Annotated in this window: 55 protein-coding genes, 1 other RNA gene and 1 riboswitch (1 of these 57 cut by a window edge); of the genes, 32 read left to right on the top strand and 24 right to left on the bottom strand. The window is 64.3% G+C overall.

Annotated elements, in window-relative coordinates:
* The 4 genes from JWQ24_RS27680 to rsmH all read right to left on the bottom strand — a co-directional run.
* Window positions 1–718: the 5' portion of a UDP-N-acetylmuramoyl-L-alanyl-D-glutamate--2,6-diaminopimelate ligase gene (locus JWQ24_RS27680; RefSeq protein ID WP_299815545.1), read on the bottom strand. It extends 740 nt beyond the left edge of the window; only the first 718 of its 1458 coding nucleotides appear in the window; its start codon is at window positions 716–718; its stop codon lies beyond the left edge, outside the window.
* An 82-nt stretch (window positions 719–800) separates the two neighbouring features.
* On the bottom strand, window positions 801–2558 hold the full coding sequence (locus JWQ24_RS27675) for a penicillin-binding protein 2 (protein WP_299815542.1): 1758 nt from the start codon (window positions 2556–2558) through the stop codon (window positions 801–803).
* Window positions 2555–2935, bottom strand: coding sequence for a hypothetical protein (locus tag JWQ24_RS27670; protein ID WP_299815540.1), 381 nt, complete (start codon window positions 2933–2935; stop codon window positions 2555–2557). Before JWQ24_RS27670 ends, JWQ24_RS27675 begins: the two co-directional genes overlap by 4 nt.
* A 2-nt stretch (window positions 2936–2937) precedes the next feature.
* The gene (rsmH, locus tag JWQ24_RS27665; protein WP_299815537.1) at window positions 2938–3933 is read right to left on the bottom strand and encodes a 16S rRNA (cytosine(1402)-N(4))-methyltransferase RsmH; all 996 of its coding nucleotides are present in this window, start codon (window positions 3931–3933) and stop codon (window positions 2938–2940) included.
* Between the two features lie 586 nt (window positions 3934–4519).
* On the opposite strand from rsmH, the gene JWQ24_RS27660 reads away from it, so the two are divergent.
* The 3 genes from JWQ24_RS27660 to JWQ24_RS27650 all read left to right on the top strand — a co-directional run bounded on the left by JWQ24_RS27660 (window position 4520) and on the right by JWQ24_RS27650 (window position 6894).
* A complete protein-coding gene (locus JWQ24_RS27660) occupies window positions 4520–5356 on the top strand; it encodes an N-acetylmuramoyl-L-alanine amidase (protein ID WP_299815534.1) in 837 nt (278 codons plus the stop codon).
* A gap of 32 nt (window positions 5357–5388) precedes the next feature.
* An RNA gene (rnpB, locus tag JWQ24_RS27655) (RNase P RNA component class A) lies at window positions 5389–5834 on the top strand.
* A 157-nt stretch (window positions 5835–5991) separates the two neighbouring features.
* Complete coding sequence (locus JWQ24_RS27650; protein ID WP_299815531.1) at window positions 5992–6894, top strand: DMT family transporter; 903 nt, start codon at window positions 5992–5994, stop codon at window positions 6892–6894.
* Here the strand turns inward: JWQ24_RS27650 and JWQ24_RS27645 are convergent.
* From JWQ24_RS27645 to JWQ24_RS27630, 4 genes are all read right to left on the bottom strand, one after another.
* Window positions 6891–8390 (bottom strand): MBOAT family O-acyltransferase, encoded by a 1500-nt coding sequence (locus JWQ24_RS27645; RefSeq protein ID WP_299815528.1) that lies wholly within the window; start codon window positions 8388–8390, stop codon window positions 6891–6893. The genes JWQ24_RS27650 and JWQ24_RS27645 overlap by 4 nt on opposite strands.
* Before the next feature lie 5 nt (window positions 8391–8395).
* The gene (locus tag JWQ24_RS27640) at window positions 8396–9382 is read right to left on the bottom strand and encodes a hypothetical protein (protein ID WP_299815526.1); all 987 of its coding nucleotides are present in this window, start codon (window positions 9380–9382) and stop codon (window positions 8396–8398) included.
* A gap of 185 nt (window positions 9383–9567) precedes the next feature.
* Window positions 9568–11151 carry a DHA2 family efflux MFS transporter permease subunit gene (locus JWQ24_RS27635; RefSeq protein WP_299815523.1) on the bottom strand — a complete coding sequence of 528 codons (1584 nt, stop codon included), beginning with the start codon at window positions 11149–11151 and terminating at the stop codon, window positions 9568–9570.
* A 22-nt stretch (window positions 11152–11173) separates the two neighbouring features.
* Window positions 11174–12409, bottom strand: coding sequence for an HlyD family secretion protein (locus JWQ24_RS27630; protein WP_299815520.1), 1236 nt, complete (start codon window positions 12407–12409; stop codon window positions 11174–11176).
* 178 nt (window positions 12410–12587) lie between these two features.
* Between JWQ24_RS27630 and JWQ24_RS27625 the strand changes: the two genes are divergently transcribed.
* A complete protein-coding gene (locus tag JWQ24_RS27625; protein ID WP_299815517.1) occupies window positions 12588–13223 on the top strand; it encodes a TetR/AcrR family transcriptional regulator in 636 nt (211 codons plus the stop codon).
* A gap of 5 nt (window positions 13224–13228) precedes the next feature.
* Here JWQ24_RS27625 and JWQ24_RS27620 read toward each other — a convergent pair whose 3' ends face one another.
* Window positions 13229–14440 carry an extensin family protein gene (locus JWQ24_RS27620; RefSeq protein WP_299815514.1) on the bottom strand — a complete coding sequence of 404 codons (1212 nt, stop codon included), beginning with the start codon at window positions 14438–14440 and terminating at the stop codon, window positions 13229–13231.
* A 48-nt stretch (window positions 14441–14488) separates the two neighbouring features.
* On the bottom strand, window positions 14489–17740 hold the full coding sequence (locus JWQ24_RS27615; RefSeq protein WP_299815512.1) for an autotransporter domain-containing protein: 3252 nt from the start codon (window positions 17738–17740) through the stop codon (window positions 14489–14491).
* A 524-nt stretch (window positions 17741–18264) separates the two neighbouring features.
* Between JWQ24_RS27615 and JWQ24_RS27610 the strand changes: the two genes are divergently transcribed.
* The 7 genes from JWQ24_RS27610 (at window position 18265) to JWQ24_RS27580 (ending at window position 27408) form a co-directional block, all read left to right on the top strand.
* Window positions 18265–19869: a winged helix-turn-helix domain-containing protein gene (locus JWQ24_RS27610; protein WP_299815509.1), complete on the top strand. Its 1605-nt coding sequence runs from the start codon at window positions 18265–18267 to the stop codon at window positions 19867–19869.
* A gap of 204 nt (window positions 19870–20073) precedes the next feature.
* Complete coding sequence (locus JWQ24_RS27605; RefSeq protein WP_299815506.1) at window positions 20074–21087, top strand: ABC transporter substrate-binding protein; 1014 nt, start codon at window positions 20074–20076, stop codon at window positions 21085–21087.
* A 153-nt stretch (window positions 21088–21240) separates the two neighbouring features.
* Window positions 21241–22035 (top strand): ABC transporter ATP-binding protein, encoded by a 795-nt coding sequence (locus tag JWQ24_RS27600; RefSeq protein ID WP_299815503.1) that lies wholly within the window; start codon window positions 21241–21243, stop codon window positions 22033–22035.
* A 19-nt stretch (window positions 22036–22054) separates the two neighbouring features.
* Window positions 22055–22909 carry an ABC transporter permease gene (locus JWQ24_RS27595; RefSeq protein ID WP_299815500.1) on the top strand — a complete coding sequence of 285 codons (855 nt, stop codon included), beginning with the start codon at window positions 22055–22057 and terminating at the stop codon, window positions 22907–22909.
* Window positions 22910–23693: 784 nt separating this feature from the next.
* A complete protein-coding gene (locus tag JWQ24_RS27590; RefSeq protein WP_299815497.1) occupies window positions 23694–24380 on the top strand; it encodes a L,D-transpeptidase in 687 nt (228 codons plus the stop codon).
* A gap of 96 nt (window positions 24381–24476) precedes the next feature.
* Window positions 24477–26024, top strand: a complete 1548-nt coding sequence (locus JWQ24_RS27585) for a DUF4403 family protein (RefSeq protein ID WP_299815494.1) — start codon at window positions 24477–24479, stop codon at window positions 26022–26024.
* A 208-nt stretch (window positions 26025–26232) separates the two neighbouring features.
* On the top strand, window positions 26233–27408 hold the full coding sequence (locus JWQ24_RS27580; protein WP_299815594.1) for an ABC transporter substrate-binding protein: 1176 nt from the start codon (window positions 26233–26235) through the stop codon (window positions 27406–27408).
* 94 nt (window positions 27409–27502) lie between these two features.
* On the opposite strand, the gene JWQ24_RS27575 is transcribed toward JWQ24_RS27580, so the two are convergent.
* Together JWQ24_RS27575 and JWQ24_RS27570 are read right to left on the bottom strand one after the other, a co-directional pair.
* Window positions 27503–28036: a PRC-barrel domain-containing protein gene (locus tag JWQ24_RS27575; RefSeq protein ID WP_299815491.1), complete on the bottom strand. Its 534-nt coding sequence runs from the start codon at window positions 28034–28036 to the stop codon at window positions 27503–27505.
* A gap of 167 nt (window positions 28037–28203) precedes the next feature.
* Window positions 28204–28803 (bottom strand): hypothetical protein, encoded by a 600-nt coding sequence (locus JWQ24_RS27570; RefSeq protein ID WP_299815488.1) that lies wholly within the window; start codon window positions 28801–28803, stop codon window positions 28204–28206.
* 170 nt (window positions 28804–28973) lie between these two features.
* Between JWQ24_RS27570 and JWQ24_RS27565 the strand changes: the two genes are divergently transcribed.
* Together JWQ24_RS27565 and JWQ24_RS27560 are read left to right on the top strand one after the other, a co-directional pair.
* Window positions 28974–29711 (top strand): response regulator, encoded by a 738-nt coding sequence (locus JWQ24_RS27565; protein WP_299815485.1) that lies wholly within the window; start codon window positions 28974–28976, stop codon window positions 29709–29711.
* A 1-nt stretch (window position 29712) separates the two neighbouring features.
* Window positions 29713–31041, top strand: coding sequence for an ATP-binding protein (locus JWQ24_RS27560; RefSeq protein WP_299815482.1), 1329 nt, complete (start codon window positions 29713–29715; stop codon window positions 31039–31041).
* An 82-nt stretch (window positions 31042–31123) separates the two neighbouring features.
* Here the strand turns inward: JWQ24_RS27560 and JWQ24_RS27555 are convergent, their stop codons facing one another.
* On the bottom strand, window positions 31124–32596 hold the full coding sequence (locus JWQ24_RS27555; protein ID WP_299815479.1) for a hypothetical protein: 1473 nt from the start codon (window positions 32594–32596) through the stop codon (window positions 31124–31126).
* Window positions 32597–32814: 218 nt separating this feature from the next.
* Between JWQ24_RS27555 and JWQ24_RS27550 the strand changes: the two genes are divergently transcribed.
* The 10 genes from JWQ24_RS27550 to JWQ24_RS27505 all read left to right on the top strand — a co-directional run bounded on the left by JWQ24_RS27550 (window position 32815) and on the right by JWQ24_RS27505 (window position 39998).
* Window positions 32815–33291: a lytic transglycosylase domain-containing protein gene (locus JWQ24_RS27550; RefSeq protein ID WP_299815476.1), complete on the top strand. Its 477-nt coding sequence runs from the start codon at window positions 32815–32817 to the stop codon at window positions 33289–33291.
* A gap of 78 nt (window positions 33292–33369) precedes the next feature.
* Window positions 33370–33496, top strand: a riboswitch (TPP riboswitch).
* Window positions 33484–34500 carry an FAD-dependent oxidoreductase gene (locus JWQ24_RS27545; RefSeq protein ID WP_299815473.1) on the top strand — a complete coding sequence of 339 codons (1017 nt, stop codon included), beginning with the start codon at window positions 33484–33486 and terminating at the stop codon, window positions 34498–34500. Its footprint overlaps the riboswitch before it by 13 nt.
* Complete coding sequence (gene thiS, locus JWQ24_RS27540) at window positions 34491–34688, top strand: sulfur carrier protein ThiS (protein WP_299815470.1); 198 nt, start codon at window positions 34491–34493, stop codon at window positions 34686–34688. The genes JWQ24_RS27545 and thiS overlap by 10 nt, the downstream gene beginning before the upstream one ends.
* A gap of 145 nt (window positions 34689–34833) precedes the next feature.
* Complete coding sequence (locus JWQ24_RS27535) at window positions 34834–35628, top strand: thiazole synthase (RefSeq protein ID WP_299815467.1); 795 nt, start codon at window positions 34834–34836, stop codon at window positions 35626–35628.
* Window positions 35615–36223: a thiamine phosphate synthase gene (locus JWQ24_RS27530; protein WP_299815464.1), complete on the top strand. Its 609-nt coding sequence runs from the start codon at window positions 35615–35617 to the stop codon at window positions 36221–36223. Before JWQ24_RS27535 ends, JWQ24_RS27530 begins: the two co-directional genes overlap by 14 nt.
* Window positions 36224–36253: 30 nt before the next feature.
* Window positions 36254–38182 (top strand): phosphomethylpyrimidine synthase ThiC, encoded by a 1929-nt coding sequence (thiC, locus tag JWQ24_RS27525; RefSeq protein ID WP_299815461.1) that lies wholly within the window; start codon window positions 36254–36256, stop codon window positions 38180–38182.
* Between the two features lie 10 nt (window positions 38183–38192).
* Complete coding sequence (locus tag JWQ24_RS27520) at window positions 38193–38648, top strand: TspO/MBR family protein (protein WP_299815458.1); 456 nt, start codon at window positions 38193–38195, stop codon at window positions 38646–38648.
* A gap of 244 nt (window positions 38649–38892) precedes the next feature.
* Complete coding sequence (locus JWQ24_RS27515; RefSeq protein WP_299815455.1) at window positions 38893–39162, top strand: helix-turn-helix domain-containing protein; 270 nt, start codon at window positions 38893–38895, stop codon at window positions 39160–39162.
* Between the two features lie 69 nt (window positions 39163–39231).
* The gene (locus JWQ24_RS27510; RefSeq protein ID WP_299815453.1) at window positions 39232–39618 is read left to right on the top strand and encodes a RidA family protein; all 387 of its coding nucleotides are present in this window, start codon (window positions 39232–39234) and stop codon (window positions 39616–39618) included.
* Window positions 39619–39743: 125 nt separating this feature from the next.
* Window positions 39744–39998 (top strand): hypothetical protein, encoded by a 255-nt coding sequence (locus JWQ24_RS27505; protein WP_299815450.1) that lies wholly within the window; start codon window positions 39744–39746, stop codon window positions 39996–39998.
* Between the two features lie 6 nt (window positions 39999–40004).
* Here JWQ24_RS27505 and JWQ24_RS27500 read toward each other — a convergent pair whose 3' ends face one another.
* From JWQ24_RS27500 to JWQ24_RS27490, 3 genes are all read right to left on the bottom strand, one after another.
* The gene (locus JWQ24_RS27500; RefSeq protein ID WP_299815447.1) at window positions 40005–40136 is read right to left on the bottom strand and encodes a hypothetical protein; all 132 of its coding nucleotides are present in this window, start codon (window positions 40134–40136) and stop codon (window positions 40005–40007) included.
* A gap of 12 nt (window positions 40137–40148) precedes the next feature.
* Window positions 40149–40505 (bottom strand): DUF2380 domain-containing protein, encoded by a 357-nt coding sequence (locus tag JWQ24_RS27495; protein WP_299815444.1) that lies wholly within the window; start codon window positions 40503–40505, stop codon window positions 40149–40151.
* A 77-nt stretch (window positions 40506–40582) separates the two neighbouring features.
* Window positions 40583–41644 (bottom strand): alpha/beta fold hydrolase, encoded by a 1062-nt coding sequence (locus tag JWQ24_RS27490; RefSeq protein ID WP_299815441.1) that lies wholly within the window; start codon window positions 41642–41644, stop codon window positions 40583–40585.
* 286 nt (window positions 41645–41930) lie between these two features.
* Here JWQ24_RS27490 and JWQ24_RS27485 point away from each other — a divergent pair, with 286 nt between their 5' ends.
* The 4 genes from JWQ24_RS27485 (at window position 41931) to JWQ24_RS27470 (ending at window position 43922) form a co-directional block, all read left to right on the top strand.
* The gene (locus JWQ24_RS27485) at window positions 41931–42176 is read left to right on the top strand and encodes a hypothetical protein (RefSeq protein ID WP_299815438.1); all 246 of its coding nucleotides are present in this window, start codon (window positions 41931–41933) and stop codon (window positions 42174–42176) included.
* A gap of 30 nt (window positions 42177–42206) precedes the next feature.
* Entirely contained in the window at window positions 42207–42620 is a 414-nt protein-coding gene (locus tag JWQ24_RS27480) for a hypothetical protein (RefSeq protein ID WP_299815591.1), read from the top strand.
* Window positions 42621–42681: 61 nt separating this feature from the next.
* Complete coding sequence (locus JWQ24_RS27475; protein WP_299815435.1) at window positions 42682–43287, top strand: MSMEG_1061 family FMN-dependent PPOX-type flavoprotein; 606 nt, start codon at window positions 42682–42684, stop codon at window positions 43285–43287.
* A gap of 83 nt (window positions 43288–43370) precedes the next feature.
* On the top strand, window positions 43371–43922 hold the full coding sequence (locus JWQ24_RS27470; protein WP_299815587.1) for a hypothetical protein: 552 nt from the start codon (window positions 43371–43373) through the stop codon (window positions 43920–43922).
* 189 nt (window positions 43923–44111) lie between these two features.
* On the opposite strand, the gene bfr is transcribed toward JWQ24_RS27470, so the two are convergent.
* Together bfr and JWQ24_RS27460 are read right to left on the bottom strand one after the other, a co-directional pair.
* Window positions 44112–44597 (bottom strand): bacterioferritin, encoded by a 486-nt coding sequence (gene bfr / locus JWQ24_RS27465; RefSeq protein WP_299815432.1) that lies wholly within the window; start codon window positions 44595–44597, stop codon window positions 44112–44114.
* Window positions 44598–44752: 155 nt separating this feature from the next.
* A complete protein-coding gene (locus JWQ24_RS27460) occupies window positions 44753–45064 on the bottom strand; it encodes a (2Fe-2S)-binding protein (RefSeq protein WP_299815584.1) in 312 nt (103 codons plus the stop codon).
* A 397-nt stretch (window positions 45065–45461) separates the two neighbouring features.
* On the opposite strand from JWQ24_RS27460, the gene JWQ24_RS27455 reads away from it, so the two are divergent.
* Both JWQ24_RS27455 and JWQ24_RS27450 read left to right on the top strand, forming a co-directional pair.
* Window positions 45462–45761 (top strand): hypothetical protein, encoded by a 300-nt coding sequence (locus tag JWQ24_RS27455; protein WP_299815430.1) that lies wholly within the window; start codon window positions 45462–45464, stop codon window positions 45759–45761.
* Between the two features lie 221 nt (window positions 45762–45982).
* Complete coding sequence (locus JWQ24_RS27450) at window positions 45983–46279, top strand: hypothetical protein (RefSeq protein WP_299815427.1); 297 nt, start codon at window positions 45983–45985, stop codon at window positions 46277–46279.
* Window positions 46280–46383: 104 nt separating this feature from the next.
* On the opposite strand, the gene JWQ24_RS27445 is transcribed toward JWQ24_RS27450, so the two are convergent.
* The 4 genes from JWQ24_RS27445 to ettA all read right to left on the bottom strand — a co-directional run bounded on the left by JWQ24_RS27445 (window position 46384) and on the right by ettA (window position 50896).
* Window positions 46384–47613, bottom strand: coding sequence for a lytic murein transglycosylase (locus JWQ24_RS27445; RefSeq protein ID WP_299815424.1), 1230 nt, complete (start codon window positions 47611–47613; stop codon window positions 46384–46386).
* Window positions 47614–47618: 5 nt separating this feature from the next.
* Window positions 47619–48236 carry a TIGR00645 family protein gene (locus tag JWQ24_RS27440; RefSeq protein ID WP_299815421.1) on the bottom strand — a complete coding sequence of 206 codons (618 nt, stop codon included), beginning with the start codon at window positions 48234–48236 and terminating at the stop codon, window positions 47619–47621.
* 106 nt (window positions 48237–48342) lie between these two features.
* A complete protein-coding gene (gene tam, locus JWQ24_RS27435) occupies window positions 48343–49113 on the bottom strand; it encodes a trans-aconitate 2-methyltransferase (protein WP_299815418.1) in 771 nt (256 codons plus the stop codon).
* Window positions 49114–49246: 133 nt separating this feature from the next.
* Complete coding sequence (gene ettA, locus JWQ24_RS27430) at window positions 49247–50896, bottom strand: energy-dependent translational throttle protein EttA (protein WP_299815415.1); 1650 nt, start codon at window positions 50894–50896, stop codon at window positions 49247–49249.
* 223 nt (window positions 50897–51119) lie between these two features.
* On the opposite strand from ettA, the gene JWQ24_RS27425 reads away from it, so the two are divergent.
* Together JWQ24_RS27425 and JWQ24_RS27420 are read left to right on the top strand one after the other, a co-directional pair.
* A complete protein-coding gene (locus JWQ24_RS27425) occupies window positions 51120–51320 on the top strand; it encodes a hypothetical protein (protein WP_299815413.1) in 201 nt (66 codons plus the stop codon).
* 115 nt (window positions 51321–51435) lie between these two features.
* Window positions 51436–52395: a D-2-hydroxyacid dehydrogenase family protein gene (locus tag JWQ24_RS27420; RefSeq protein ID WP_299815411.1), complete on the top strand. Its 960-nt coding sequence runs from the start codon at window positions 51436–51438 to the stop codon at window positions 52393–52395.
* A gap of 65 nt (window positions 52396–52460) precedes the next feature.
* On the opposite strand, the gene JWQ24_RS27415 is transcribed toward JWQ24_RS27420, so the two are convergent.
* Window positions 52461–53621 (bottom strand): L,D-transpeptidase, encoded by a 1161-nt coding sequence (locus JWQ24_RS27415; protein ID WP_299815409.1) that lies wholly within the window; start codon window positions 53619–53621, stop codon window positions 52461–52463.
* A gap of 357 nt (window positions 53622–53978) precedes the next feature.
* Here JWQ24_RS27415 and JWQ24_RS27410 point away from each other — a divergent pair, with 357 nt between their 5' ends.
* On the top strand, window positions 53979–54737 hold the full coding sequence (locus tag JWQ24_RS27410) for a hypothetical protein (RefSeq protein WP_299815406.1): 759 nt from the start codon (window positions 53979–53981) through the stop codon (window positions 54735–54737).
* A gap of 4 nt (window positions 54738–54741) precedes the next feature.
* On the opposite strand, the gene sseA is transcribed toward JWQ24_RS27410, so the two are convergent.
* Complete coding sequence (gene sseA, locus JWQ24_RS27405) at window positions 54742–55599, bottom strand: 3-mercaptopyruvate sulfurtransferase (protein WP_299815403.1); 858 nt, start codon at window positions 55597–55599, stop codon at window positions 54742–54744.
* Window positions 55600–55654: the final 55 nt, after the last annotated feature.

The following is a 55654-nucleotide window of genomic DNA, read 5'->3' as shown; positions in this document are numbered from 1 at the left end:
GTGCGGAATGCTCGTGATCCGCCGCGACCACGGCGACGCCGTCATCCACCACGAGATTGAGGAACAGCCGCAACTTGGCGCCGAGGTAGTGCGCGATGTCGGGATGGTAGTCCATGTGGTCGCGCGAGAGATTGGTGAAGCCGCCGGCCGCGACACGCACGCCGTCGAGGCGGTACTGGTCGAGCCCGTGGGAAGAAGCTTCCAGCGCCAGATGGGTGACGCCCTCGCTTGTGATCTCGTCAAGCTCGCGGTGCAGGGAGATCGGGTCCGGCGTGGTCAGCGAGCCGTAGACGGTGCGCTTCGGCGAAACCAGACCGATCGTGCCGATGCTGGCGGACTGATGGCCGAGCCGGCCCCAGATCTCGCGCGCGAACGACGCCACCGAGGTCTTGCCCGAAGTGCCGGTGACGGCGGCAATCACAGCGGGCTGCCGCGGATAGAATTTTGCGGCGGCCTGCGCCAGCGCGCGGCGCGGATTTTGCGTAACGACATACGGCACCGGCAGGCCGATGGTCTTGTGGTCGCCGGCCACCGCGGCAGCGCCGGCCGCAACGGCCTGGGCGACGAAACGCGAACCATCGGTCTTGCTGCCGGCCAGCGCGAAGAACAGGTCGCCCGGCTTTACCGCACGGCTGTCTGCCGCGAGGCCGCTGACCTCGACATCGCCTGCGGGCGCATCGATCGCGGCGTCATCGCTGAAAAGATCGCGCAGTTTCATACCGTTCCAATCCACACATCGGGGTCACGCAAATCGCATTTCACCCCGGCTGTAAAGCGCCGATGCGGCGGCATTGTGTAGCCTACTGGGTGGCCCTGGATGCCGCCAGGATGACGCGATCGGCAGTAGGCATGTCGAAGCGCGGCTCCAGCCCGAGCAAGGGGGCCACGCGCGCGATGACCTTGCCCCCGACCGGCACGGCGTTCCAGCCCGAGGTAATGAAGCCGTGGGTTTCCGGCAGCGCCTTCGGCTCGTCCAGCATCACCAGCACCTGGTATTGCGGGTTGTCCATCGGCAGCACCGCGGTGAAAGAATTCAACACCTGCTTCTTGGAGTAGCGGCCGTTGACGACCTTTTCTGCGGTGCCGGTCTTGCCGCCGATATAGTAGCCCTTGGACAGCAGGTCGGCCTGCCGCGCGGTGCCGCTCTCGGCGTTCAGGCGCATCAGGTACCGGATCTTGTCGCTGGTCTCCTTCTTGACGACACGCTTGCCGATCGCCAGCGCCTCCTCTTCGGTGCGCTTCAGGAAGGTCGGCGGAATCAGATAGCCGCCATTGACCATCGCGTTGATGCCCATCACGGCCTGCAGCGGCGCCACCGCGATGCCGTGGCCGAACGAGATGGTGACAGTATTGAGTTCACCCCAGCGCTTCGGCACGATCGGCATCGCGCTTTCCGGCAGCTCGGTGCGCAGCCGGTCCATCTGGCCGACCTTCTTCAGGAACGCCTTGTGCGCCTCGACGCCCTGCGCCAGCGCGACGCGCGCCGCGCCGATGTTCGACGAGAACGTGAACACTTCCGCCAGCGAGATGAAGCGGCCGAGCGAATGGCTGTCATGGATCTTGAACTTGCCGAACGCAAGCGGCGCACGCGCGTCGTACATGGTGTTGAGATTGGCCTTGCCGGAATCCAGCGCCATCGCCAGCGTCAGCGTCTTGAAGGTCGAGCCCATCTCGTAGACGCCGGTGGTGAGGCGGTTGATGCGGTCGGGATCATGCGCCTCCTTCGGATTGTTCGGATCGAAATCCGGCAGCGACACCATCGCCACGATCTCGCCGGTCTTGACGTTGGAGATCAGGCCGGAGGCGGCCTTGGCCTTGTACTTGTCTTTCGCCTTCAGCAATTCGTCGCGCAGCGCGTGCTCGACGCGCAGGTCGATCGACAGTTCGACCGGCTTCTGCAGGCGGTCGGAGGCGAAACCTGCGCGGTGGAGGTCGGCTAGGCCATTGGTGTCGAGCCACTTCTCGATCCCGGCGATGCCCTGGTTGTCGATGTTGACGAGGCCGATGACGTGGGAGACCGCAGCGCCACTCGGATAGACGCGCTTGTTCTCGCGCAGGAAGCCGATGCCGGGAATGCCGAGGCGGTGGATGTCGCGCTGCTGCTGCGGCGTGATTTCGCGCTTCAGCCAGGCAAAGCCCTTGCGGCTGGAGACGCGCTCGCGCACTTCCGCGGTGTCGAGATCGGGCAGCGCGCCGGTCAGCAATTCGACCGCCTCGTCCTTGTCGATGATGCGACGCGGCTCCGAAAACAGCGACGGCGACTTGACGTCGGTGGCCAGCACCGCGCCGTTGCGATCGACGATGTCGGGCCGTGCGGTAGCGATGGCGTCCTTCGCGGCACGGCGTTCGGCGTGCGCGTCGCCGCCGATCGCGAACATGATGAGGCGCACGGCGATGATGCCGTAGATGCCACCGAACGCGATCATCGCGAGGCCCACGCGCGCGCGCGCCTTGGCGGCACGATCGACGTTGCGCCCGTACAGCAGGCTGCGTATCAGCCGCTGCCGCCACGGTTCGGTCGGTTTCACGACGAGCTTGCTCTGTGCCCGGTCGGTCATTGCGAATCCTCCGGCGCGGGCAGCGAACCGGTGACGATGTCCGGATCAATCGTGTTGATCATCGCACCGATCGGATCGGGGTCGCCGGGTTTGGCGAAGCTAGGTGGCCGGTCGGGCAGGTTCTTCAGCTGGTCGAACTGTTGCGCGTTGATCGGCTTCAGCGCGAGGTGCCGTTCGGCCAGCCCCTGCAGCCGCATCGGCGCGTCCAGCTTGGCCCATTCGGCGCGCAACGACGCGATGGCGTCGCGCTGTTCGCGGATGTCGGCATGCAGCCGCAACACGCGCTCGGTGCGCACGGTGGATTCCATCTTGATGCGGTAGACATAGGCCGCGGCAAACACGAGGACGGCGATAACCAGAAGGTGGATGATGCGCATCGTCAGCCCCCCCGCATCACATCATCAAGCGACGGCCAACCCGGCAACGGACCGGCATCCTGCGCGGGCGTATCGGTGCGCTCGGCGGCGCGCAGCTTGGCGGAGCGCGCGCGCGGATTGGCACTGACTTCCTCACCGCCGGCGATGATCGGGCGCTTGTTGACCAGGCTGAAGCGCGGCTTCGACTGCGCGATCTCCGGCAGATGCCGCGAGCCGCCGCCAGTCTTGCTACGCTCGACCATAAAATTCTTGACGATGCGGTCTTCCAGCGAATGGAACGAGACCACCGCGAGGCGTCCACCCGGCTTCAGCACGCGCTCGGCAGCAGCGAGCGCAGTGTGCAGCTCGTCGAGCTCCTCGTTGACGAAGATACGCAGCGCCTGAAACGTGCGCGTCGCCGGATGGATCTCGCCGGGCTTCGCCCACACGACCTTGGAAATGATCGCGACGAGTTCGTGCGTTGTGACGATCGGCGCTTCCTTGCGCGCCGCGATGATGGCCTTGGCGACGGCGCGGGAATAGCGCTCCTCGCCGAAGATGTAGATGATGTTGGCGAGATCGGCTTCCGAGGCGACCGCGACGACGTCGGCCGCGGTCGGGCCGTCATGGCTCATCCGCATGTCGAGCGGGCCATCGAAGCGGAACGAGAAACCGCGCTCGACCTGGTCGATCTGCATCGAAGACACGCCGACATCCATCACGACGCCATCGACGAGCGCTTCGCCCTGCGCGGCACAGACCTCGGCGAGGTGCGAGAAGCGATCCTCGACCAGCGTCAGCCGGCCTTCCGCGCTATCGACGAGTTCAAAGCCGCCGGCAATCGCGGTGCGGTCGCGGTCGATGCCGATCACGCGGGTGCCCGGCGTTTGGAGAATCATGCGCGAATAGCCACCAGCCCCGAAGGTGGCATCGACATAGACGCCGCCGTCACGCGGGTTCAGCGCCTCGACGGCCTCGCGGCCGAGAACGGGGATGTGGCGAGGATCGGGCGCGGTCATACCGCTGCTCCCCGGCGATCCCGGGCAGACGCGATCCGGCGCTTCGCTGCGAAGCGCACCATCATACCGGATACGGACTGGCCCATTTCGCCTCAACTGTCGGCGCGTTGCCCGGTCTTTCCGCTCGAAAGCCCGCAGCACCGCGCGATTGCCGGTCCGATTCGCCGCACCGCCCGCAAGACCCGCAGGTAAATCCGGCTTTCCACACGCAAGATGAAGGATTGCCATGGGATGTGGGCGTCAAAAGGGACCTCGGCCGGCCCCATTGGGTCGGCTCTTCACCCCTCAGTAACGTCGTTTAGCGTTAAGAAACGGTTGATGGACCGGGATGCAATTAAGGCAGTTGCCTTCAGGCAATCGCCTGCAGCCGTTTCGCCCTGACCAGATTCAAAAATTTCAACGACCGCCCATCAGGCCGCTTCTGCGGACGTTCAGGTAACTCGTGACCACCGCATGATACCGCAAGCCGTAAAAACGCGGGACAGTTGTCACGCAACCGTTGCACGGCGAGCCGGGTGCCAGGATAGTGCGACCGAGCAGCGCAGGGCGACCGCGCTGTGTTTTCACGTCAGGTTCGAGTGTTGCCATGCCGTCAGGTTCGTTCGCTTCTCCAGGATCCGATGTGAGGCGCCGCGCCGTTCCGCTTCCCAAGGGAACCGCGGACCTGCCAAGCTTCAACCCGGATTCCTCTGTTGTGTCCGACATCATCCCGTCGGCGAATTTCGGCGAGCGCAACAACGGCGCGGTGCCCGACATGATCGTGCTGCATTACACCGGGATGCCCGACGCCGAAGGCGCGATCACCCGGCTGTGCACCACCGGCACCGACGTCTCCGCGCATTACATCGTGCTGGAAGACGGCCGCATCGTGCAGACCGTGCCGGAGGCGAAGCGCGCCTGGCATGCCGGCCTCGGCTTCTGGGCCGGCGAGACCGACATCAATTCCTGCTCGATCGGCATCGAGATCATCAACCGCGGCCACGACTGGGGCTATCCGGATTTTCCGCGCCGGCAGATCGCCGCCGTGACGGCGCTGTGCCGCGGCATCCTGCTGCGCCACGACATGCCGGCGCACCGCGTGCTCGGCCATTCCGACGTCTCGCCGTCGCGCAAGAAAGATCCCGGCGAAAAATTCCCGTGGCATTCGCTGGCCAATTCCGGCGTCGGCCACTGGGTTCGACCGGCGCCCGTCACCCGCGGCGAGAGCATCAAGCTCGGCGCCGAGGGCGACCACGTGCTGGCGCTGCAGCAGGCGCTGGCGCGCTACGGCTACGGCATCGAACCGAGCGGCCATTACGACAGCCTTACCGTGGAAGTCGTGACCGCCTTCCAGCGCCACTTCCGCCCCGAACGTGTCGACGGGATCACCGACCACTCGACGCTGGCGACCTTGCAGGCGCTGCTCGGCAGCCTGCAAGCTTGACGCCGCCGCCCGCAGCCGCCATGGCTTGCGGATCAGTCGGCTGGACGGCCGCTCCCGCTACGGTCGAAAGGCTGCGGGAGAGGAAAGTCCGGGCTCCATTGACATACGGTGCCGGCTAACGGCCGGCGGGGGCGACCCCAGGGAAAGTGCCACAGAGAACGAACCGCTCGCCGTAACCCGCAAGGGCGAGGCGAGTAAGGGTGAAAAGGTGCGGTAAGAGCGCACCGCGTCTCCGGCAACGGAGACGGCATGGCAAACCACACCGGGAGCAAAACCGAATAGGGACGGCAACGCAGTCAGTTCGCTCACCTCAGGCGAAAGCCTCGAGCGATAACACTGCAGGGCGATGTCTTGCTCGCTGTCCGGGTAGGTTGCTTGAGGCCCTGTGCAAACAGGGTCCCAGAGGAATGGCCGTCACGTATCGTCCGGGCAACCGGGCGGTGCCCTACAAAACCCGGCTTACAGGCCGGCTGATACTTATTTTTTTTCGACCGAAAGCGTTTTCGAGCGAAATGGATACCGGTTCGCGTCAAGAAAACGCGTCTGACTAAAACGAGGGGTCCGGCGAAACACGCCGGGCCCCTCGCCAGTTTTGGGCATGGCGGCTTCGGCGCAAACCCGATAGTGCTCCCGCCATGTCCTTCCCAGTCATTTCCCGCGAACATCTCGGCCTGCTGCTCGGCCTCATCGGCGTCATCATCTTCGGCGGCACGCTGCCGGCGACGCGGATCGCGGTGGCTTACATCGATCCGCTGGCGATGACCGCGTTGCGCACCGCGATCGCCGGGCTGTGCGCGTTGGCGCTGCTGGTCATCCTGCGCCGGCCGCTGCCGCCGCGCCGGCTGTGGCCGCAGCTGGTCATCGCGGCGCTCTGCGTCGCCGTGGCGTTTCCGTTCCTGACGGCGCTGGCCTTGAAGACCGTCGATGCCTCGCATGGCAGCGTCGTGCTTGGAATCCTGCCGCTGGCGACCGCCTGCGTGGCGGTGCTAATCACCCACGAACGGCCCAAGCCGCTGTTCTGGATCGCCTCGGTCGCCGGCGCCGCCATCGTGATCGCGTTTGCGCTGCGCCAGGGCGGCGGCGCGTTGTCGGCCGGCGACCTGCTGTTGTTCGGGGCGGTGGCGGCCTCCGCTATCGGCTACGGATTTTCCGGGCGCCTCACCGCGCAGATGCCGGGTTGGGAAGTGATCAGCTGGGTGCTGGTAATCTCATTGCCGTTGTCCCTGCCGGCTGTCGCTTTCACCTGGCCCGCGGATGCCGCCTCGCTCCCGCTGCAACCGTGGCTGGCGCTGCTCTACGTCGCCGTGTTCCCGCAATGGATCGGCTTCTTCGCCTGGAACGCCGGCATGGCGATGGGCGGAATCGCGCGAGTATCGCAGGTGCAGCTGCTGCAACCCTTCGTCACCTTCTCGCTGGCGGCGTGGCTCAACCATGAGGCCATCACCTGGCAGATCCTGCTGTTCGCCACCGCGGTAGTCGCGGTGGTCGCGATCAGCTCGCAGGTGCGGTCGCGCAAACTGCCCGTCGTGCCGGCTTAAAACTGGAAGTACAGGAACTCCATCCGCTGCCACATGCCGAACAGCGCCACGCTGAAGGCCACGGCAACCAGCAGCGCCCAGGCCGCGTTTGGCCGCCAGCGCAGCGCCGCAGCCGGCTCCGGCGCATGGCGGTATTCGCGGTAGCCGAAGATTCGGGGCACGTTCGGCATCGCCAGCGCGATAAGCAACGCGAGTACCACCGCCACACTACCGACCAGCAGCAACCTCTCCGTGCCGAGCAGGATCGGCAGATCCATCACGCGCAGAATGCCCGGCGAGGCATAGGCCGCCCGATCGGATGCGGCACCGGCAAGGCCGCATAGCATCCGCCATGCGCCACCGACCGTGTCGGCGCGGAAGAACACCCAGGCAAGCACCACGGACGCGAAGGTCGCGGCCCATCCGGCCGCTTGGCCCAGCACCGCCGGCCGCTCGCCATTCGCGGCGGACGCACGGCCGCGCCAAACGTGGTTGGCGCCGAGATACAGGCCATGCAGGCCGCCCCAGACGACGAAATTCCAGCCCGCGCCATGCCACAAGCCGCCGAGCAGCATCGTCAACAGCAGATTGCCGTAACGCCGCCACGCGCCGCGACGGTTGCCGCCGAGCGGGATGTAGAGATAGTCGCGCAGAAATCGCGACAGCGTAATGTGCCAGCGCCGCCAGAATTCGATGATCGAGGTCGCCTGATAGGGTGAGCGGAAATTCACCGGCAAGCGGATGCCGAACATTAGCCCCAGCCCCAAAGCCATGTCGGAATAGCCAGAGAAATCGAAATAAATCTGCAGCGTGTAGCCGAGCGTGGCGAGCCACGCCCAATCCGTCGACACCATGCCGCCAGCATCGAGATGGGCAAACACCGGCGTCACGAACTGCGAGAGATTGTCGGCGATCACCACTTTCTTGAACAGGCCGGCGACAAAGATCGCCGCGCCGCGCGCAGCCATCGCGGCATTGCGCCCGCCGGCGGCGCGCTTGAACTGCGGGATCATCTCGGCGTGATGCACCAGCGGCCCGGCGATCAGATGCGGAAAGAACGACACGAACAGCGTGTAGCTGACGATATCGCGCTCGACCTTCGCGCCTCGTATCACATCGACCAGATAGGCAATCTGCTGGAAGGTGAAGAAGGAGATGCCGAGCGGCAGGATGACAGCGGCGAACGGCAGTTGCGGGCCGCCCATCGCGGCGAGGCTGTCGAGCGCAAAGCCGGTGTATTTGAAGTAGCACAGCGCCGCGAGATTGAGCGTGACGCCGGCCGTCCCGATAGCCCGGCGCCGCGCCGGGTTCGCCATCAGCAGCCCGAGACTGAAATTAAAGGCGATCGAGCCGAGGAACAGCACCAGGTAGATCGGCTTCCACGCGCCGTAGAAGAACAGCGAGGCGCCGACCAGAACCAGAATGCCCGCGCGCGGCGAATGGCGACGTGCGGCGGCGAACGCCAGCACCGTCGCCGGCAGGAACTGAAAGATGAAGGTGAACGAGCTGAACAGCATGCCGGCTAGTTTTTCAGCTGGGTCATGAGATAGCTCGTATAGATCGGAATGCCGGATTCATTGATGTGCTGTTCGTCGGCAAAATGCTCTTGGGTCAGCCCGGGGACGGACGGTATCTTGACGAGCTCAAACCCACAGGTCTCGGCAGACTTCGCGAGAAGGGCCGTGTTCTCTTCGTCCTTTGCCTTCCAGGAAGGTTCGTTGTCCCGATTGTAGCGAGGCGCCCACGGCCCCAGAACAACCGTGAGCTTTTTGCTAACCCCTGCCAGCCCGCACAAAGCTCCAATTTCGTTTCTCGCCTTTAACCCGGCAATGTTCCAGTTCTTGAAGTGCTGATGACTGCTTATGTCCGGTGGCCAGCGATAGCCGGGCTGAGCAGGAAGTCTCTCAAGGCCGTATTCGGCGGGGTGCGGTCCGATTTCGGAGATATTGCGGTCAGCGGCCAATCGCGAATTGAAGGCTTCGTGGATATATCGGATGAGGGTCCCGACACGCATGGGCAAAAATGTCGTTATTTGCTGCGCGACATTCATGCGGGCGACGACGTCTTGCGGAAACACCGAGGCGCCCGGCACGCCGTCATTCGAAATGAGTGTCGTAACGCTTACGACGACATGAGCGTTTTTGAACCGACCGACGTAACGGCGCGCCGCAGCAACAAAGGACAACGGATCGCCAGCGAGGTAGGCGATGTTCACCGCGAATCCCGGGGGCTTGCCGACAAGCTGCGCCGACAGGACGGGGTCAACCTGAAACGCCATCCGACTATCGCCCGCAAAAATCAATTCTGGCTGCAATTGCAGCAGCGGCAACTTGACCGCCAGGGCTTCCGGAATGTCGTCATGAACGCGGTTGGCGATGGCGAGCAACCCGGCCAACCCCGTGAGCCACACGACAATCGTCAGCCCGATCGCCGCGATGATCCAGCGAGCGGATACGCGGCGCATTGGCGACAAAATTTCTGCAGAATCAGTCGACACGTCCTTCACCATGCCACACTTCAAACACGAAGCTGCATGTAGCAACAAGGGCGATGTCAGAGCGAGTCCGCGCCCAAACTCGATCGGCCCCAGAGCATTCGTCGTTTGAACTGGCTCACCTGGCGTAGCGCTGGAGACAATCCGCGGCTCCTTCCACCGTCACGGCGGCGGAGACACGTCAACTCGACCGACCAATATCAGTGCGCGTCGCTGCTGGCGGCGTTTTTCGGCTTGTTGAGCAGCAGCACCAGCGTGCTCAGCGCGAGGTAGAAGAACGTCAGCAGGAAGAACGAATCGCCGAAGCTCAAAACGACCGCCTGACGGTGGACGATCTGGTTCAGTTGCTTCAGCGCCATCAGGGGCGCGTCGCCGAGCCCCTGGAATTTCTGGGTGAAGTTGTTCAGCATCTCGACCGCGGCAGCGTTGCCCCAGGTGACCTTGTCGTGCAACCGCGAGATGTGGAAATCGGTGCGGTCGTCGAGCGCGGTGTTGATCAGCGCCAGCCCGAGCGCGCCGCCGAGATTGCGGGTCAGGTTGAACAGGCCGGAGGCGTTCTTCAGCCGGTCCGGCGCCAGCGTGCCGAGCGCGATGTTGTTGACCGGCACCATCGCCAGCATCATGCCCATACCGCGCAGGATCTGCGGCACCAGCAGTTCGTAGAAATCATAGTCGCGGGTGATCCAGGTCATCTGCCAGGTGCCGGTGGCGAACAACACCAGGCCGAGCGCGATCAGATAGCGCAGATCGACCTTGGTCATCAGCCGTCCGACGATCGGCGCCATCACGAACATCGCCACGCCCGACACGAACATCGTCTCGCCGATCATCAGCGCGCTGTAGCCGCGCACTTCGGCGAGGTAGCGGGGATACAGGTAGGTCAGGCCGTACAGGCCGATGCCGATGCAGAACGAGAACATCGAGCCGAGCGCGAAATTGCGGTCGGTGAAGGCGCGGATATCGACGATCGGCTCATGCGCCGTCAGCACCCGCCAGAAAAAGCCGATGCAGCACACCACGCAGACCACCGCGAAGATCGCGATCGAGGTGTCGCCGAACCAGTCGTTGCGCGGGCCTTCTTCCAGCACATATTCGAGCGAGCCGAGGAAGCCGGCCATGAAGCCGAGGCCCCACCAGTCGAAATGATCGAGCAGTTCAAGATGCGGCTCGTCGAAATCAACCAGCGCCAGCACGCCGATGGTGATGCCGATGCCGGGCACCACGTTGATGAAGAACAGCCAGTGCCACGACAGCGCGTCGGTGATGTAGCCGCCGACCGTGGGGCCGATCGTCGGCGCCAGCGTGGCGACGAGGCCGATGATCGGCGCGACGATGTGGAATTTGGAGCGCGGAAACACGGTGTAGGCGGACGCAAACACGGTCGGGATCATGCCGGCGCCGAGGAAGCCCTGGATCGCGCGCCACAGGATCATCTGCTCGATCGACGAGGTGAAGCCGCACATCAACGAGGCCAACGTGAAGCCGGCCGCCGATATCGCAAACAACATCCGCGTGCCCAAGGCACGCGACAGAAAGCCAGACAGCGGAATCGCGATCACTTCGGCGATCAGATAGGCGGTCTGCACCCAGGAGACTTCGCTGGATGAAGCCGACAGGCCGGCCTGGATTTCCGACAAAGATGCCGAGACGATCTGGATGTCCAGGATCGACATGAACATCCCGAACACCATGATCAGGAACGCGATCAGCCGCTTCGGCGCAATCTTGTCGGACGCAGGATTGCCGGGGATTGCGCCGGGCGTCGCTGTGGTCGAGGCCGCCATGGCGCTGTCCTGACTGTTGCCGTTACTTCGCGGGCTCGGCGCCGGGCTTGGTGTTGATGCGGACATAGACCGACATGCCGGCGCGCAGCAGGTTTTCGCGCGCGACGTCGGCGGGCACCTTCAGGCGCACCGGCACGCGCTGCACGATCTTGGTGAAGTTGCCGGTGGCGTTGTCCGGCGGCAGCAACGTGAACACCGAGCCCGCGGCCGGCGCGAGACTCTCGACGGTGCCCTCAATGGCGCGGCTGGAATCGGCATCGAGTTCGATGGAGACCGGCTGGCCCGGCTTCAGGCGGCGCAGCTGCGTCTCCTTGAAGTTGGCGTCGATATAGACGTTGTCGAGCGGCACCACATTGGCGAGCCGCTGGCCGACCGCGATGAAATCGCCGGTGTTGACGAGGCGGTTGGAGAAGATGCCTTCGACGGGGGCCTTGACCTCGGTGAAAGCCAGATCGCGTTCGGCCTTGTCGAGCGCGCTTTGCAATTCGGCGAGCTGCGCGCGGGCCTCGGCCTGCTGCGCCTTGGTGACTTCGACGTTGTCGCGCGCGGCGTCCACGGCGGCCTTCGCCGCCTGCACGGTTGCCGCGGTCTGGTCGCGCGACGCCTGCGAGGTTTCAAAGATGGCGCGCGAGGCAAAGCCGCGGTTGCTCAAGGCATCCTGACGCTCAAAATCGAGCTGCGCCCGCTTCGACATCGCATCGGCCGACACCAGTTGCGCATTGGCCTGCTCGACCGAACTCTGCATCGCGGTGACCTGGCGGCCGATCCGTTCGACCGTCGCCTGCTGGGTGGCGATCTTGCGGCGCGCGGCATCAACCGCGATGCGGTAGTCACCGTCGTCGATTTTGAACAGCACTTCGCCGGCCTTCACGCGGGTATTGTCGCCGGGCACGATGGTGGCGATGTGACCGGCGACGCGGGCGCCAAGCGTGGAATTGTTGGCGCGGACATAGGCGTCGTCGGTCGAGACCATGAAGCGGCCGACCAGATAATATTCGACGCCGTAAGCCGCGCCGGCAATCGCCAGCAACGCAGCAACGCCAAGCAGGAAGAACTTCTTCTTGCCGGATTTTGGCTGCGCCGCAGCGGGCACAGCTCCGGCCGCCGGGGCTTCCGCCGGCCTCTCGCCAACGGGGGCATCCGATGACGGTGCGTGCGCCTCGGCGGAGGCCGAAGAGACGACGCGCACCGGCGCGTCGTCTCCAGCGCCCGGCTCGGGACGAACAACACGTGCAGCCTGATCGCGCGGTCCGGCCATCGAGGCCTCCTCAAGGGTCATACGAAAACGGGCGGCAACCGCCGCTTCTCATTTACTGAGACAGCATTTACATTGACCGAACGGTTCGGTCAAGATAAGTTATCTCATATTGGACGGTGACATTTCGACTCTTTCGAAAATGTGATCGTTTCCCGCGAATGCTTCAGCAGGCTTAACGATGTCCCATCCGCAGCACGCCGCGCTTTCCATTGTCGGCGAAGAAGACAGCGCCAAGCGCCGCCAGATCCTCGATGGCGCCCGGGCCGTGTTCATGGACCTCGGCTTCGACGGCGGCAGCATGGGCGAGATCGCCCGCGCCGCCGGCGTGTCGAAGGGCACCCTGTATGTCTATTTCACCGACAAGAACGCACTGTTCGAGGCGATCGTGGAGCAGGAAGTGCTCGAACAGGGCAAGAGCGCCTTCAACTTCGACCCCACCCGCGACACCGAAATCACGCTGAAGGAGTTCGGCACCGCCTATATCCAGCTGCTGTGCCGGCCCGGCGGCGGCTCCTCGACCCGAACGGTGATGGCGATCGCGGAGCGGATGCCGGAAGTCGGCCAGCGCTTCTACAATAACGTGGTGGCGCTGACGATCGGCCGACTTGCCGCCTATCTTGAGGCGCGCGTCACAGCCGGCGACCTGGCGATCGATGACTGCTCGCTCGCGGCGTCGCAATTCATGATGTGCTGCCAGGCATCTCTCTTCATGCCGTTCATCTTCCAGGCGGCGCCGGCCCCCTCGCCCGAGCAGATCGCCGAGGTGGTCAACAGCGCGACGCGGATGTTCCTGGCGGCGTACTGGCGCAGGTGAGCCGACTACTCGTTCTTGTAGTCTTCCGCGTCGTCATAGGCCGCTTTGCGGCCGGGCTTTTTCGCGGTTCGGGCGCTGATCGATCCCGTCACGGAAGTATCGCGGCCGGAATAGGTGCTGCGCGGCATCGCGCGCGTGGCAACCTCCTCGCCGGACACTGCGGCCGGCTGGCAAATGACGCGGCGCGACGAGCGGCGCATCAGGTCGACATGGATATGGTCATAGTGAAACACGTTGGAGCCCGGCGCCAGCACGGTATTGAACACCTGGCACGCCGCGCCCTGCACGTCGCGCAGGAAGCCCTGCTCTTCCGGCAAGCCCTTCCAGCCGCCCTTGACGGTGATCTTGCGGCCATCGGCGAGCGTAAAGGCCGCGATGTCGAGCGCGTTGCCGAAAGCGTGCTCGGAAATATGCGCGCGCGAATTGCCATTCATGCCGCGGCAGGAATAGGCGCTAATCTGCTTGATCTCGACGACGCGGGCGCCGAACCAGCGCTGGGCGGCTGGCTGCACTGATTCCGCCAGCCATTGGTCGAGCGCCGAAACGATCGGACAGGCCAGGGTCGCCGTCGGCTTGAGCGCGACCGGCCCGACCGAGCCGGTAACGTTGCCCTGCCCGGGGCCGAGCCGCGGCTGCTCATCGACCTGTGGCGCGGGCTGCACGCCGGAACTGTAGCGGCCATAGAGCGCGCGACGTGGCGCGCGCTCCGGCTCGGGCGAGGGCTCCGGTGACAGTTCGGACTCTTCGGGATCGGCGACGCCCGGCGCGTTCAGCGAGATAGGACCGTTGGACGAAGCGCCGTAGCCGGGTTGCGGGCTTGTGGCTGCCGGATATGAACCGGAGGAAGTATTGGCGGGATAGGAATTCGCCGCGCGCGCAACCGGCTGCTGCTGCACCGGCCAGCGCGGCTGATTGCCGGAATTGCCGACGCTGCCCGGCGGGCGCAGGTTTTCGTCGGCGAAACCGAAGCTGCTGTTGCTCTCGCCGAGGGCTGCGACCTTGAGCGGAAATTCGGCGCCGCAAACGCCCGGTCCGGAAATCGGGTTGATCCGAACGAGATCGGCCCCCTCCTTCACGGTTCCGGATTTAAGGCAAGCAACCTCAGCCTCGGCACGCCAGGGTTCACGCTCTTCGGTCTGAAACAGACCTTTGCCGCAACCCGCAAGCGATACAAGGACGACGGAGCCGACAAGATACAAACGAACTCTGCGCGTCATCCGCGCACGTTGGTCGAAATGTTTTAAGGACTCTTCAACGTAACGGATTTAGCTTTGGGTAACCATGCGCTGGACCCGCTCACCACGCGTAGCGCACCACGCCCTTGCCGGCATAGGAGCGGCTGACGTCGGAGAACTCCCTTCAAAGGTTCCAGCCAGCGACCAGCCGCCGTTGAAGGACACCTCTGCCGAGGCCGTTGTCAACGCGGCGTTGCGGGCGGCCTGGGCGCCGTTGACGGTGAAGGTCGAACCCGGCAGCGATTGGAACGCGGCGCTGACATTGCGGTCGATGTTGTTGTCATAGGCCCAGGCGGCGCGGCCGCGCAGCGTCAGCACGGCGTCGTTGACGGCGAACGACTTGTCGCTGCGCAGGCCGAGTTCGCCGCGCAGGGCCGTGACGGTCTTCGCTGTGTAGTTCAGTGCAAAACCGCCGGCGCCGCTGGCAGAGGTTTCCCCGTAGGCCGGCAGGTCGAAGGCGGTGACCTGCCCTGCGGCGTAAGGCGTGAGACCGATGCCGTAGAGTTCGGGCAACAGCCAGCGATTGCCGGCTTCGATCCGGCCGGAGAACGCATTGGCATTGAAGTTGGCGCGCAGCCGCTCGGTGCCGACCGCGGTGATCAGACGATCGGTGCTGATATCCTGCCAACCGTAGGCAGCCGTCGCGGTGATATAGGACGACGCGATGGTGTGACGAATGAAGGCGCCGGCCTGGAACAGGTCGGACTGGCCGCTGCCGCCGCCCGCGACGGAGAAACTGGTGCCGCCACCGGCCAGCGCGAAGCCGGCCACGGTGGACGGCGAGAACCAGTAGTCGGCACCGACGGCAGCAGCAGCGATGTTGCCGGTGGTGCGGTTCGAGCCAAGCGCAGTATTTCCATCGGTGGTGCGCGACCCGCCGAAGCCGGCGGCCCACACGTTCCAGCGCGCCTCATAAGTGCGCGGCGGTGCTTTGGTGAACATGGCATAGGCATCGCGTTCGGTGCGGGTGCGCTTGCGGCCGCCCGGCGCGTAAGCGAGAGCGTCGCTCTCGGCGGCGTATGCGAACGCACCGGGCGCGGTGCCGCCGCGACCGGCGGTGAAGGGATCGGATAACACGCCCATGAACTGGGTCATGGCATCGAAAGTGGTCTGCTGCGAACCGGTTGAGGTCTCGCCCGAAATCTGCGTCAGTGCATGGAGGAGATTGTTGCCACTCAGCGCGAACAGCGAGTTGAACGACGCGGGCATGGTCGCCCCGCCCTCCAGTGCATTGTCGATGCCGGCGGCGACATTCCTGTGATTGATCGAGGCATTGCCTGGCAAGATCGGGCTGAGCAAGCCGGGATCGAGGGTCAGCAGCACGTCATTGCCGACATAGCTCAGCCGTACATTGCGCGCAAAATTGTTTGTGAGTGAGACGGTGTCGAATGTGCCGGTCAGCGTGCCCGCATTGATGATCGTATAAGTCGTGGTCGATGTGAGACGCGCCAGCGCATCGACGCTGACGTTGCCGGCGATAGCGGCGGTGCCGGTGATGACCGCCTTGTCCGACAACGTGCCGGAGACCTGCACCAGATAGGTCGAGGCCGCGGTCATGGTCAGGCTGCTCATGGTGAGCGTACCGATGGAATTGCCGGGTGCCAGCGTGCCGCCATTGATGGCAGTGACGCCCACGATGCCATTGCCGCCGAGGATGCCGCCTGCATTGACTGTCAGCAGGCTGGCGGAAGCGAGATTGCCGTTCACCGCGAGCGTGCCGCCATTGACGTTGACGGGGGCCGTATAGGTCGCGGTGCCGGTCAGCGTCCAGATCGACGAGTCGAACTTGGTGAAAGTGGTGAAGCCGGAAAATTGCGAGATATCGAGATTCGCGGCGCCAATGCCGCCGAGTTGCAACGTGTCGCTGCCAAAGCCGATGACATTGCCGGAGATGACGGAGCCCGGCAGCAGCGTGAGTGTATTGCCGCCGGCGGCGAACCGGATCGCAGCGGTTCCGCCGCTGATGCTCCCGGCGTTGACGATCGATGAGTTGCCGCCTGCTGCAATTCCGTAGTCCGGGCCGCTGATGCTCGCTCCGGCAGTATTGACCAGTTGCAACGCGCCGACGACAGCGAGGCCGGCGCCCGGTGTGGCTGTAGCTGAAATCGTTCCGGAATTGGTGATGGAGACATCGAGAAAGGAAAGCACGCCGGACGCCCCGCCAGTGATGTTGCCGCCGGCGAGATTGGCGACCGTGTTGCCGCTGACCAGCAAAGCTATCCCAGTACTGGCGCCGCTGATGGTGCCGCCGGCGAGGTTGGTGACCGTGTTGCCGCCGTTCTCGATAATAGCCCCATAGGTGCCGCCGCTGATGGCACCTGCGTTAGAGATCGACGAAGCGGTGGCTGTGGCGCTCAGAGCGACCCCGGCGAGCGGGCCATCGATGATTGCTCCCACATTGTTGACGAGTTGCACTCCGCCGCCGGCACCAGCCCCGACGGTGCCAATGCTGCCGAAATTGGCAACGGACATGTTCACAGCGGTGACGCTGGCAATGCTTCCGCCGGCGTGATTGATCAGAGTACCGGCCCCCGCGACGCTCAACGTCACGGTACCGAAATTATCGATATCGCCCGTCCCCCCAGATAGGCCTATTATACCAATCGTACCCGTCGCGGTATTGACCACCTTGGCATTCTGGCCACCTACGCCGTCGATATTTCCGGAATTGTTCACGTCAAGACCATTACCTCCGATGACGCCGCCGCTGATAGTTGCTCCGGCCCGGTTGATCAGCGTCACACGATCAAAGGCGGAAACGGTCGTACCTGCGCTCGTGATGCTCCCGGAATTGTCGAGGGTGACGTTGCCACCACGTGCGAATATGGCACCTGGCCCACCGGAAATGACACCGCCAGCGCGGTTGATCACCGTGATGTCGGTGAGGGCATCGATGGCCGACGCACTCGTTCCGATGATGCTCCCGGCATTATCGAGGGTGATGGAGCCGGTGGTCGATTTGATGCCGTCGACTGCGCCGAGGATGGCGCCGCCGGCGTGATTGGTCAGCGTCACGTTCGAGGACGCACTGATGCCGGTGCCCGTCGTGCCGGTGATCGTCCCGGAATTGTTTACGGTGATCCCTCCGGCACTCAAGATGCCGTTAAGCCCGCCCAGAATCGAAGCGCCAACACCGTTGCGGATCGTGGCGTCTCCGACCCAGATGCCGCGGCCGGCGCCGCCCGTTCCCTGCACTGTCGCGCCATTGAGGACGTCGATCGTGATGCCCGTTTGAATGCCGGTGCCATAGCCCGAAGACGGATTCTGATTGATGGTCGTCAAATCGCAAGTCACCGTGGTCCCCGGCGCAGGCGTCGGTGCGGTCGCTGCCGGCGTACATGCGGCTTGCGCCAATGTTGCCGTCGCGACCGACACCCCGAACGCCAAAGCCGCGCTCGCGGCACTCTGCATCCACCCCTGTGCCCGACCAAACTGCATGCTCGCCCCCCGTCAATTCCACGCCCGTGGCGCATTGCTGGATGGCAGTTCAACACCGGACCGGGGCACCTTCACAACCGACTTCAGGGTTATGTGCCCAAAACGAAATTTATAAGTAACTGAAACAACACGCTTTCTAACAATTGCCAAACAATTCGAAACAATGCCACAACATTCCACAATCTATGCGTGCAAATGACAGCAAGTGTAAAATACCGCTATGTCGTTTCCGCGCGTGGCGTGCGGAACGCTGTGTTCGATTCGGCGCTGGTGTCAGGTTAAGGAACAAGCAGACAGGCGCAGGGGCGCCCGTTTCACAACCGATGCCCGGCTTTGGTGCTAGGTCCAAAAGCGCGACTGGAGTTGGTATGAGCAAGGCGCAAAGTCTCTCCTTCGGAGAGCTTATCCTGGACGAGACCTGCCTGTTCGCGCGACGCGGCAGCAAGACCATCCAGTTCACCCGCAACGAGCGGGTCCTGATGCTTGCCTTTACGCGCAACCCGCATCAGTTGATGTCGCGTAGCCGGCTGCTCGAGGAGATCGCGTCACTGGACTCCGACGCCTCCGAGCGCAATGTCGATTTCCTGATCAACCGGCTCCGTACCAAGCTCGGCGACAGCGCCAAGTCGCCCCGCTACATCGCCACGCAATATGGCGAGGGTTATCTCTGGATCGCCGAACCATTGGCGGTGCCGATCATGGCGTCACCGCAGTCGGGACCGATCGATGCCTGGCTCGCCATCGTTCCGGCCTTTGCCGGGCAAGGCGACCGCATCGACACGCGGGCGTCATCGCTGCTCGATCAGTTGCGCGACGGGGTCGCCGCCGGCATGTCACCCGCGCAGAAAATCGTCATCGTCGACGACTTGCGCCACCTTGCCGCAAGCGGGCTGCGCTATGTCTTGCAGGTGAGCTTTCAGAGCACCGACGATCGGCCGGATTGCACGGCGACCCTGCGCGAGATGCCGTCGAAACACATCGTCAGGGCGTTCCGCCTCGACCTCACCGACAGCGCATCCTTGGCGTCGGAAGCGACACGGGTTTCGCGCGGCACGATCAAAGAGCTGCGAAACGCGCTCACCCATGCCTCGGCCGGCCTCGGCACGCCCTCCGACCAGCCCCTCGACATCCGTCTGCGCAAGGCCTCGACCTTGCTGTCGTCGTCCAATCCGGCCTGGCTCAAGAAGGGCCAGGAGCTCAGCGCCGCGCGCGCGGAAAATCCCGCTGATCCCGACATTGCGCTGCAATGGTGCCTGCATCTGTTCGCGCGCCTTGTGCTCGCCAATCCTTTCACCGGCGTCAGCAGCGACGAACGCGCCGAGATCGAGGGCGAAATCGAGACCACCGCGCTGGATTGTCTGCCGGCCATCGAGAACAATCCGCTGCTGATGCTGGCTGCGGCCAAGTTGCTGTACTTCGTCAACCGCGGTCATCTCGAACTCGCCGAGGACCTCGCCGAACGCGCGTTTACGCGCACGGCCGACTTCGCGGCGGCGCTGCCCGTGATGGGTCAGTTGCGGCAGGCGCGGGGCAACTTCGACGAAGCCGTCATTCTGTTCGACCGCGGCATCGAGATGGCCGATCCGGAGTCCGATTTCCTGCTGCATATGCGCGTGCTGAAATGCATTGCATTGCTGGCCAAGGGCGATCGCCCAGCGCTCGATGCCGCCAACACCTTCACCTATGACATCCCCTACAGCCCGCCCGCGCTCGTGGTGATGATGGGCATGACCATGACGGCCGCCGATCAGCCGCTACCGGAGGCTGTGACGGCAGCGCTGACCGCGGCTGGTCCTGCCGGCGTCTGCAATGCGCTCGAATATCTCTATTTTACCTCGGCGCGTCATTTCATCGCGCAAACAGCGCGCGCCAATGTCATGCGCGGGCTGGTCGCCCATGCGGTGCGCCTGCACGGCGCAGCGGCGATCCCACCCATCGTCCCGGCCGGCACTGGTCTAGCCGCTGCTGCGTGACCGCGGTTGCACCCTCTGATCCGGATGCGGATTTTGCACCGCACCGCACCATGCCTACCCGTAACCCAAGCGCTCCCGACATCAAATGACGGATTGACAGCTTGCACTGCGCAAGGCCCTGATAGTAGCAGATTGACGCATGTGACGGTAACGGGGGATCTCCTGCCTCGCCGCGACGCATCCAACGCCACAAGGGAAACGTCCATGCGAAAAATCATCACCGCGGCGATCGGCGCCGCATTGTCTGCCGCCGCGCTGCTCGCCCAGCCGGCCGCCGCCCAGACCCCGATCAAGATCATGGTCGGCGGCATCGACAAGCAGATCTATTTGCCGGCCAAGCTCGCAGCCCAGCTCGGCTTCTTCAAGGAGCAGGGCCTCGACGTCGAATTGTTCAATTCCACCTCGGGTTCGCAGGCGGCCACGGCTCTGCTGGCGCGCGAAGTGCAGGGTGTGGTGGGCTTCTACGACCACACCATCGACCTGCAGTCGAAAGGCAAGTTCATCACCTCGGTGGTGCAGTTCGCCGTCGCCCCGGGCGAAGTGGTGCTGGTCAAGGCTGCCGACGCCGACAAGCTGAAGGATCCCGCCAACTGGAAGGGCCAGGCGCTGGGCGTCACCGGGCTCGGCTCGGCCACCGACTTCCTGACCCGGGCGCTGGCCGCCAAGGCCGGGCTCAAACCGCAGGACTACTCTCTGGTGCCGGTCGGCGCCGGTGATACGTTTCTGGCCTCGATGCAGCAGGGCAAGATCGTGTCCGGCATGACCACCGAACCGACGGTGGCGCGCGCCATCAAGAACGGCACCGCCAAGGTCGGCATCGACCTGCGCACCCCGGAAACGACCCGCGCCGCGCTCGGCAGCGACTATCCCGCAGCCTGCCTGTACATGGACCGCGCCTGGATGGAAGCCAACAAGGAGACCGCGCAAAAAGTCGTCAACGTGATGGTCAAGACGCTGAAGTGGATGCACACCCACTCGCCGGAAGAGATCGCCGCGGCGATGCCGAAGGATTATTATGCCGGCGAACTCGATCTCTACGTTCAGGGCCTGCGCGAAGGCCGTGCGCAATATTCGCCGGATGGCATGATGCCGGCCGGTGCACCGGAATCGGTCCTCAAGGTGCTGACCAGCTTCTCGCCCAACCTACAGGGCAAGACGATTGATCTGGCGAAGACCTACACCACGGATTTTGTCATCAAGGCGAACGCGACGCATTGACCTGCTCGTCGTTCCGGGGCGCGAGGGCAACGCCCGAACGAACCCGGAACCTGACGATGAACAGTTCGAGGTTCCGGGTTCGCATGCGGCTGACGCCGCCCGCGCCCCGGAACGACAGCCTGGGTTCTCCATCCGCAATCGAGAAATTTCCGCATGCCCTCCCCCTCCGCTATCGAACTCAAACACGTTGCCCGGCGCTTCGTCACGCCATCCGGCGAACTGCTGTCGGCGCTGGAGGATTTTGACCTCAGCATCGCGCCCGGCGAATTCATGGCCATCGTCGGCCCCACCGGCTGCGGCAAATCGACAACGTTGGGCCTGATCGCGGGCCTTGCAAGACCGCAAGCCGGCGAAGTCACCCTGTTCGACAAGAAGGTCGACGGCGTCGACCGCCGCGTCGGCTTTGTGTTCCAGCAGGACGCCGTATTTCCGTGGCGCGACGTGCTGCACAATGTGATGGCCGGGCCGCTGTTTCGCGGCATCAAGAAAGACCAGGCCGAAGCCGAAGCGCGCGACTGGATCATCCGCGTCGGCCTGAAGGGTTTCGAGGGCCATCATCCGCACCAGTTGTCCGGCGGCATGCGCAAGCGCGTGGCATTGGCGCAGACTTTTATCAACAATCCGCAGGTGCTGCTGATGGACGAGCCGTTCTCCGCGCTCGACGTGCAGACCCGCGAACTGATGCAGGAAGAACTGCTGCAGCTCTGGGCGCAAGCAAAGTCCGCGGTGCTGTTCGTCACCCACGATCTCGACGAGGCGATCCTGCTGGCCGACCGCGTCGCCGTGCTGACCACGCGCCCGGCGCGGGTCAAGTCGGTGCACACCATCGACCTGCCGCGGCCGCGCGACGTCGCCACCTTGCGTTACGACGAACGCTTCATCGCCATCGCGCGAAAAATCAACGACGATCTCCGGGAAGAAGTGCTTCGCGCACGGGCGGGACATTGACATGTCCGGGGACACTGACATGACTGATTCAAGCATCACCTCACCCCTGCCCGCCGATCCCAAACTGGAAACCGCCGTCGAGCGGATGCGCCGTCATGCGCGTCTGGTGCTGGTGCTGCGCCTTGCCGTGCTGGTGTTCATCATCGGCGGCTGGGAGCTCGGCGTCCGCGTCGGCCTGATCGATCCGTTCTTTTTCGGCCAGCCCTCCGGCATCGTGACCAAGCTGATCGACTGGACGGAGAACGGCACCTCCATCGGGCCGCTGTGGAAGCAGATCGCCGTGACCATCTACGAAGCTGGCGCCGGCTTCCTGATCGGCGCGGTCGCTGGCATCTTGTGCGGCATTGCGCTCGGCCGCAACCAGCTCCTGTCCGACGTATTCTCGATCTACATCAAGGTGGCGAATTCGATTCCGCGCGTGGTGCTCGGCTCGATCTTCATCGTGGCCCTCGGTCTCGGCGCGGCATCGAAGATCGCATTGGCCGTGGTGATGGTGTTCTTCGTGGTGTTCGCCAACGCCTTCCAGGGCGTGCGCGAGGCCGACAAGAACCTGATCGCCAATGCCCGCATCCTCGGTGCCTCGAACTGGCAGATGACCCGCGCGGTCGTCATCCCGTCGGCACTGTCGTGGATCCTGGCCAGCCTGCACGTCTCGTTCGGCTTCGCGCTGGTCGGCGCCATTGTCGGCGAATTTCTGGGCGCACGCGAGGGCATAGGCCTTCTCATTGCCACGGCACAGGGCTCGTTCGACTCGAACGGCGTGTTCGCCGCGATGATCGTCATCGCCGTGGTGGCGCTGGCCGCGGAATGGCTGCTCACCGCACTCGAAAACCGGCTGCTGACCTGGCGGCCGGATGCGACGATCAACGAGTAGGTTGGGTTCGGAATAACGGCTTCTGTCCCGGACGCAGCGTCCGGGACAGGCTCCGGGCCTTTCCTGATAAGGCCCTCGCTCACGCCCCGGATACTGATCCGGTACTTAACTACACAACAGTGGTATCGCGGCCCGTCGGCACCGACGGCACAGGGCGCGTCACCACACCGCGGCACCGGCGAGCACGGGCGGCCGGCAGCGCCGGCAAAGACAGGCGACGACACGACGACGAAACAATTCTCCCGGCGATGAACCGTTTTGCGCTTTCGACGCCAACAGCCGGAAACCTCCGCTTTGTAGTCATCCGTTCAACGAAGCGCCGAACCGGCGCTCTGGGCACAAACGGAGATTTTCCATGACCACTCTTGCTTCTTTCGAAATGCACATTCGCCGTCGCGAAAATTCCCGACCGGGCAAGGAACGCTTCGCGACGCTCCGCGTTACACGGGATGCGACCTCAACCGGAGAGTTCCCATGGACCTCTACAGTCAATTGAGCGCTGCTGCCGCCTACGCCGCGATAGCGTTTGTCGGCGCGATCGTGTTGGGCGTGATCTAGCCCGCACCGCAATACCAATCAGAAGCCCGGCGGGATCCGAACCGCCGGGCTTTTTTGCGCGGTGCCTCGTATCCTTCACCGCCCTGTACCGCGACGACACAATTCCCCGATGCGACGAAACCGTTTTGCCCGGCCGACGCAAACCAGGTGAAACGCGCGCCAGCTAACTCTCCTCCCAACGAAGCGCCGAACCGGCGCTCGACTGGGCGCTCAACGGAGACAGACCATGACCGATTTCAACCGCATCACGATGATCTGCCGCACCGCCGCCATCGGCGCGCTGGCGATCGGATCGCTGGCCTTCACCCCGGCGCAGGCCGCGCCATTGCCGCTGTTTCCGTTCTTCATGACGCCGCCGGCACCGTGGCAGCCGGCGCCGCAGGTACAGGCACCGCAGGTTGATGAAGACAATGCCGTGGTCGAGCAGCAGGCGCGGTTCAAGCGTCAGGTTGTCACCTACGCCACCCGCGAGGCGCCGGGCACCATCATCATCGATACGCCCAACACCTATCTGTACTATGTGCTCGGAGGCGGTCAGGCGATCCGCTACGGCATCGGCGTTGGCCGCGACGGCTTCACCTGGTCCGGCGTGCAGACCGTGACCAGGAAGGCGGAGTGGCCGGCCTGGACGCCGCCCCCGGAAATGATCGCGCGCCAGCCCTATCTGCCACGCCACATGGCTGGCGGCCCCGGCAATCCGCTCGGCGCCCGCGCGATGTATCTCGGCGGCACCATCTACCGCATCCACGGCACCAACATGCCGGAGACGATCGGCACGCAGGTGTCTTCCGGCTGCATCCGCCTGACCAACCAGGACGTCTCGGACCTGTATTCCCGCGTCAATGTCGGCACCCGGGTGATCGTGCTGCCGATGGACCGCCGCGCCGACAATCCGACCGGCAAGCGCGGCTGATCAACCTGCCGTAACCGCGGCCATGTTCCGTAACATGGCCGCTCTGGCGCGCCGTGTTGCGGCGCGATAGTGTCCCGCATATTCAGCGGGGCATCGATGCGCGTTAAAACCATTTTTATTTCAGTCGTACTGGTCGCGGTATCTTTCGTCGCCACCCTCAAGGTGATGGATTATCTGTCCCCGCGCGGCGCCGGACCGGCGCCGGTGCTGACGCCATTGCCGCCACTACCGGCCGCGCCGCGGACCTCCAGTATCATCGCGCCGTTGACGATCCCGCTGAACGCGATACGCGACGCCGCCGACAAGGGCGCACCGCGTAATTTCGCCGGCGACGCCGAAAATCCGGTGCCGCAGATCCTGCAGAACGCCCAAATCAAATGGAGCGCGGCGCGCGGACCGATCGCGGCGACCGGCGCGGCCGATACGTTGACGCTGGCCACCCCGCTGAACGGCACGCTCAATGTCACCGGCGCGCTGTCGTCGAACCTGCGCGACCAGCTCGGCGGCGCGCTCGGCAACCTGCTCGGCGGCAATGTCGCCAAGCAGGTCGGCAGCATCAACATCAAGAACCTCAACGCCAATGCCGAGATCCGCGGCAATGTCGTTTTGACAGCGCGCCCGCAACTCACCGCGAACTGGCGCGTCGAACCGAACCTCGCGGCGCAGGTCAATCTCGGCGACACCAGCGTGACGATGGCCGGCGCCCGCCTCAGCGTTCCGGCGCAGGTCAAGCCGATGATCGACAAGACCGTCAACGAGCAGATCGCCGCCGTGCAGGCGCGGCTGCGCAACGATCCGGCGCTGGAGCAGAATGCACGGCGCGAATGGGCGAAACTGTGCCGCTCGATTCCGCTGCAGGGCGCCAGCGCGGTGCAGGGCCTGTTTCTCGAACTGAAGCCGATCCGCGCGGTCGCAGCGCAGCCGCGCATCGATGCCAGCAACGTCACGCTGACGCTCGGCGTCGAGGCCGAGACGCGGGTGACCGCGACGCAGACAACGCCGGAATGCCCGTTCCCCGCGACGCTGGCGATCGTGCCGCCCGGGCCCGGCAAGCTCAATATCGGCGTGCCGGTCGACATGCCATTCACCGAGATCAACAAGATCATCGAGACGCAGCTGGTCGGCCGCACGTTCCCGGAGGACGGCTCCGGCTCGGTCGACGTCACCGTCAAGAAGGCGACCGTTCAGGCCTCGGGGGAACGGCTGCTGATCTCGCTGCTGGTCAACGCCAGGGAAAAGAAAAGCTGGTTCGGTTTCGGCGGCGAAGCCACGGTACACATCTGGGGAAAGCCGGCGCTCGATCCGGCCACGCAGACGCTGAAGCTTGTCAATGTGGAACTGGCGGTGGAATCGGAGGCCGCGTTCGGCCTGCTCGGCCAGGCCGCCCGCGCCGCCATGCCGCTCCTGCAGAACGCGCTGGCGGAGCACGCGACGATCGACCTGAAGCCGTTCGCCACCAATGCGCAAAAGCGGATCGCATCCGCGATCACCGATTTCCAGAGAAACGAAAGCGGTATCCGCGTCGGCGCCGAGATCACCAGCCTGCGGCTGGCCGGCATCGCGTTCGATTCAAAGACGCTGCGGGTGATCGCAGAAGCTGATGGCGCAATCAACGTCAGCGTCACGGCGTTGCCGGGATTGTAATTCCATCTGAACTAACTAAACCACCCGCAACGATCTCCCGTGGGGGCGCGCGGCGGGTGTTTCTGCATGAGAAAACCCCACCCAGCTACAGGTGTTGCCGAACCGGCCAAATCCGCGCACACTTCCTCCGCAGCCGCAAGAGCTGCAGACAATATGAGGGAGCCCCATGTCCTTGCGTTCACGCGCTATCACCGTCGGCTGCGTATTCATGCTCACAGCCACCGCCGCCCAAGCCCAGATTTCCGATGATGTCGTCAAGCTTGGCGTGCTCACAGATATGTCCAGCCTTTATGCCGACGCCACCGGCAAGGGTTCGGTGGTCGCAACGGAAATGGCCGTTGCCGATTTCGGCGGCAAGGTGCGCGGCAAGCCCGTCATCGTCGTCTCCGCCGATCATCAGAACAAACCGGATGTTGGCGTCAACATTGCGCGCAACTGGTATGACAACGACAAGGTCGATGCGATCCTCGACGTGCCCACCTCATCGGTGGCGCTGCCGATCTCCGCTCTCACCCGCGAAAAGAACCGCATCCACCTGAATTCCGGCGCCGGCAGTTCGGACATCACAGGGATCGCCTGTTCGCCCAACACCGTGCACTGGACTTATGACACCTACGCGCTGTCCAACGTGGCCGGCAAGGCGATGGTCCAGCGCGGCGATGACACCTGGTTCTTCATCACCGCCGACTACGCATTCGGTGCAGCGCTGGAACGGGACGCCTCAAATGTCGTGAAAGCCGCCGGCGGCAAGGTGCTGGGCAGCGTCCGGCATCCGCTCAATTCGTCGGACTTCTCGTCGTTCCTGCTGCAGGCACAAGCGTCCAAAGCCAAGGTGATTGCGCTCGCCAATGCTGGCGGCGATACCACCACGGCGCTGAAGCAGGCCGCTGAATTCGGGATTATCGCAGGCGGCCAGAAGATGATCGCGCTGTTGCAGCACATCGTCGATACCCAGTCGCTCGGCCAGCAGGCGGCCCAGGGTCTCATCACGACCGATGCGTTCTACTGGGACATGAACGACGAGACGCGCGCTTTCTCCAACCGCTTTCTTGAAAAAGTCGGCACCATGCCGACCATGATCCAGGCCGGGCTGTATTCCGCGACGATGCATTACCTCAAGGCGATCGATGCTGTGGGCACAGACGATGCCGGCAAGGTGATGGCACAGATGAAGGCGACACCCGTGAATGACTTCTTTGCCAAAGGCGGGAAAATTCGTGAGGACGGCCGCATGGTCCACACCATGTATCTGTTCGAGGTCAAGAAGCCGTCGGAATCGAAAGGCAAATGGGATCTGTACAAACTGCTGGCCACCGTGCCCGGCGATGAGGCGTTCCGCCCGATGGATCAGGGCAACTGCCCGCTGCTGAAGAGCAAGCCGTAGGACGGCCCACGCGCGATTTCGTGCTTTACCGACAAACGTAAAGAGCGCGCCCGGAGTCCGGACGCGCTCTTGCTACGTTACACGCTGACAGATCCTAGTTCGTCGTATACTTGAACTCGGTCATGCCTTTGAGCTGATCCTTGGTGGCGCTGAGGACCGCGTGGTCGGGGTACCAGGGATTGGGCTTCGCGGCGGTCGGCGCCGCGGGCGCCGAGCCCGTGGTCATGCCGGTGCCGGCGGCGGGCGGCCGGGCGCCGCTCATGCTGCCGCCGGTCGCGGCGGTATTGGTGACGACCGGTTCGTTGACGAACTTGATCTTGTCGAACGGCACGGCGACCAGATGCTCGCCTACGCCAAGGAAGCCACCGACGCCGATCACAACAGCCTTGATGCCACCGCTCTTGTCGGTCAGCAGATCGTTGATTGAACCGAGGCTCTCATTGCTGTCGTTATAGACGCTGAGGCCGACAACCTTCGAGGCGCGCCAGTTTCCGTTGAAGCTGGAGTCCGAAGCCGTCACCGGCGCTGCGGCGGGAGTTGTCGTGGTGGCGGCAGGGCTTTGAGCGAAAGCGGCTGAGGCCAGCAGTGCGGAACCCAGCAAACCAGCGGTCATATATGTTTTGAACATATGTTCCTCCTGTTTGAGTGACACGGGAGCAACGCGGAAGCTATAAGCCTGTTCCGGTTCCCGGAGCCAATTGTCAAAAAGAGGCACCGCTATAAAAGGCAACTTTGCGGGAACAGCCACCATCCGTCCTGGTCGAAACGGTGGTGGCTGAAAGCCTGCCGTATTTGTTAGCTGGTATAGTCAACCAGCAGCGCCGAGAACGAAGCGCTGCTGCTCGAGGCCGAAGCAGCGGTTCCACTGGCGCTGTACGAACTGGAAGACGATGCAGCCAGCGATTCTTGCAGCGAAGCGAGCAGCTTCTGCAACACCGTGCTGGCGTCGCTCGTGCTGTCGGTGGAGTCGGTCGCATCACTGCTGTCCGTCGATGCGCTGTCCGACGGCGGCGGACCGGGGGGCGGGCCACCGGCGCCGCGCGGACCACCTGGGCCGCCCGCTCCACCGGCGCTGCCGGAGAAGGCCGACTTGAAGACGTCCTGCAATTCGGTCGCCTGGTCAGTCGTCAGCTTGCCGCTGGAGACCTGGGCGCCGATCAGGTCGTCGATCTTCGACTTCATGTCGGTCGGCTTCGACTGCGAGCTGGACGACTGACTGCTGCGGCCGCTCTGCAGCGCCGAGTCAATATCGGTGAGCGCCGAGGAAAGCGCATCGGAATCGCTGGCAGAGACCGTTCCGGAAGCGACTTCGGCCTGCAGTTCCTGCTGCAGCTTCTGTAGGGGCGTGAGATAAGCGCTGCTGCTGGAAGCAGAAGTTGCGGCGATCGAAGTCATAATGAGCTCCAAGGTGATTTTTCGTCACCCGCACCCTGCGACCGCGATGGTTAACGAGAACTTGTTATGGCCTTGCAGACATGTTGCGTCCTGTTGCAGAAATAGTTCCAGAAACATGACGAAACAAAAATCTTCAGCACGCTCCTCCGATCCCGGCCAAAAGAGTCCGCATGGCATCATCTCCGAACATCCTGGTCGTAGAAGACGATCGCGAAACCCGTACGCTGATTGCAAAGTACCTGCGTACCAACTCGTGTAACGTTACCACTGCGGCCGACGGCCGTGAGATGGACAAGGCCATGGCCGATCACCGGGTCGATTTGCTGATCCTCGACGTCATGCTGCCGGGCGAAGATGGTCTCACTTTGTGCCGGCGCGTCCGCGCCGAGTCGCAGGTGCCGATCATCATGCTCACCGCCCGCGGCGAGGACGTCGATCGCATCCTCGGGCTGGAAATGGGCGCTGACGACTACCTCGCCAAGCCGTTCAATCCACGCGAACTGCTGGCGCGCATCAACGCGGTGCTGCGACGGCAGGCCACCGCGCTGAACGCCAGCGCGACGCCGAGCGCAACAGCGTTGTCGTTCGCCGGCTGGCAGATCGATTTCCGACTGCGCGAGTTGCGCAATCCCGCCGGCGCCCGCGTCGCCATGACATCCGCCGAATTCGACCTGCTGCGAACCTTCTGCGAACGGCCCGGCCGGGTGTTGTCGCGCGACAGCCTGCTCGACCTGACGCAGGGCCGCAATGCCGGCTCGTTCGAGCGCAGCATCGACGTGCTGGTCAGCCGCATCCGCCGCAAGATAGAAACGGATCCGCAGGATGCGACCCTGATCAAGACGGTGCGCTCCGGCGGCTACATGTTCACGCCGGAAGTCGAGGCGATCGCAACGGCCGCTGCGAACTGAGATGAAGCTGCTCAACATCTTCAACCTGCGACGGATCAGCGGCCAGATAACGGCCCTGGTGGTGGTATCGATCGCCGCGATTCACGTCATCGTTACCGTCGCCTTCGTGCTGATGCGCCCCGACCGGAACGATTCCCGTTTCGACCGTGGCCACGGCGAATTGACGGCACTCGTCCGGCTGATCAGTGCGACGCCGGCGCTCGAGCGTCCGGGGCTGCTGGCCCACATGACGCATACATTTCCGCAGTTCGATATCCGACCCGTGGCTGCGGGAACGCCGACCGTCGCCGACGAGAATCAGGACTATCCGCGGCGCACCCTGCGGCGACTGTTCGGCGCCGAAACCAAACTGTTCACCATCGCCGGCGAGCCGCCGGACCGCATGGGCATCACTTTGCCGGACGGCGCGCAGGTGTCCGTCAACATCACGCCGGAGCGACGGCAAGGCCCGTTCTGGGGCGGGCCGTGGTTTCCGACCCTGTTGTTCATTATCGTCAGCCTGACCTTGCTCGGGCTGTGGGCCGCGCGCGCGCTGGCGACGCCGTTGTCCTCTTTCGCCAGGGCGGCGGAAAATTTCAGCCTGAACGGCGCGGCGGAGCCGCTGCCGGAGCGCGGGCCGGAGGAAATCCGCTCGGTAGCGCGCGCGCTGAACCGGATGCGCGAGCGCATCACCGCCCTGATCGACGACCGCACCAGGATGCTCGCGGCCATCAGCCACGACCTGCGGACGCCAATCACGCGGTTGCGGCTGCGTTCGGAATTCATCGAGGATGACAGCCACCGCCGCCACATGCTGCGCGACCTCGATCAGATGCGATCGATGCTGGAAGCCGTGCTGTCGTTCCTGCGCAACGACCGCAAGCTGGAGGCGCTGACGCTGACCGATATAGCCACCACGCTGCAATTGATCGCCGACCAGTTTGCCGATGTCGGACACGCCGTGAGCTATGACGGCCCGGCGCACGCGATGGCGATGGCCCGGCCGGACGATCTGCACCGCGCCGTCACCAACCTGGTCGAGAACGCCATCAAGTTCGGCGCCGAGGCACGGATCAGCCTGACGATGTCGGCGCAGTGCGCGACCATCGAAGTCGCAGATGACGGTCCGGGCATTTCGGAAGCGCAGAAGAACGCGATGCTGCAGCCCTTTGTGCGCGGCGACGACGCCCGCAACATGGACCACGAAGCCGCAGGCTTCGGCCTCGGCCTCTCGATCGCCCGCGCGGTCGTGGTGGCGCATGGCGGCGAGATGACGCTGAACGATCGGCAGCCCAACGGGTTGATCGTGCGCATCACACTGCCGATAAAGGACGCCAAGGCAGCGGCGTAGCGCGCCATCTCGCAGTCGTCCCGCTGAAGCTCGCCGACTTCGGCTAGCCTCGAAGGATGACGGTGGAGTTTGTTGGCGAAACTTATTTCACCACCGGCTCGACGCTATGCACCGCGCCTGCCTTGCGTAGATGAATCGTCGCGATGTCGTCGGAGTACACTTTCTGCCAACCGTCGAGATGATCGAGCAGCTTGGTCGCCGCACTCTGCGTGCGCATCAAGGTCGCCTCGATGTCGTAGTCCTTCAGCAGCCGGAACAGGTTGTCCGGCTCGGCGAGGCCGCTGGCATTGTTGTGATCGACCATCAGTTTCTCGCCGAACAGTTCGGTGCGGCCGTCGATGAATGTCGGCACGCCCCGCGAGATCAGGTAACCGCCGAAATCGTAATCGTTGAACACGCGTGCGAGATTGAGCTTCTTCAACTCGGTCACGGCGGCGGCCGGCGAGCTACGGTTATAGGGCGCATAGGCCTGCGTTGACGCGAACACAAAGGTGCCAGCCAGCAGGCAGGCCATGATGCCGCCGAGCAGCAGGCCGCGCGGCGACACGGGCTCGGCGCCTGCCGGACGACCGAGCCGCTCGCCGAGCGGCTTAGCCAGAACCAGCGGCGCCAGCAACGCCAGCACCTCGGCATTGCGGACGTGGCTGAGCGCCATAAAGACGAAGCCGAGCACCAGCACGATACGCATCGGCGGCAGCGTGACGCCGCGCCACAATACCAGCGCAAAGGCGATCAGCACGGTGAGTTCCAGCGGCCCGGCATGGCCGAAATCGGCCGCGCGCCATTCGCCGATCATCGCCAAGGCGGCACCAAGATTGAGAATCCGCCTGGCGGCCAGCAGCGACTCCCAGCCATAGGGCGTGAGGCAACTCGCGGCGCAAGCCGCGAGGCCGAACAGGAACCAGCGCACTAGCAGCGCCTTCTGCGCGCGGACCTCGGCGTGGAAGATCGCATCGATGCCGATCGGCGCGATCAGCGCGAGACCGAGCACGAAGCCGCCATGCAGGTTAGCCCACAGCGCGATCAGCGGCAGCAGCGCGTAGGAAGGTGCGCAGCGGCGGTCCATTGCCGCGATAAGCCCGCCGACCCAGGCCACCATCACCGGCATCGCCAGCACGTGCGGCCGCGCCAGCAGATGGCCGAGCATCAGCGCCAAAGCCACCGCGACGAAGATCAGGGTCGTGCTTTCGCTGAGGCGCTTGCTGAGAAAGCGAGTCAGCAGCGCGAAGGAAGCAGCAATCGCCGCGGCCGTCAGCACCACCGGCCCGGCCCAGCCGAACGCACCATACGAGCCCGCAAGCAGCACCTGGGACAGCCACTGCGTCGAGATCCACGGCTGGCCGCGCATCGTGAAGGAGTACAGGTCGGTCGTGGGAACCGCGTGGTGGTCGAGAATCCACTGCCCGACGGTGATCTGCCAGTAGGTGTCGGGATCGTTGAGCAGCTGGTTCCCGGCGACCAGCGCCAGGGCATAAACGCCGATGCCGACCCACAGCGGCAGCAGTCCACGCCAGGGTCTGGCGGCTTCAACGGAATGGGCGACGGAGATCGTCATAAGCGGACCGATGCGGTGAAAGCGGCTGATGTGGCGTCAATCCAACCACAACGGGCATAATGCTTGGTAAATCCGGCCTCCCCGCCCTTGCATGAGAGCTGCCCGCCACAGAAAGGAGTCATTCAGGCCATAAACGCGAACAATTGATTCTTTGACGTTAGGCTGGCCGCAAGGCTGCCACCGCTAGACGACGACTGACGGAATTTCGAGGCCGATTGATGCGCATTGTGGTTGCCTTGGCGGGGCTCATCGCCGCCACTTTTCTTCCCCACGCGGCGCAAGCACAGCAGCGCGCCGATTACGAGGCGATGGTCGCCACCCATGCCCGCGCCAACGGCGTGCCGGAGGCGCTGGTGCACCGGGTGATCGTGCGCGAGAGCAAATATCACCCGTCGCTGATCGGGCGCGGCGGCACCATCGGCCTGATGCAGATCAAGCTCGGCACCGCCCGCGGGCTCGGCTACACCGGCACCGCCGAGGGCCTGCGCGATCCCGAGACCAATCTCACTTACGCCGTGAAATACCTGGCCGGCGCGTTCCGTGCCGCAGGCGGCGACCACAACCGTGCGGTGTCTTATTATGCCGGCGGCTATTACTACGCAGCCAAGCGCCAGCGTAACAAGCACGAGCCCCTGCTTGCGATTCCCCGGATGGACGAGCTGACCAGCGCCAACGCGCAGGTTCCACAGCCGTAAAGAGCGCCGTAACAACGGCCATTATCGGTGCACGACCGCCGGCGTGCGTTGACACCCCGGCCCATGAGCTTACATTAGAGTCGTTCCGAGGGGGGCTCCGACGAGGAGCTGAGATACCGCACGCTCGCATTTCCAGCGAGACCGCGGTGACCCTTTGAACCTGATCCGGGTCATGCCGGCGAAGGGACAGGGATGTTACAGAACTCGCAAGTTGCGCGTGGGGAATCCCCCGTAGCAGTCATCGGCGCCGGCATTGCCGGTGCATGGCAGGCGTTGACCTTCGCCAGAGCGGGCCACCCCGTCACGCTGCACGAACGCAGCGACAAGGGCATGCGCGATGCCACCAGCCACTGGGCCGGTGGCATGCTGGCGCCGTGGTGCGAGGCCGAGGTTTCGGAGCCCGTGGTGTCGCGGCTCGGCCTGCGCGCGCTGGACCTGTGGCGGAATGCTCTTCCGGACACGCCGTTCAACGGCTCGCTCGTCGTGGCGCACGCCCGCGACCGCGCCGACTATGATCGCTTTGCCAAGATGACCTCCGGCCACACACGGCTCGATGCCGCAGCATTGGCCGAGATCGAACCCTCCCTCGAAGGCCGCTATCGCGACGCGCTATTCTATCCCGGCGAGGGCCACGTGGAACCGCGCCGCGTGCTTCCCCAACTGCATGCGGAGATCGAGGCCGCTGGCGGCACCATCCGCTACAACAGCGAACAGCAGCCGGAAGACCTCAAGGGCTTGGTGATCGACTGCCGCGGCATCGCCGCGCGTGACAAGCAGCCGGCGCTGCGCGGCGTCAAGGGCGAGATCATCATCATCGAAACCGACGAAGTGCAATTGTCGCGCCCGGTGCGCCTGATGCATCCGCGCTGGCCGCTATATGTGATCCCGCGCGCCGAAAATCGTTTCATGCTCGGCGCCACGTCCATCGAAGCCGAGGACCGCGGCGTCAGCGTACGCTCTGCGCTGGAGCTGCTCGGCGCCGCTTATGCGGTGCATCCGGCCTTTGCCGAAGCGCGCATTCTCGAATTCGGCGCCGGCCTGCGGCCGGCGTTTCCCGACAACCTTCCGCGCATCGCGATTCACGGACAGCGCATCGCGGTGAACGGTCTGTACCGCCACGGCTTCCTGCTGGCGCCGGCGCTGGCGGAGCTGACGCTGGCCTATGTGCAGCGTGGCGAGATTGATAACGAGGTGATGCAATGCGCGTGATCGTCAATGGCGAACACCGGGAGATCGAGGCGTCGCATGTCGACGCGCTTTTGTCCGAACTCGAATACGAAGGCACGCATTGCGCCATCGCGCTGAATTTCGACGTGGTGCCGCGCAGCCAATGGGCGCTGACGGCGCTCAAGAGCGGCGACGAGATCGAGATCATCACGCCGCGACAGGGAGGGTGAGGATGAAAGTGCAACATACTCCGCTGTCATCGCCCGGCTTGACCGAACGACCCGGTACAAGGCGGCTGCTCCGCTCCGTCACGAACACGTCCGAATACTGGATTCCCGCATGCGCGGGGATGACAACCGGGTTTGGGGCGGCGGTATGAGCACATCCAAAGTCGATTTTTACGGCAAGACCTTCAACTCCCGCATGATGATCGGCACGGCGCTGTATTCGTCGCCGGCGATCATGCAGCAGGCGATCCAGGCCTCCGGCGCGCAGATCGTCACGGTGTCCCTGCGCCGCGAGTCGGCCGGCGGCAAGACCGGCGACGCGTTCTGGTCGCTGATCCGCGAACTCAATGTTTCCGTGCTGCCGAACACCGCCGGTTGCCGCAGCGTGCGCGATGCCGTGACCACCGCCAAGCTGGCGCGCGAACTGTTCGGCACGCCGTGGATCAAGCTCGAAGTGATCGCCGACAACGACACGCTGCAGCCCGACGTGGTAGGCCTCGTCGAAGCCGCATCGATCCTGATCAAGGATGGCTTCGAGGTGTTCCCCTATTGCACCGAGGACCTCAGCGTCGCTTTGCGCCTCGTCGATGCCGGCTGCAAGGTCGTGATGCCGTGGGCCGCGCCGATCGGCAGCGCGCGCGGCATCGTCAACGCCGATGCGCTACGGCTGATGCGCGACCGGCTGCCGGATATCACTCTGGTGGTCGATGCCGGCCTGGGCGCGCCGAGCCACGCCGCGGAGGCGATGGAGCTCGGCTATGACGCCGTGCTGCTCAACACCGCGATCGCCAAGGCCGCCGATCCCGTCGCGATGGCCAGAGCGTTTCGCTTGGGCGTAGAGGCAGGCCGCACCGCCTTTGAGGCGGGCCTGATGGGCCCGCGCGATTTCGCTTCTCCTTCCACTCCAGTCATCGGGACCCCGTTCTGGCATGCCGTATCCTGACCGCTTTTATCCCGTCGTCGATACCATCGCGTGGCTGAAGCGCCTGACGGCGCTCGGCGTCGGCACCGTGCAGCTGCGCGCCAAGGATCTCGACGATGCCGCCGCAACGATCTTGTTTCGCGAGGCGCTGGCAGTGACCGCAGGTACCTCGACCAAACTCGTCGTCAACGACTACTGGCGGGTCGCGATTGATCTCGGCGCCAGGCATCTGCATCTCGGCCAGGAAGATCTCGCTGACGCCGACGTCGCCGCGATCCGTCGCGCCGGTTTGACGCTGGGCCTTTCCACGCATGACGACGAGGAACTCGAAGTCGCACTGCGCGCGAAGCCGGATTACATTGCGCTCGGCCCGGTGTTTCCGACCACGCTGAAATCGATGCGGTTCGCGCCACAGGGCATTCCCAAGCTCACCACCTGGAAGAAGCGCATCGGCGATATCCCGCTGGTCGCGATCGGCGGCATCAAGCTCGAACAGGCCGCCGAGATCTATGCCGCCGGCGCGGATTCCATCGCCGTCGTCAGCGACGTCACGCAGAACAGCGATCCCGATACACGCGTCCGCAACTGGCTGGGCGCATCCGCCAAAGCCGCCTGAGAATTCAAGAACGACAACGGAGGATACGACATGAACATCCGCTCCAATCCCGACACCACCCTGCCCGCCGTCACCACCGGCAGCCTGCCGTCGTCGCGCAAGGTCTATGCGATCCCGGACAGCGCGCCCGACCTGCGCGTGCCGATCCGCGAAATCATTCTGAGCAAGGGCGCCGGCGAGCCGGACCTGCCGGTCTACGACACCTCCGGCCCCTACAGCGATCCGAACGTGGTCATCGACGTCAATGCCGGCCTGCCGCGCCCGCGCGCGGCGTGGGTGATGGAACGCGGCGGCGTCGAGGAATATGAAGGCCGCGACGTCAAGCCGGAAGACAACGGCAATGTCGGCGCAGCACACGCCGCGAAATCCTTCACCGCCTATCACAAGCCGATGCGCGGCACCGGCGATGCGATGATCACGCAGTACGAGTTCGCGCGTGCCGGCATCATCACCAAGGAGATGATCTACGTCGCCGAGCGCGAAAACCTGGGACGCAAGGTGCAGCTTGAGCGCGCCGAAGCCGCATTGGCCGACGGCGAAAGCTTTGGCGCATCGGTGCCGGCCTTCGTGACGCCGGAATTCGTGCGCTCGGAAATTGCCCGTGGCCGCGCCATCATCCCCTGCAACATCAACCACGCCGAACTCGAGCCGATGATCATCGGCCGCAACTTCCTCACCAAGAACAACGCCAATATCGGCAACTCTGCCGTGACATCATCGGTCGAAGAGGAAGTCGACAAGATGGTATGGTCGATCCGCTGGGGCGCCGACACCGTGATGGACCTCTCCACCGGCCGCAACATCCACACCACCCGCGAATGGATTTTGCGCAACGCGCCGATCCCGATCGGCACCGTGCCGATCTACCAGGCGCTGGAGAAGTGCGATGGTGATCCGGTCAAGCTGACCTGGGAACTGTACCGCGACACGCTGGTCGAACAGTGCGAACAGGGCGTCGACTACTTCACCATCCACGCCGGCGTGCGCCTGCCCTACATCCACCTGACCGCCAACCGCGTCACCGGCATCGTGTCGCGCGGCGGCTCGATCATGGCGAAGTGGTGCCTGGCGCATCACAAGGAGAGTTTCCTCTACACGCATTTCGAAGAAATCTGCGACCTGATGCGCAAGTACGACGTGTCGTTCTCGCTCGGCGACGGCCTGCGCCCGGGCTCGATTGCCGACGCCAACGACCGCGCGCAGTTTGCCGAACTGGAAACGCTGGGCGAGCTCACCAAGATCGCATGGGCCAAGGGCTGTCAGGTGATGATCGAAGGCCCCGGCCACGTGCCGCTGCACAAGATCAAGATCAACATGGACAAGCAGCTCAAGGAATGCGGCGAGGCGCCGTTCTACACGCTCGGGCCTTTGACCACCGACATCGCACCGGGCTACGACCACATCACCTCGGGCATCGGCGCCGCCATGATCGGCTGGTTCGGCTGCGCGATGCTGTGCTACGTGACGCCGAAGGAGCATCTCGGCCTGCCGAACCGCGACGACGTCAAGGTCGGCGTCATCACCTACAAGATCGCGGCGCACGCTTCCGATCTCGGCAAGGGCCATCCCGCGGCGCAATTGCGCGACGACGCGCTGTCCCGTGCGCGCTTCGACTTCCGCTGGGAGGACCAGTTCAACCTCGGCCTCGACCCGGAGACCGCGCGCTCCTATCACGACGAGACGCTGCCCAAGGACGCCCACAAGGTCGCGCATTTCTGCTCGATGTGCGGGCCGAAATTCTGCTCGATGAAGATCACCCAGGACGTCCGCGATTATGCGGCCACCCTCGGCGACAACGAGAAGGCCGCGCTGAACCTTGGCGGCACCGCGTCGATGGGCATGTCGATGTCCGGCGTGATCGAGGACGGCATGGCCACCATGAGCCAGAAGTTCAAGGACATGGGCGAGCAGGTGTACGTGCAGGCCGAGGCGGTGAAAGCGAGCAACCGGGAGCTGTGAGGCGCGCGGCATGACGCGCTATCTCGTCCTCGGCGCCTTTCTCGCCATCGTGCTCGGTGGCGGAATGGCGATCGGCTACACCACGCGCCCGGGCGCGTGGTTTGCCGCCCTCGCCAAGCCCTCGTTCAATCCGCCGGGCTGGCTGTTCGCGCCGGCCTGGACGATCCTCTATGTGCTGATCGCGATAGCGGGCTGGCGCACTTTCCTGCGCGAGCCGATCGGGCTCGCGATGGCGGTGTGGACGCTGCAGCTCGTGCTGAACTTCCTGTGGTCGCCGACCTTCTTCGGCGCGCATCGGCCGGACGCAGCGCTATTTGTGATCGCCGCACTGCTGGCGTCGATCGTGGCCTTCATCGCGATCCGCTGGAGCGTGGACCGCACGGCCGCACTGCTGTTCCTGCCCTATGCTGCATGGGTCATCTTCGCCACCGCCCTCAATGCCGCGATCTGGCAGATGAACAGGTAGGCGGCGGATTTAGTTCAGGCCGCCAACGTAGCCCGGGTGAACGAAAGCGACACCCGGGCACTTCTGGAAATGTACCCGCATGTCGCTGCGCTCATGCGGGCTACGACCGCCGCGGATCGCGTCGCGCAACGCCGCATTAACCCTTCGTTAACCAATCGCGCCCACCTTCACCCATGGCTGGGGAGCCATTCGTTCTCGATGTTTTTGCTTCATGTGCGAAGCAGGCGTTGATCGGGAGATGCCGATGACATACCCGCCCCCTTACGATGTCCACGATGATCCCGTCACGGAAGCCGGCGCCCTCGTGCCGGCCTCCCATCCCAGCGAAGTGGTGCCGATGCTGATCGGCGCCACCGTTCAGGAGGTGGAGCGCGAGCTGATGCTGCAGACCCTTGCTCACTGCGACGGAAACCGCACCCACGCCGCTCGTGTGCTCGGCGTGTCGGTTCGCACCATGCGCAACAAGATCAGGCAGTATTCGGCCGACGGTGCGGATGTGCCGGCGCACGGTTGACGCTGCGACGGCGCGCTGAAAGGTTTGCGCCACACGGCGCGTCGCCGTGCGCATCGCGCGAGGTCGACCATGCCCATCCAGCACTTCCCGCCGCCGCCCGGCATCAAGGCCCCGCCGCTGTCCTATGCGGCGCGCGTCGGCGATCTGCTGTTCGTCTCCGGCATTCCCGGCTTCGACGACAGCGGCGCGCTGTCGGAGGATTTTGCAACGCAGTTCGGCTTTGTCGTCGCCACGATCAAGCGGGTGCTGGCAGAGGCCGGCACCGATGTGCGCCGTCTCGTCAAGGTCAATGTTCTGCTGACGCGTGCGTCCGATGTGGCCACCATGAACAGGCTCTATGCCGACGCCTTCGGGCCGCCGCCCTACCCGGCGCGCACCACCTGCGTGGTGCTGTCGCTGCCCGATCCACGCATGCTGATCGAGATCGAGGGCGTGGCGTCACTGGCGGACAAGTGAGGCCGCAGCGCGTTCCTGCCAGCGTTGAACCGGGCCCTGCCGCGCCGATACTCACCAAAGTCCGGCAGATCGCGCCGGCCCTCCGCCATTTCGCGGAGCCAGCCCGTTTTCCGAAGGAGATATTCATGCGCAAATTATCCGCCCTGTGCGCCGCCGCCGGCATCGCCCTGACCGCTTTTGCCGCGACCGCCCCCGCCAACGCCGCCTATCATCTGATCCGCTGGCAGGACACCGGCTTCTGCCAGATCTGGGACGAGAACATCCCGACCGCGCCGTATGCGTCGAACTACACCACGATTTCCGGCGCGGTGGCGCCGACGTTTCTCGGCGCCCTGATCATGAAGGACGGCATGCTGCGCGCCGGCACCTGCTCGTTCTGAAGACGCCTACCGCACGGCCAGCGCATCGCGCACCGTCTCGCCGACGAACTCGCCGGCGCGACGGAATGCGGTGTCGGTGTCGCCGCGAAAGCTGACGGTGCGGCGCAGGACCAACTGGTTGCGGTCGATGTCCAGCATTTGCACCTCGCCTCATTGCACCAATGTGCTCATCTTGTGCACGCCGCCATAGACCAGGTAACGCGCGCCTTCCCGCCGCGCGGTGGCGACGAGGTCGTCGGGCGCCATGCCGGCGGCGGTGCATAGGGGGTGCGGGCAGTTGGGGCGGACCACGCGGTAGTCGCGCTGCGCCAGTTCGTCGCGCAGCGCCGCGGCAAAGATCACCATCCGGTCACGATGCACCGCGGCCTGATCAGCCGCCTCGCCGGACGTATCGACATAGTCAAAGTCGGTCACGGCGATGGTGATCGGCTGCTGGGCAACCGATGGCAACGGCGACAGCATCAGCGCGAGGGCGCACAGCAGCCCAAGGCCTCGTCCTGTAGCCATGATCACCTCCTTCGCACGGGCACCGCCGCCACGCACGTATCCCGGTCAGGACGCGGAAATGCCCCGCCCCGTTTGCTCTACATCGTTCGATTCGGCACCGACTGCAGGAGTTCCTGCAACTGCGTTTTATAGAATTTCGCGGCGCCTGTGGTGAGGTGGCCGCGGCTGTCGCTGCTGGCCGGAATCAGCAGCAGCCGTGCATTTTTGATCCCCGCCATTGCGCGATCCATCAGGCCGGTTTCCGGCGGGTTGCGTTCGTCATCGGCAGCATTGACGGCAAGCACCACGGTTTCGATCTTCTCCAGCGCGGCCGACGGATTGTAGTCGCGCGACGACTCCCACTGATAGATAAAGTCGTTGGCGTCGGCGGTGAACGGCGCCCTGAATCGATCGTCGACGATCTTGTCGGCAGCGGCGGCGGTCGGAGCCTGCATCTGATAAGCGAGCGTGCCGCCCGCGGTCGCGACACCGAACATCACGGTGGCATATTTCAACATCGGCGGCTGCGACGTGTAATTACCCGCCATGTATCCGGGATCGGCGCGCACCGTTTCCACGAGCATACGCCGCATCATCCAGTTGCGCGCGCTCATCTCGGTCGGCTGCGACGCCATCGGCACCAGCGCGTCCATCATCGCGGGATATTTCGTTCCCCAGATCCAGGCATGCATGCCTCCCATCGAATTGCCCAGCACCAGCCGCAAATGCTTGATACCCATCCCTTCGGTGATCAGCCGGTGTTGCGCATCGACCATGTCGTCGTAGTCATATTTCGGGAACGCCGTCTTCAGGCCGTCGGAAGGTTTCGACGATTTTCCGTGGCCGATGGAATCCGGAATAATGATGTAATATTTGGCGGCATCGAGCGGCTGGCCGGGTCCGAACAGCTCACCGGCAAAGGCCGGCGTCAGCATGCTGAGGGCGGAACCCGCGGTGCCGTGCAGGATCAGCACAGGCTGTCCGGACGGCTCACCAATCGTGGTATAGTTCAGCCGGACTTCGGGCATCACCTCGCCGGTATGGAACCTGAAATCCTTCGCAACCCAGACACCCTGCTTCGGCGCGGGATAATCGACAGCCAAGGCGACCGACGGCGTCAGTGCAACGAAGGCGGACAAGACCAGGCGAAGCCATTGCATGAGATTTTTCCGATGTCAGGGGATTGCGGGCACAGGAACCTACACGAACGGTAATCCCGGCGCATCGGGCAGCGCAGCAAGGGTTTGCTCGCGCTGCATCACCGCCGCCCGCGAGTTGACTTTGCCGAACCTGCCGCTGCCTGCCATACTATGTCGGGCTCGCAGCGAGCGTTCGTGTTTCGCAAGCGCGCCCTCCGAAACCGTCGTCCGGTATGATCGATTTCGGCGTTTCGTGCGTTGCAATAAGACCTCCGCCCTCGGGCGCACCAACCACAGCGAGACCACCATGACGGAAGTTACCTATGTGATCGTCGAACACGATGGCGGTTGGGCCTACAAGGTCGGCGCCGTGTTCTCAGAACCCTTCGCCAGCCACGCTCTCGCCGCAGCGGCCGCCAAGCGCGCGGCCACCGAGCAGACGGTGCCCGGCCGCACCGAGGTGATCCAGTTCGAGGACGAGAAGGGCAAGTGGCACGAGGAAACCGCTGCGGGCAACGACCGGCCCACCACCCAAATTGTCGACAAGGCCTGAGCCGCGCGGCGCGTGAACGCCGTGCCGGAAATGCCCCGATCGCGCGGCCATCGCCGCGCGATCATGCGCTGGCTACTCGCCACGTTCTATGTCGCGGCGGGGATCGCGCACCTCCTGGTGCCCGAAAAACTGCTGCTGATCATGCCGGGCTGGGTGCCGTATCCCACGCAGGTCATCATGTTGACCGGCCTGTTCGAACTTGTCGCCGCCACCGCGCTGGTGACAAAGCCGCTGCGCTGGTGGGCCGGCATCGCGTTAGCGCTCTATGCGCTGTGCGTGTGGCCGGCCAATTTCAAGCATGCGCTCGACGGCATCGACATGCCCCTGATCGGCCACAGCTGGTGGTACCACGTGCCCCGCCTGGCGTTTCAGCCAGTGCTGATCTGGTGGGCCTTGTACGGCGCCGGCGTGATCGACTGGCCGTGGCGGAACGATCGACGCTAGAGCGCTTTTCCGGCACGCAGCGCGATGCTATCTTCACGGCAACTGCACCCGGAGAGTCGACTTGACCGACATTGCCGCCGATGACCTTCGCACGATCTATCCGACGCCGCATGAGCGCGTGATCGCCAAGGCACGACCGACACTGGACGTCCATTCCGCCAAATTCATTGGCCTGTCGCCATTCTGCGTGATGGCCTCCTCAGGTCCCGACGGCACCGTCGATGCTTCGCCGCGCGGCGGCGGCGTCGGCTTCGTCCGCGTGACCTCGCCGACCGAACTCCTGATGCCCGACCGCCCCGGGAACAACCGCATCGACACGTTCCAGAACCTGCTGAATGGCAGCGGCTACGTGCAGCTGATCTTCTTCGTGCCGGGGATCGACGACAGCCTGCGCGTGAGTGGCACAGCGAAGCTGATCACCGACCCCGAACTGATGGCCTCGATGGAGGAGTTCGGCAAGCTGCCGCGCGCGGTGCTGCGCATCACCGTCACAGAATCCTATTTCCACTGCGGCAAGGCGCTGATGCGCTCCAATCTGTGGTCGCCGGAGGCGCAGGTGAAGCGCTCGGTGCTGCCCAGCATCTCCGAGATGGTGCATGACCAGACCAAGCTCGGCGAGCCGGTCGGCCAGGCAGAAATCGAAGCCGCCTACCGCCAGCAGCTCTGAGCGCCCGGCGACCTCCCTCTTGCGAAACGCATCTTTAGGTTGCATTCTCCCTGCGCTGTGGGGAGAGCGTGATCGTGCGTGGCATGGCGTGGATCGGGGTCATTTTCGCGGGGCTGCTGGGCGGCTGCGTGCGCGACCCCTATGTCGGCGCTGAGGGCGATACCCGCTCGGCCGAATGGTACATCGCCCACCAGGTCGACCGGGTCACCGGCACGGAATTGCCGAGCGCCGCGGTGCATGGCTGGGGATCCAACAGCTATGTGGATTTTCCCAAGATCTCCCAGTTCCAGCTGACGTGCTTCGATGGCCATCCGCTGGTGCGGTTCGCCTTCGCGTTCAAGATCGGCAACGATCGTGAATCGGTGTTTGGCTATCGGTTCGACGATAGGCCGGGTCATGCGGGTGTCGAAGCCCGCGTCGTCAAGGGGCAGCCGATGCTGGTTCTCGAGGAGCCCGCCGCACTCGCCACATTCCTCAGCGAGCTGCCCGGCTCCCGCAAACTCTACATCCGGATACGTTCGCTGATCGCGGGCCGGACCTCCGCGGAATATCCGCTGGAAGGGTCGGAGGCAGCTATCAAGGCCGCCTTCGCCAATTGTCCGATGCCGGCGTTACCGGCAAAGCGGACGTCGTAGCCGCGTAACCGTCGTTCCCCAGCGCGCCAATTGGCGCGCCTGAGGGCAGGAGCAGCGCAAGCTGCGAGTGAACCCCAGCTACTCCAATTGGGGTAGCGGGGAACCCGGAGCTGTCTAAAACATCTCGGGCTTCCGGGCCTGCTCCAGCCGGCTTCGCCGACTGAAGCATCCCGGAATGACAAACTTGACCTAGAACTCGCTTTCGAGCCCGCCAACATGCTTCTGGGTGTAGAGATCGATGCCGATACGTTCGATGACGTGCTGCTGGGTCTCGAGGAAGTCGATGTGGTGTTCCTCGTCCTTCATCAGCGACTCGAACAGGTCGCGGGAGACGTAGTCGCCCACGCTATGGCAGTAGGTCGCCGCTTCCTGATAGAGCGTGCGGGCACCGATTTCGGCGGCCAGGTCGGCGTCGATGACCTCCTTGACGGTCTGGCCGATGCGCAACGGATCCAGAACCTGCAGGTTCGGGAAGCCATCAAGAAACAGGATGCGGTCGATGAACTTGTCGGCGTGGACCATCTCCTCGATGGACTCCTTGCGCCACACCTTGGCCATTTCCAGCAGGCCCCAATGGTTCAGCAGGCGGAAGTGCAGCCAATACTGGCTGATCGCGGTCAGCTCGCTGCGCACGCCCTTGTTGAGGTAATCAATGACCTTCGGGTCGCCCTTCATGATGCACTCCTGTTATCGAGGACCTTGAAAAACAGCCCTCATCTGCATTTAGAAACGTTCTAAATCAGATCAAATGGGAGAACAACCCCTATTGTCGAAGCCTGGGGGCAACGACAATGGTCGCGATCGGGGCAAATGCGCTGATAATGAAGGGCTTAGGCGGCAGCGACCGCAAGGTCGGCGAGTACCACATGGACATGCGCTTCGGCATGGACATGGCCGGCCCCCATTGCAGCCACCTGATTTTCAGAATGGGCCGCACTATGCGGGCAGCCTGCGCAGCAAGCTTTCGCGCAGGCGCCAAGCGCCTCGTCCATAATCGCCTTGATGGTACGGGCGCAGCGGCCGCATTGCGCGCTGCAGCCAAGGCATCCATAGACCTGCCCCGGTGTGCGCGGCACTTGCGCACCACTGCAGGCGTTACGGACATCGTGGTCGGAGAAAACGTTGCAGGAACAAACGATCATGGGAGACGGTACGCTCGCAGGCCGGGACACCCTTTCGATAGGAAAATCGCGCCGCTGATGCAAAAGGAAAACGTGCCTTTTGAAGCAATTCCAAACTACGCGAAGCTCTCCAGCTACATAGAACGAATCTAAAGAAGTGCCTTGCTGGCAGGGGTTAGTCGAATTTACCGTTACCGGCGCCGCGCTGGAGCCGTGGATCAGCCAGCATTGGGCGATCGAGCCAAAAAACAGGACCAAAAACCCATCATGCCGGATACCTCCAGCAACCCGAAGGACGCCGGATGGCCACTGTTTTGGCGGAATGCAGCGTGTTTATTCATTGATCGTTCAAACGCCGTGTGAAACTTTCGGATATGCGCAGCACCCGCTGCGGACAGTTCCTCATGAAGGTGATGCCATGAAGAAAATGTTGATGGCCCTCGCAGCCGTTACGACCCTGGCTCTTTCGTCGCTGGCGCCAGCGCCGGCCCATGCGCAACGCGGCCTCGGCGCCGGGATCGCGGCCGGCGTGATCGGCGGCGCCCTGATTGGCGGCGCACTGGCCGGCCCCCGTTACGGATACGGTCCGGGCTACGGCTACTACGGCGGACCCGCCTATGTCGCCGGCCCCGGCTACTACGACAACTGCGGCTGGCAGCGGCAGCGGTTCTGGGACGGCTATGGCTGGCGGATTCGTCGCGTGCGGGTCTGCGGCTAATCTCTGAGGCTAGCCTCTGAGATTGCCAACGAACGCAATGGCCTGCCATTTGCGGTGTTCCAACTGTTACGGCCCGAAAAAACCGTTTTTCCGGCTCACTCAACCGTGAACTTTTACGCCGGGTTGACGATTGGGCGCTTTTAAGCGAGTTCGTCGTTTCGAATTCAGCGTGACTAGCTTTAACCGCGCGTCGCTTGCGGCGCCTTCAGGAGAGATCTGAGATGAAGAAGACAATTTCCGCCATGCTCGCCGTCGCGACGGTTGCCGGTTCCCTGGTTTCCGCGATGCCTGCCGCCCGCGCCGACGGCGGCCGTATCGCTGCCGGCGTTGCCGGTGGCCTGATCGGCGGCGCCCTGCTCGGCGGCGCGATCGCCGCCAGCCGCCCGGCCCCCGCTTACGGCTACGGCGCCCCCGCCCCCGTCTATGTCGAAGAGCCGGAATGCCGCGTCGTGCGCCAGCGCTTCTTCGACGAGTACCGTGGCGTCTGGCGTTCGCGCCCGGTCCAGGTCTGCGATTGATCTGACACGGCCCGCGCCATCGGCGCGCAGCCATCCAGTAAAAAACCCGGCCGTTCACACGGCCGGGTTTTTTCGTGTGCGCAGACGGCCCCGATCCGCGGCCGCTATTTCGCGCCGGTCATCGCGCGCAATACCGTCTCGCTGGGCCAGCAATCGACCTTGAGTCGCGCCGACTTCTGATAGGCGCCAAGCGCCGCGCGCGTCTTCATGCCGGCCTTGCCGTCGACCTTGTCGCTATACAACCCTATCCGCGTCAGGTGCTTCTGCATCGCCTCGACATCGCTGCTGCGCAACTGCTTTGAGGCCGACCACGGCGTCGCAAAGGGCTGCGGGCTCGACATCCTGTCGCCGAGATGACCGACGAACAGCACATAAAGGTCGGAGAAATTATACTCCTTGATGACGAAGTAGTTTTTCGTCGTCAGAAACGCCGGGCCGTAGATGCCCTCCGGCTGCAACAGTGATGCCGGCTGCGCCTGCTCGGCGGCGCTGAGCTTCAATCCGCGCACCGGCACAAACCCCGCGCGCAGCCACTCGCCGATCGGCTTCGTCACTTCCGGCACGCCCATCGTGCAATCGGCATTCGCCGGCGCACGGACCTCATAGGCCCAGCGCAAGCCGGGCTGCCAGCCCTTGTTCTTGAGCTGCTGCGCGGCGGAGGCCAGCGCATCCGGCACCGAGGTCCAGATATCGACGCGGCCGTCACCATCCATGTCGACGCCATGCTTGGCGAGTTCCGACGGCAAAAATTGCGTCAGCCCGGTGGCGCCGCCCCACGACACCCGCAAATCCTTGCGGGTCACGTCGCCATCCTCGATCAGCTTCATCGCGGCGATCAACTCGCCGCGATACTGCTCCTTGCGGCGGCCGACATAGGCCTGCGTCGCCAGCACGCGGATGCCGTCATAGGGCAGCGCATAGCGCCCGTAATCGGTTTCGCGACCCCAGATCGCCAGGATGATTGTGCCGGGCACGCCGAAGCGCTGTTCGATGGCCTCCAGCGTAGCGCGATGCTTCTGCATCAAACGCTGCCCCTCCGACGCCAACCGGGCGATCGAGGCTTCCTTCACATAGTCGGCCGGTACCTGCACGAACTCCGCCTGCGACGGCGCGCCAGTAGCGGAACGACCGGGCAAAGCGAGGTCAGGGAGCTTGTAGTCGGGTTCAAGCCCACGCGTGACATCATCGAACGTCCTGCGCGACACGCCGGCCTGCTGCGCCTCGGGCCAGACGGAGGCGAGGAAATTCGTGAAGCCGGCGTCGGCGGCGTGGGCTGAGGACACGCCGCCTGTCAGGACAAGCGCCAACAGCACGTACCGAGCGTAGTGGAGCATCGCCCTCAATGGTGGCCGCCGTGGCCGTTGGCGTGTTCGTGGTGGCCTTGGCGGCGCGCTTCTTCCGTCGCGAGATTCGACAGCCGGTCGACATAGGCGATGCCGACCGCCGACAGGATGAACACGGTGTGGATGATGGTCTGCCACATCACGCCGGTCTCGGTGTAGTTGCTGGTGCGCGCAGAGCCCAGCGCGCCGGCCTCGATGAAGGTGCGCAGCAGATGGATCGACGAGATGCCGATGATCGCCATCGCCAGCTTGATCTTCAGTACGCTGGCATTGACGTGGCTGAGCCATTCCGGTTCGTCGGGATGGCCCTGCAGGTTGAGGCGCGACACGAAGGTCTCGTAGCCGCCGACGATCACCATCACCAGCAGATTGGAGATCATCACCACGTCGATCAGCCCGAGCACCGCCAGCATGATCTGCTGCTCGCTGAAATCGAAGGCGTGGGCGAACAGATGCCACAGCTCCTTCAGGAACAATACGACATAGACGCCCTGGGCCACGATCAGGCCGATATAGAGCGGCAGCTGCAGCCAGCGCGAACCGAAGATCAGCATCGGGATCGGCCGCAACGGGAAACTCGTCGGCGGCAACGGCGTCTTGGGCGTCAGGGACATCAGCAGCTTTCGTAAATCAGGAATCGCGGAGCGATTGCACCGCGTTCTTATAGCGGTGCGATCTGGACGCTAAGATGTTGCACCGCGCGGCAACTCGCCGCACAGGCTATTTCACCGCGACAATGAAGATGCGCGGAAACCGCAACAGCACCTTGCCGTCGGCCTGCGGCAGGTAGCTCGCGGCGATGCGGGCGGTATATTCGGCCAGATAGGCCTTGCGCTCCGGCGGCTCCAGCGGATCGACGAACGGGCGCAGTCCGGTGCCCTTGACCCATTCGACCACGGAGGGCGCGTCGTCGAGGGCATGGTTGTAGATCGTGTGCCAGATCTCCAGCCGCGTACACAGCGGCCGCAGCGCATCGTAGTAGACGCCGGGCTTGGGCAGCGCGTCGCGCAGTTCGGCGGCCTTCGCCAGTTGCTTTCGCCAGGGTTCGAGGTGGGCTACTTCGCGCATCAGGATATGCGAGGGCTCGTCCAGATTGTCCGGCATCTGCAGCGCCAGCGCGCCGCCCGGCGGCAGTCCGCCAACCAGCCGCCTCAACTGCTTGAGGTGGTCCGGCACCCACTGAAATACGGCGTTGGCAAACAACACCTCGGTGCCCGCCGGCGGCGCCCAATGCGCAATGTTGGCTTCGATGAAGGTCTGTGATGGCAGCCGTTCGCGGGCCTGTCGCAGCATGTCGGCGGAGGTATCGACTCCGATCACCGCAGCTTGCGGCCAGCGCTTCACCAGAAGCTCGGTGGAATTGCCCGGCCCGCAGCCGATATCGACGACCTTGCGGACGTCCGAGAGGGGAACCTGTGCCAGCAGGTCCCGCGCCGGCCGGGTCCGCTCGTCTTCAAATTTCAGATATTGCTGCGCGTTCCAGTCGGCCATGTCCGCTTCTGTCCCGTTTTATCGCGTCGCCATCCGAAAGCAGGTAATCCAGCGCGGCAAAAGGAGCAAGGCTCATCGCTGGAGTGCTGCGCCCGAGGCTCCCGCCTCGGGCGCAGCAGTTGGGGCGCTGATCCTACCTGGTCAGCTTCTTGTACTTCATGCGGTGCGGCACGATGGAGTCATGGCCGAGACGGCGCATCTTGTCTTTCTCGTAGTCCTGGAAGTTGCCTTCGAACCATTCGACGTGGCTGTCGCCTTCGAAGGCCAGGATGTGGGTCGCGATGCGATCAAGGAACCAGCGGTCATGGCTGATGATCACGGCGCAGCCGGCGAAGTCTTCCAGCGCCTCTTCGAGCGCGCGCAGCGTATCGACGTCGAGATCGTTGGTCGGCTCATCGAGCAGCAGGACGTTGGCGCCGGACTTCAGCATCTTGGCGAGATGGACGCGGTTGCGTTCACCGCCGGACAGTGAACCGACCTTCTTCTGCTGGTCGCCGCCCTTGAAGTTGAAGGTCGAACAGTAGCCGCGCGAATTCACCTCGCGCTTGCCGAGCAGGATCAGCTCGTTGTTCCCGGAGATTTCCTCCCATACGGTCTTCTTGCCGTCGAGCGAATCACGCGACTGATCGACGTAGCCGAGATGCACCGTCTCGCCGACGGTGATGGTGCCCACGTCGGGCTTTTCCTGGCCGGTGATCATCCTGAACAACGTCGTCTTGCCGGCGCCGTTGGCGCCGATGACGCCGACGATGCCGCCGGGCGGCAGCTTGAAGGTGAGGTTGTCGATCAGCAGGCGATCGCTAAAGCTTTTGCTGAGGCCTTCGAAATCGACGACGTTGTCGCCGAGACGCTCGGCGACGGGAATGGTGATCTGCGCGCCCTGCACCTGCTTGTCGCTGGCCTTCTTGAGCAATTCGTCATAGCGCTGGTAACGCGCCTTGGACTTGGCCTGACGGGCCTTGGGCGACGACGAGATCCATTCCTGCTCGCGCTCGAGCGTCTTCTGATGGGCTGCGTCCTCGCGACCTTCCTGCGCCAGACGCTTCTGCTTCTGCACCAGCCACGACGAGTAATTGCCCTCGTAGGGAATGCCCTTGCCGCGGTCGAGTTCGAGAATCCAGGACGTGACGTTGTCGAGGAAGTAGCGGTCATGCGTGACGATCAGGATCGCGCCCGGATAGGCGCGCAGATGACCTTCCAGCCATGACACGGACTCGGCGTCGAGATGGTTGGTCGGCTCGTCGAGCAGCAGCAGTTCGGGCTGGTCGAGCAGCAGCTTGCACAGAGCGACGCGGCGGCGTTCGCCGCCAGACAGCTTGGTCACGTCGGAATCGTCCGGCGGGCAGCGCAGCGCGTCCATCGCCTGATCGACCTTGCTGTCGAGATCCCACAGGCCCTGGGCCTCGATCTCGTCCTGCAGCTTGGTCATCTCATCGGCGGTTTCATCCGAGTAGTTCATCGCCAAGTCGTTGTAGCGATCCATGATCGCCTTCTGCTTGGCGACGCCCAGCATGACGTTTTCGCGCACGGTCAGCGCGGCATCGAGATGCGGTTCCTGTTCGAGGTAGCCGACCCGGGCGCCCTGCGCGACCCAGGCCTCGCCGGTGTATTCCTTGTCGAGGCCGGCCATGATCTTCAGCAGCGTCGACTTGCCGGAGCCGTTGACGCCGAGCACGCCGATCTTGGCGTCCGGGTAGAACGACAGATGGACGTTATCCAGCACCTTGCGGGTCGGGTAGGCCTTGGTCAGCCCTTCCATGAAGTAAACGAATTGGCGGGCCATCGTGATCCTTGAAGCTGACGCGGGCGTGAGTTTGGTTGCTGCTGATGTAACGACGCGGACCCCAAAGGGCAACCGGCGGTTAGGATTTCGCTAAGGATGACGGCGCGCCCTGCCCCGCATGACGACAATTAGAACCGCATTTTAACGACTCCCGCCAAGACTGGCTGCAGGGCGACGAAACGCCCTCTCGCGACAGAAATCGCGCAGTTCGGCGGAGTCCGTCATGGCCACCATCACCCCCGGAACGTCCTCTCCCGCCCCGACCGACAGCCACGCGTCGACCGGCCTGCTGCAGGAAATCCGCCAGTTCTGGCGGCAGTTCTTCATCGCGGCGTTCGATCCCTACCGCCCGGAGCTGCATTATATGCGCGGTCCAGGCCCCGCTTGCGACGCCAAGCGCAAACATCCTCCGACGTCACATTGAACTGAACGGTACGCCTCCGCGCCGCCTGCGCTTGCGCCGGCCGGTATTGCGCGTAACCATGCCGCCCTTCCCCGACGGCCATTCGGCCGTCCTCCTCCTGCCGGATGGGCGATCCATGACGCGGCTACGCTGTGCAATTCTTGACGACTACCAGAACGTGGCGCTGCAACTGGCCGACTGGAGCCCGCTGGCCGACCGCATCGAGACCACGGTGTTCGACAAGCCGTTCGCCTCCGCCCAGGACGCCATCGCCGCGCTGAAGGACTTCGAGATCGTCTGCGCAATGCGCGAACGGACGCCGTTTCCCCGCGCGGTGTTCGAGGCGCTGCCGAAGCTGAAGCTGCTGATCACCTCCGGCATGCGCAATGCCGCCATCGACCTGGAAGCCGCCAAGGCACGCGACGTCGTGGTCTGCGGCACCGCGATGGTCGGCAATCCCACCGCCGGCCTGACCATCGGCCTGATGCTGGAATTGACGCGCAAAATTGGCTTCGAGAATGCCCGAATGAAGGCCGGTGAACCCTGGCAGATCACGCTGGGCGAGGACGTCGAGGGCAAGACGCTGGGCATCATCGGGCTCGGCAAGCTCGGCAGCCATGTCGCGGCAATCGCACGCGCACTGGGCATGAAGACGATCGCCTGGAGCACGAATCTCACGCCCGAGGCGTGCGAGAAGGCCGGCGTCAGCTATGCCAGCAAGGAAGAACTGTTCGCCACCGCCGATATCATCACCATCCATGTGGTGCTGAGCGACCGCTCGCGCGGGCTGGTGGGGCGCGACGACCTCGCGCGCATGAAGCCCACCGCCTACCTGATCAACACCGCACGCGGCCCGATCGTCGACGAGGCGGCGTTGCTGGAAACGCTGCAGCAGCGCAAGATCGCGGGCGCCGCGCTCGACACCTATTCGCAGGAGCCGCTGCCGCTGGACAGCCCGTTGCGCAAACTCGACAACGTCGTGATCACGCCGCATCTGGGCTATGTCACCGCGGAGAATTATCGCCGCATCTACCGCGAGATGATCGAGGGCATCGAAGGCTGGCTGAAGGGCGAGCCGCTGCGGCGGCTGGGCTGACCACCTCCGAAACGCAAAACGGGCGCCGCGTGGAAACGCGGCGCCCGTTTGTTTGCGTAAACGCTTTAGCGGATGGTCACCGGCGCGGGCAGCGGCTGCACCGAGCTCGGCTGGCTGCCGGCCAGCGCGGCCGGCGGCAGGTTGCCGGCGTTCGGGCCGGGAACGGGTGCCGCGGACGCGGTGTTTGTCGGGATCGGCGGCTTGCCGCCCGGAAGCACAACAACACGGGTGCCGACCTTGGCGCGCTCGAACAGATCCGAGACGTCATCGTTGACCATGCCGATGCAGCCCGACGAGACGAACTTGCCGATCGTCGAGGGCTGGTTGGTGCCGTGGATGCGGAACACGGTCGAGCCGAGATACATCGCGCGGGCGCCCATCGGGTTGCCCGGGCCACCAGCCATGAAGCGCGGCAGATAGGGCTGGCGCTCGATCATTTCCGACGGCGGATGCCAATCCGGCCATTCCGCCTTGCGGGTGATCTTCTGCACGCCGGTCCAGGTGAAACCATCCCGGCCGACGCGGACGCCATAGCGCATCGCGCGGTTATTGCCGAGCACGTAATAGAGGTACGTATTGGGGGTATCGACCACGATGGTGCCGGGTGGCTCCTTGGTGACGAACGACACTTCCTGGCGGCGCAGGTTCGGCGGCAACTGGGCCGGACCGCTCTCGGGCTGTTCTTCCGGCGGCAGCGCGGACAGCGAGGCGGCGCGGCCATCGGGGCCCTGCGACTGAGGCTGCACCGAACCGGTCACGGGGGCGCCCAGCGGCTCCGGCGGGCGCAGGCCGCGGCCGTCGTCGGGGGTGCGATCGGAATAGATCACCGGCGGCGGACCCATCGGGCGGCCATAGCGCGGATCGTCGGGCGACATCACCGGGCCCTGCGGCGCGGCGCGGTCGGAATAGACGGGGGCGCCGGCAGGGCGGCCGTAGCGCGGATCATCCGGCGATATCACCGGACCAGGCGCGGGCAATCCGACGTCAGCACGGCCGCGCGGTGCCGGGGCATCGTCCTCGTCCAGCGCGTCGAAATCCGGCATGGCGTCCATCGCGCGGCGCGAACGTGTATCGGCCGGATACCCGCCGGGCGGATAGGACGGATCCGGCGCGATCGAATAGCCGTTCTGTGAGGCGGCAGGATAGCCCTGCGCCAGAGCGAACGAAGGAGCCGCGGCACTGACTGCCACGGTCGCGAAAATCGTTAGAACATGCTTGATCATCATGGCCCTTGTATAAATCCAAGCCGACACCGGATCGTTAACGTGAGATCGCGCAGGATCACGGCGCATTCAAGACAAATCCCGTAAAATGCGGCCCCGTTCGGTCATATTCGCCAGATCGGGGCCGAAAGTGGCCAACTTGTCTCACCATCCGGCAAGGATTGCCCGATTGCGCGCCGTCTGATGTGCCAATGAAATTTTAACAAACGGTTCCGGGGTGTTGCGTTATCCTTGCGCTGGCTGATTCGCGACAATCCGAATACGGGGTGCCGCCGCGAAACAGGCCGATCCCAGTGTTGTCACCGCGTCCCCGATGGCTCAAGGGCCTTCGCGCATCCCGCGAAGGCGGAATACCAATTCATGCTTCCGGGTTTCCGTTTTCTGGTCGGGGCCGTCGTGCTCTCGATCGCCATGCTTGTGTTCGGCCTGGGCGCTGCCTCGCTGCTGCGCTCGGCCCATGAAGAGTTCGCCAGCCTGCCGGTGCGGCGCGCGGCACCGCCGTCCATGTTCCCACAGCAGCAGCCCGAGGCGCCGCCGACGCTGGCGATGCTGCGATTCGAGCCCCCCGAGACAAGAGCCCCCGTATCTGCGGCTGAAACCACCACGGACGCTCCGCCAGAGCCGCTGCCGACCTCCGTTGCTCCGGTGGAGGCTCAACCCACCACCGAGCCCGACAGGCAGGCCGCCCCCGGCACTGCCGAGGCGCCGGAGGGTACGCCGGCCGAAGTCGCGAAGCCGGAGCCGACGAAGCTGGAGACGCCGACGACCGTCGCTTTGGCGCCGGTGGCTGCCGCGCCGCCCGCACCGGCTCCCGAGATCGCCGCGTCAGCGCCGGCCGCCATCTTGTCGGCAGAAACACCCGCGGTCGATCAGCCGGCGACCACGCTGACCGACGCCGACACCAAACTGGCTTCGACGAAGATCGCGACGCTGGGCGGCCCGCCGGTCACCATCGAGCAGCCGGTAGCCACCAAGCCCGTGGTCGCGCGCGCGGTCGCTCCGGTGAAGAAAAAATCCAAACCGGCTCCCGCCAAAAAACACCGCGTCGCAGCACGGGCGACGTCCGCCGCCGCCGCACCGGCGCAGACCGATCCGTTCGGGCAGCCGTTCCCGCGCTAGGCGTTCACGCCGGTCCGGTGGCCACCGGCGGGCCGTCGGCCTGGCCCCAATCGGCCCAGGAGCCGTCGTACAGTGCCGAGCCACGGACGCCGAGCCGATACAGCGCCAGCGTCAGCACCAGCGCCGACACGCCGGAACCGCAGGTGGTGACGATCGGCTTGCCGAGATCCACCCCCGCACCCGTGAACGCCGCGCGCAACTCGTCGAGCGACTTCATCGTGCCGGTGCTGGCGTCGAACAGCCTCGCATAGGGCACGTTACGGCTGCCGGGAATGTGGCCGGCGCGAAGGCCCGGCCGGGGCTCCGGTACGCTGCCTTCGAAACGCGGCTGCGGCCGTGCATCGATCAGTTGCTCTGCCCGGCTGTCGAGATTGCCGACCACCTGCTGCCGGCTGCGCACGAAGTTCGCATCGAAGCTTGCGTCATAGCTGGCCGGCTCCGGGTCGGCTTCGCCGCTCTCGACCGGGCGGCCTTCGGCGCGCCATTTCTGCAAGCCGCCGTCAAGCACGCGCACGTCGGCATGGCCGAAAGCGAGAAACATCCACCACGCGCGCGGCGCAGCCACCCAGCCGCCGGCATCGTAGATCACCACCGTGTCCGCGTTGGAGATGCCGAGCGCGCCGACGCCATCGGCGAAGTGGCCCTCGCTGGGAAACATGTGCGGCAGCGCGATGCCGTGATCGCTGATGACATCGACATCGAAGAACGCCGCGCCGGGGATGTGTGCTCCGAGAAAGTCTTCCTTCGGCAGCGGAGTGACGCCCGGCAGCTTGAACGACGCGTCGAGCACCTTGACGGAGGGGTCATTGAGGTGGGCGGCAAGCCATTCGGTGGAGACAAGGGGGTCGGTGATGGTGGTCATGGCGTCCCTTATTATTTGCTTCGATGGAGAGTTGTCACTGAGCCCGCCGTCGTCC

This window comes from Tardiphaga sp. (assembly GCF_028290495.1).
Classification (GTDB): domain Bacteria; phylum Pseudomonadota; class Alphaproteobacteria; order Rhizobiales; family Xanthobacteraceae; genus Tardiphaga.
The sequence above is the reverse complement of the archived record's forward strand: the minus strand, read 5'-3'. Positions and strand labels throughout refer to the sequence as shown.

Coding starts and splice junctions, on each gene's coding strand:
- JWQ24_RS27510 (WP_299815453.1), top strand. CDS start 39,232: ATGCCCATCCAGCACTTCCCGCCGCCGCCCGGCATCAAGGCCCCGCCG.
- JWQ24_RS27645 (WP_299815528.1), bottom strand. CDS start 8,390: ATGCTGTTCAGCTCGTTCACCTTCATCTTTCAGTTCCTGCCGGCGACG.
- JWQ24_RS27590 (WP_299815497.1), top strand. CDS start 23,694: ATGACCGATTTCAACCGCATCACGATGATCTGCCGCACCGCCGCCATC.
- JWQ24_RS27485 (WP_299815438.1), top strand. CDS start 41,931: ATGACGGAAGTTACCTATGTGATCGTCGAACACGATGGCGGTTGGGCC.
- JWQ24_RS27610 (WP_299815509.1), top strand. CDS start 18,265: ATGAGCAAGGCGCAAAGTCTCTCCTTCGGAGAGCTTATCCTGGACGAG.
- JWQ24_RS27515 (WP_299815455.1), top strand. CDS start 38,893: ATGACATACCCGCCCCCTTACGATGTCCACGATGATCCCGTCACGGAA.
- JWQ24_RS27520 (WP_299815458.1), top strand. CDS start 38,193: ATGACGCGCTATCTCGTCCTCGGCGCCTTTCTCGCCATCGTGCTCGGT.
- JWQ24_RS27480 (WP_299815591.1), top strand. CDS start 42,207: ATGCCCCGATCGCGCGGCCATCGCCGCGCGATCATGCGCTGGCTACTC.
- ettA (WP_299815415.1), bottom strand. CDS start 50,896: ATGGCCCGCCAATTCGTTTACTTCATGGAAGGGCTGACCAAGGCCTAC.
- JWQ24_RS27415 (WP_299815409.1), bottom strand. CDS start 53,621: ATGATGATCAAGCATGTTCTAACGATTTTCGCGACCGTGGCAGTCAGT.
- thiS (WP_299815470.1), top strand. CDS start 34,491: ATGCGCGTGATCGTCAATGGCGAACACCGGGAGATCGAGGCGTCGCAT.
- JWQ24_RS27660 (WP_299815534.1), top strand. CDS start 4,520: ATGCCGTCAGGTTCGTTCGCTTCTCCAGGATCCGATGTGAGGCGCCGC.
- JWQ24_RS27625 (WP_299815517.1), top strand. CDS start 12,588: ATGTCCCATCCGCAGCACGCCGCGCTTTCCATTGTCGGCGAAGAAGAC.
- JWQ24_RS27460 (WP_299815584.1), bottom strand. CDS start 45,064: ATGATCGTTTGTTCCTGCAACGTTTTCTCCGACCACGATGTCCGTAAC.
- tam (WP_299815418.1), bottom strand. CDS start 49,113: ATGGCCGACTGGAACGCGCAGCAATATCTGAAATTTGAAGACGAGCGG.
- JWQ24_RS27650 (WP_299815531.1), top strand. CDS start 5,992: ATGTCCTTCCCAGTCATTTCCCGCGAACATCTCGGCCTGCTGCTCGGC.
- JWQ24_RS27420 (WP_299815411.1), top strand. CDS start 51,436: ATGACGCGGCTACGCTGTGCAATTCTTGACGACTACCAGAACGTGGCG.
- JWQ24_RS27675 (WP_299815542.1), bottom strand. CDS start 2,558: ATGACCGACCGGGCACAGAGCAAGCTCGTCGTGAAACCGACCGAACCG.
- JWQ24_RS27440 (WP_299815421.1), bottom strand. CDS start 48,236: ATGTCCCTGACGCCCAAGACGCCGTTGCCGCCGACGAGTTTCCCGTTG.
- JWQ24_RS27565 (WP_299815485.1), top strand. CDS start 28,974: ATGGCATCATCTCCGAACATCCTGGTCGTAGAAGACGATCGCGAAACC.
- JWQ24_RS27640 (WP_299815526.1), bottom strand. CDS start 9,382: ATGGTGAAGGACGTGTCGACTGATTCTGCAGAAATTTTGTCGCCAATG.
- JWQ24_RS27445 (WP_299815424.1), bottom strand. CDS start 47,613: ATGCTCCACTACGCTCGGTACGTGCTGTTGGCGCTTGTCCTGACAGGC.
- JWQ24_RS27595 (WP_299815500.1), top strand. CDS start 22,055: ATGACTGATTCAAGCATCACCTCACCCCTGCCCGCCGATCCCAAACTG.
- bfr (WP_299815432.1), bottom strand. CDS start 44,597: ATGAAGGGCGACCCGAAGGTCATTGATTACCTCAACAAGGGCGTGCGC.
- JWQ24_RS27470 (WP_299815587.1), top strand. CDS start 43,371: ATGGCGTGGATCGGGGTCATTTTCGCGGGGCTGCTGGGCGGCTGCGTG.
- JWQ24_RS27505 (WP_299815450.1), top strand. CDS start 39,744: ATGCGCAAATTATCCGCCCTGTGCGCCGCCGCCGGCATCGCCCTGACC.
- JWQ24_RS27600 (WP_299815503.1), top strand. CDS start 21,241: ATGCCCTCCCCCTCCGCTATCGAACTCAAACACGTTGCCCGGCGCTTC.
- JWQ24_RS27585 (WP_299815494.1), top strand. CDS start 24,477: ATGCGCGTTAAAACCATTTTTATTTCAGTCGTACTGGTCGCGGTATCT.
- JWQ24_RS27545 (WP_299815473.1), top strand. CDS start 33,484: ATGTTACAGAACTCGCAAGTTGCGCGTGGGGAATCCCCCGTAGCAGTC.
- JWQ24_RS27425 (WP_299815413.1), top strand. CDS start 51,120: ATGGCCACCATCACCCCCGGAACGTCCTCTCCCGCCCCGACCGACAGC.
- rsmH (WP_299815537.1), bottom strand. CDS start 3,933: ATGACCGCGCCCGATCCTCGCCACATCCCCGTTCTCGGCCGCGAGGCC.
- JWQ24_RS27535 (WP_299815467.1), top strand. CDS start 34,834: ATGAGCACATCCAAAGTCGATTTTTACGGCAAGACCTTCAACTCCCGC.
- sseA (WP_299815403.1), bottom strand. CDS start 55,599: ATGACCACCATCACCGACCCCCTTGTCTCCACCGAATGGCTTGCCGCC.
- JWQ24_RS27555 (WP_299815479.1), bottom strand. CDS start 32,596: ATGACGATCTCCGTCGCCCATTCCGTTGAAGCCGCCAGACCCTGGCGT.
- JWQ24_RS27630 (WP_299815520.1), bottom strand. CDS start 12,409: ATGGCCGGACCGCGCGATCAGGCTGCACGTGTTGTTCGTCCCGAGCCG.
- JWQ24_RS27550 (WP_299815476.1), top strand. CDS start 32,815: ATGCGCATTGTGGTTGCCTTGGCGGGGCTCATCGCCGCCACTTTTCTT.
- JWQ24_RS27570 (WP_299815488.1), bottom strand. CDS start 28,803: ATGACTTCGATCGCCGCAACTTCTGCTTCCAGCAGCAGCGCTTATCTC.
- JWQ24_RS27670 (WP_299815540.1), bottom strand. CDS start 2,935: ATGCGCATCATCCACCTTCTGGTTATCGCCGTCCTCGTGTTTGCCGCG.
- JWQ24_RS27410 (WP_299815406.1), top strand. CDS start 53,979: ATGCTTCCGGGTTTCCGTTTTCTGGTCGGGGCCGTCGTGCTCTCGATC.
- JWQ24_RS27455 (WP_299815430.1), top strand. CDS start 45,462: ATGAAGAAAATGTTGATGGCCCTCGCAGCCGTTACGACCCTGGCTCTT.
- JWQ24_RS27560 (WP_299815482.1), top strand. CDS start 29,713: ATGAAGCTGCTCAACATCTTCAACCTGCGACGGATCAGCGGCCAGATA.
- JWQ24_RS27580 (WP_299815594.1), top strand. CDS start 26,233: ATGCTCACAGCCACCGCCGCCCAAGCCCAGATTTCCGATGATGTCGTC.
- JWQ24_RS27530 (WP_299815464.1), top strand. CDS start 35,615: ATGCCGTATCCTGACCGCTTTTATCCCGTCGTCGATACCATCGCGTGG.
- JWQ24_RS27605 (WP_299815506.1), top strand. CDS start 20,074: ATGCGAAAAATCATCACCGCGGCGATCGGCGCCGCATTGTCTGCCGCC.
- JWQ24_RS27495 (WP_299815444.1), bottom strand. CDS start 40,505: ATGGCTACAGGACGAGGCCTTGGGCTGCTGTGCGCCCTCGCGCTGATG.
- JWQ24_RS27635 (WP_299815523.1), bottom strand. CDS start 11,151: ATGGCGGCCTCGACCACAGCGACGCCCGGCGCAATCCCCGGCAATCCT.
- JWQ24_RS27450 (WP_299815427.1), top strand. CDS start 45,983: ATGAAGAAGACAATTTCCGCCATGCTCGCCGTCGCGACGGTTGCCGGT.
- JWQ24_RS27620 (WP_299815514.1), bottom strand. CDS start 14,440: ATGACGCGCAGAGTTCGTTTGTATCTTGTCGGCTCCGTCGTCCTTGTA.
- JWQ24_RS27500 (WP_299815447.1), bottom strand. CDS start 40,136: ATGCTGGACATCGACCGCAACCAGTTGGTCCTGCGCCGCACCGTCAGC.
- JWQ24_RS27575 (WP_299815491.1), bottom strand. CDS start 28,036: ATGTTCAAAACATATATGACCGCTGGTTTGCTGGGTTCCGCACTGCTG.
- thiC (WP_299815461.1), top strand. CDS start 36,254: ATGAACATCCGCTCCAATCCCGACACCACCCTGCCCGCCGTCACCACC.
- JWQ24_RS27490 (WP_299815441.1), bottom strand. CDS start 41,644: ATGCAATGGCTTCGCCTGGTCTTGTCCGCCTTCGTTGCACTGACGCCG.